52 protein-coding genes (1 of these 52 only partly in view) are annotated in these 57671 nt (G+C 56.6%); 22 read left to right on the top strand and 30 right to left on the bottom strand.

From position 1 onward, the window contains the following. A protein-coding gene (locus ACR0BT_RS19090) for an AMP-binding protein (RefSeq protein WP_170515296.1) crosses the window boundary here: on the bottom strand, positions 1–1094 show its 5' portion. Its footprint begins 850 nt before the window's first position; only the first 1094 of its 1944 coding nucleotides appear in the window; the start codon lies at positions 1092–1094; its stop codon lies off the left edge, out of view. 189 nt (positions 1095–1283) lie between these two features. On the opposite strand from ACR0BT_RS19090, the gene ACR0BT_RS19095 reads away from it, so the two are divergent. Beyond that, positions 1284–1793, top strand: coding sequence for an LCCL domain-containing protein (locus ACR0BT_RS19095; RefSeq protein ID WP_223117285.1), 510 nt, complete (start codon positions 1284–1286; stop codon positions 1791–1793). A 16-nt stretch (positions 1794–1809) separates the two neighbouring features. On the opposite strand, the gene mutT is transcribed toward ACR0BT_RS19095, so the two are convergent. From mutT to ACR0BT_RS19110, 3 genes are read right to left on the bottom strand one after another with little or no spacing between them, the layout of a single operon-like run. After that, positions 1810–2208, bottom strand: coding sequence for an 8-oxo-dGTP diphosphatase MutT (mutT, locus tag ACR0BT_RS19100; RefSeq protein ID WP_170334201.1), 399 nt, complete (start codon positions 2206–2208; stop codon positions 1810–1812). Next, positions 2205–3431 (bottom strand): bifunctional glutamate N-acetyltransferase/amino-acid acetyltransferase ArgJ, encoded by a 1227-nt coding sequence (argJ, locus tag ACR0BT_RS19105; RefSeq protein ID WP_170399294.1) that lies wholly within the window; start codon positions 3429–3431, stop codon positions 2205–2207. The genes mutT and argJ overlap by 4 nt, the downstream gene beginning before the upstream one ends. A gap of 4 nt (positions 3432–3435) precedes the next feature. Then, positions 3436–4284, bottom strand: coding sequence for a peptidylprolyl isomerase (locus tag ACR0BT_RS19110; RefSeq protein ID WP_170399297.1), 849 nt, complete (start codon positions 4282–4284; stop codon positions 3436–3438). Between the two features lie 176 nt (positions 4285–4460). Here ACR0BT_RS19110 and secA point away from each other — a divergent pair, with 176 nt between their 5' ends. The 3 genes from secA (at position 4461) to ACR0BT_RS19125 (ending at position 9780) form a co-directional block, all read left to right on the top strand. Beyond that, positions 4461–7178: a preprotein translocase subunit SecA gene (secA, locus tag ACR0BT_RS19115; RefSeq protein ID WP_170426291.1), complete on the top strand. Its 2718-nt coding sequence runs from the start codon at positions 4461–4463 to the stop codon at positions 7176–7178. 100 nt (positions 7179–7278) lie between these two features. Continuing rightward, positions 7279–8196: a hypothetical protein gene (locus ACR0BT_RS19120; protein ID WP_480763843.1), complete on the top strand. Its 918-nt coding sequence runs from the start codon at positions 7279–7281 to the stop codon at positions 8194–8196. A 27-nt stretch (positions 8197–8223) separates the two neighbouring features. Then, positions 8224–9780: a phosphate ABC transporter substrate-binding/OmpA family protein gene (locus ACR0BT_RS19125; RefSeq protein ID WP_480763844.1), complete on the top strand. Its 1557-nt coding sequence runs from the start codon at positions 8224–8226 to the stop codon at positions 9778–9780. A gap of 3 nt (positions 9781–9783) precedes the next feature. Here the strand turns inward: ACR0BT_RS19125 and radC are convergent, their stop codons facing one another. The 3 genes from radC to dnaK all read right to left on the bottom strand — a co-directional run bounded on the left by radC (position 9784) and on the right by dnaK (position 13829). After that, positions 9784–10539, bottom strand: a complete 756-nt coding sequence (gene radC / locus ACR0BT_RS19130) for a RadC family protein (protein WP_170399305.1) — start codon at positions 10537–10539, stop codon at positions 9784–9786. A gap of 156 nt (positions 10540–10695) precedes the next feature. Beyond that, on the bottom strand, positions 10696–11847 hold the full coding sequence (dnaJ, locus tag ACR0BT_RS19135; RefSeq protein ID WP_170408772.1) for a molecular chaperone DnaJ: 1152 nt from the start codon (positions 11845–11847) through the stop codon (positions 10696–10698). 74 nt (positions 11848–11921) lie between these two features. Then, entirely contained in the window at positions 11922–13829 is a 1908-nt protein-coding gene (gene dnaK, locus ACR0BT_RS19140) for a molecular chaperone DnaK (RefSeq protein WP_170399312.1), read from the bottom strand. Positions 13830–14042: 213 nt separating this feature from the next. On the opposite strand from dnaK, the gene ACR0BT_RS19145 reads away from it, so the two are divergent. Then, positions 14043–14645: an alpha-ketoglutarate-dependent dioxygenase AlkB family protein gene (locus ACR0BT_RS19145; RefSeq protein ID WP_480763846.1), complete on the top strand. Its 603-nt coding sequence runs from the start codon at positions 14043–14045 to the stop codon at positions 14643–14645. 55 nt (positions 14646–14700) lie between these two features. Here the strand turns inward: ACR0BT_RS19145 and ACR0BT_RS19150 are convergent, their stop codons facing one another. Continuing rightward, positions 14701–15528 carry an ABC transporter permease gene (locus ACR0BT_RS19150; RefSeq protein ID WP_480763847.1) on the bottom strand — a complete coding sequence of 276 codons (828 nt, stop codon included), beginning with the start codon at positions 15526–15528 and terminating at the stop codon, positions 14701–14703. A gap of 122 nt (positions 15529–15650) precedes the next feature. Between ACR0BT_RS19150 and cysQ the strand changes: the two genes are divergently transcribed. The 7 genes from cysQ (at position 15651) to ACR0BT_RS19185 (ending at position 23541) form a co-directional block, all read left to right on the top strand. After that, on the top strand, positions 15651–16448 hold the full coding sequence (gene cysQ, locus ACR0BT_RS19155) for a 3'(2'),5'-bisphosphate nucleotidase CysQ (RefSeq protein ID WP_480763848.1): 798 nt from the start codon (positions 15651–15653) through the stop codon (positions 16446–16448). Next, entirely contained in the window at positions 16448–17248 is an 801-nt protein-coding gene (locus ACR0BT_RS19160) for a 3-deoxy-manno-octulosonate cytidylyltransferase (protein WP_480763849.1), read from the top strand. Before cysQ ends, ACR0BT_RS19160 begins: the two co-directional genes overlap by 1 nt. Next, positions 17245–18228: a UDP-glucose 4-epimerase GalE gene (galE, locus tag ACR0BT_RS19165; protein ID WP_480763850.1), complete on the top strand. Its 984-nt coding sequence runs from the start codon at positions 17245–17247 to the stop codon at positions 18226–18228. The genes ACR0BT_RS19160 and galE overlap by 4 nt, the downstream gene beginning before the upstream one ends. Before the next feature lie 26 nt (positions 18229–18254). After that, complete coding sequence (locus ACR0BT_RS19170) at positions 18255–19271, top strand: glycosyltransferase family 2 protein (RefSeq protein WP_480763851.1); 1017 nt, start codon at positions 18255–18257, stop codon at positions 19269–19271. 146 nt (positions 19272–19417) lie between these two features. Then, positions 19418–20404: a glycosyltransferase family 2 protein gene (locus ACR0BT_RS19175; RefSeq protein WP_170408823.1), complete on the top strand. Its 987-nt coding sequence runs from the start codon at positions 19418–19420 to the stop codon at positions 20402–20404. Next, positions 20401–22101 (top strand): DUF5927 domain-containing protein, encoded by a 1701-nt coding sequence (locus ACR0BT_RS19180; RefSeq protein WP_480763852.1) that lies wholly within the window; start codon positions 20401–20403, stop codon positions 22099–22101. Before ACR0BT_RS19175 ends, ACR0BT_RS19180 begins: the two co-directional genes overlap by 4 nt. Positions 22102–22107: 6 nt before the next feature. Beyond that, a complete protein-coding gene (locus ACR0BT_RS19185; protein WP_480763853.1) occupies positions 22108–23541 on the top strand; it encodes a nodulation protein NodH in 1434 nt (477 codons plus the stop codon). Between the two features lie 7 nt (positions 23542–23548). Here the strand turns inward: ACR0BT_RS19185 and ACR0BT_RS19190 are convergent, their stop codons facing one another. The 8 genes from ACR0BT_RS19190 to hslO form a co-directional block, all read right to left on the bottom strand. Beyond that, positions 23549–24067, bottom strand: a complete 519-nt coding sequence (locus tag ACR0BT_RS19190; RefSeq protein ID WP_170399336.1) for a L,D-transpeptidase family protein — start codon at positions 24065–24067, stop codon at positions 23549–23551. A 62-nt stretch (positions 24068–24129) separates the two neighbouring features. After that, positions 24130–24915 carry an ion transporter gene (locus tag ACR0BT_RS19195; protein ID WP_170664229.1) on the bottom strand — a complete coding sequence of 262 codons (786 nt, stop codon included), beginning with the start codon at positions 24913–24915 and terminating at the stop codon, positions 24130–24132. Between the two features lie 22 nt (positions 24916–24937). Continuing rightward, on the bottom strand, positions 24938–26161 hold the full coding sequence (locus ACR0BT_RS19200; protein ID WP_480763854.1) for a class I SAM-dependent RNA methyltransferase: 1224 nt from the start codon (positions 26159–26161) through the stop codon (positions 24938–24940). Positions 26162–26200: 39 nt separating this feature from the next. Continuing rightward, positions 26201–28033 (bottom strand): ABC transporter ATP-binding protein, encoded by a 1833-nt coding sequence (locus tag ACR0BT_RS19205; RefSeq protein ID WP_480763855.1) that lies wholly within the window; start codon positions 28031–28033, stop codon positions 26201–26203. Next, the gene (locus tag ACR0BT_RS19210) at positions 28030–29868 is read right to left on the bottom strand and encodes an ABC transporter ATP-binding protein (protein WP_480763857.1); all 1839 of its coding nucleotides are present in this window, start codon (positions 29866–29868) and stop codon (positions 28030–28032) included. The genes ACR0BT_RS19205 and ACR0BT_RS19210 overlap by 4 nt, the downstream gene beginning before the upstream one ends. Before the next feature lie 194 nt (positions 29869–30062). Then, positions 30063–31217 carry a CCA tRNA nucleotidyltransferase gene (locus ACR0BT_RS19215; protein WP_170515472.1) on the bottom strand — a complete coding sequence of 385 codons (1155 nt, stop codon included), beginning with the start codon at positions 31215–31217 and terminating at the stop codon, positions 30063–30065. Then, positions 31214–31813, bottom strand: coding sequence for a CoA pyrophosphatase (locus ACR0BT_RS19220; RefSeq protein WP_170399354.1), 600 nt, complete (start codon positions 31811–31813; stop codon positions 31214–31216). Before ACR0BT_RS19220 ends, ACR0BT_RS19215 begins: the two co-directional genes overlap by 4 nt. Beyond that, positions 31803–32789 carry an Hsp33 family molecular chaperone HslO gene (gene hslO, locus ACR0BT_RS19225; RefSeq protein WP_170399357.1) on the bottom strand — a complete coding sequence of 329 codons (987 nt, stop codon included), beginning with the start codon at positions 32787–32789 and terminating at the stop codon, positions 31803–31805. Before hslO ends, ACR0BT_RS19220 begins: the two co-directional genes overlap by 11 nt. A 76-nt stretch (positions 32790–32865) precedes the next feature. Here hslO and ACR0BT_RS19230 point away from each other — a divergent pair, with 76 nt between their 5' ends. Then, on the top strand, positions 32866–33309 hold the full coding sequence (locus ACR0BT_RS19230) for an NUDIX hydrolase (protein ID WP_480763858.1): 444 nt from the start codon (positions 32866–32868) through the stop codon (positions 33307–33309). Here ACR0BT_RS19230 and ACR0BT_RS19235 read toward each other — a convergent pair. Continuing rightward, a complete protein-coding gene (locus ACR0BT_RS19235) occupies positions 33306–34580 on the bottom strand; it encodes a PP2C family protein-serine/threonine phosphatase (RefSeq protein ID WP_480763878.1) in 1275 nt (424 codons plus the stop codon). The two genes, ACR0BT_RS19230 and ACR0BT_RS19235, sit on opposite strands and share 4 nt — an antisense overlap. A gap of 121 nt (positions 34581–34701) precedes the next feature. On the opposite strand from ACR0BT_RS19235, the gene ACR0BT_RS19240 reads away from it, so the two are divergent. Next, a complete protein-coding gene (locus tag ACR0BT_RS19240; protein ID WP_480763859.1) occupies positions 34702–35052 on the top strand; it encodes an Hpt domain-containing protein in 351 nt (116 codons plus the stop codon). Here the strand turns inward: ACR0BT_RS19240 and ilvA are convergent. Then, on the bottom strand, positions 35049–36275 hold the full coding sequence (gene ilvA / locus ACR0BT_RS19245) for a threonine ammonia-lyase IlvA (protein ID WP_170399362.1): 1227 nt from the start codon (positions 36273–36275) through the stop codon (positions 35049–35051). The two genes, ACR0BT_RS19240 and ilvA, sit on opposite strands and share 4 nt — an antisense overlap. Before the next feature lie 57 nt (positions 36276–36332). Then, on the bottom strand, positions 36333–37100 hold the full coding sequence (locus ACR0BT_RS19250) for a hypothetical protein (RefSeq protein ID WP_480763860.1): 768 nt from the start codon (positions 37098–37100) through the stop codon (positions 36333–36335). Positions 37101–37238: 138 nt separating this feature from the next. On the opposite strand from ACR0BT_RS19250, the gene ACR0BT_RS19255 reads away from it, so the two are divergent. From ACR0BT_RS19255 to msrA, 3 genes are all read left to right on the top strand, one after another. Further along, on the top strand, positions 37239–38465 hold the full coding sequence (locus ACR0BT_RS19255) for an argininosuccinate synthase (RefSeq protein ID WP_170802774.1): 1227 nt from the start codon (positions 37239–37241) through the stop codon (positions 38463–38465). A gap of 135 nt (positions 38466–38600) precedes the next feature. Next, entirely contained in the window at positions 38601–38882 is a 282-nt protein-coding gene (locus ACR0BT_RS19260) for an SCP2 sterol-binding domain-containing protein (protein ID WP_170408793.1), read from the top strand. A 91-nt stretch (positions 38883–38973) separates the two neighbouring features. Beyond that, on the top strand, positions 38974–39645 hold the full coding sequence (gene msrA / locus ACR0BT_RS19265; RefSeq protein ID WP_170399396.1) for a peptide-methionine (S)-S-oxide reductase MsrA: 672 nt from the start codon (positions 38974–38976) through the stop codon (positions 39643–39645). Here the strand turns inward: msrA and ACR0BT_RS19270 are convergent. Together ACR0BT_RS19270 and ACR0BT_RS19275 are read right to left on the bottom strand one after the other, a co-directional pair. Beyond that, a complete protein-coding gene (locus ACR0BT_RS19270; protein WP_480763862.1) occupies positions 39642–40514 on the bottom strand; it encodes a ribokinase in 873 nt (290 codons plus the stop codon). The genes msrA and ACR0BT_RS19270 overlap by 4 nt on opposite strands. A gap of 3 nt (positions 40515–40517) precedes the next feature. Continuing rightward, positions 40518–42773: an NADP-dependent malic enzyme gene (locus ACR0BT_RS19275; RefSeq protein WP_170466734.1), complete on the bottom strand. Its 2256-nt coding sequence runs from the start codon at positions 42771–42773 to the stop codon at positions 40518–40520. Positions 42774–42934: 161 nt separating this feature from the next. Here ACR0BT_RS19275 and mutS point away from each other — a divergent pair, with 161 nt between their 5' ends. Further along, the gene (mutS, locus tag ACR0BT_RS19280; RefSeq protein ID WP_480763879.1) at positions 42935–45547 is read left to right on the top strand and encodes a DNA mismatch repair protein MutS; all 2613 of its coding nucleotides are present in this window, start codon (positions 42935–42937) and stop codon (positions 45545–45547) included. 31 nt (positions 45548–45578) lie between these two features. On the opposite strand, the gene ACR0BT_RS19285 is transcribed toward mutS, so the two are convergent. Continuing rightward, positions 45579–46142 (bottom strand): nucleotide exchange factor GrpE, encoded by a 564-nt coding sequence (locus tag ACR0BT_RS19285; protein ID WP_170399405.1) that lies wholly within the window; start codon positions 46140–46142, stop codon positions 45579–45581. A 10-nt stretch (positions 46143–46152) separates the two neighbouring features. Beyond that, positions 46153–47217 (bottom strand): heat-inducible transcriptional repressor HrcA, encoded by a 1065-nt coding sequence (hrcA, locus tag ACR0BT_RS19290; RefSeq protein ID WP_170399408.1) that lies wholly within the window; start codon positions 47215–47217, stop codon positions 46153–46155. A 112-nt stretch (positions 47218–47329) separates the two neighbouring features. Between hrcA and rph the strand changes: the two genes are divergently transcribed. The 4 genes from rph to ACR0BT_RS19310 are packed head-to-tail and all read left to right on the top strand — an operon-like array spanning position 47330 to position 50155. Next, positions 47330–48043, top strand: coding sequence for a ribonuclease PH (gene rph / locus ACR0BT_RS19295; protein WP_480763863.1), 714 nt, complete (start codon positions 47330–47332; stop codon positions 48041–48043). Beyond that, positions 48040–48654: an RdgB/HAM1 family non-canonical purine NTP pyrophosphatase gene (gene rdgB, locus ACR0BT_RS19300; RefSeq protein WP_170819265.1), complete on the top strand. Its 615-nt coding sequence runs from the start codon at positions 48040–48042 to the stop codon at positions 48652–48654. Before rph ends, rdgB begins: the two co-directional genes overlap by 4 nt. Further along, on the top strand, positions 48644–49798 hold the full coding sequence (gene hemW / locus ACR0BT_RS19305; RefSeq protein ID WP_480763864.1) for a radical SAM family heme chaperone HemW: 1155 nt from the start codon (positions 48644–48646) through the stop codon (positions 49796–49798). The genes rdgB and hemW overlap by 11 nt, the downstream gene beginning before the upstream one ends. A gap of 3 nt (positions 49799–49801) precedes the next feature. Next, complete coding sequence (locus ACR0BT_RS19310; RefSeq protein ID WP_170408799.1) at positions 49802–50155, top strand: YbaN family protein; 354 nt, start codon at positions 49802–49804, stop codon at positions 50153–50155. Here the strand turns inward: ACR0BT_RS19310 and ACR0BT_RS19315 are convergent. The 7 genes from ACR0BT_RS19315 to hemJ form a co-directional block, all read right to left on the bottom strand. Then, complete coding sequence (locus ACR0BT_RS19315) at positions 50145–51038, bottom strand: ParB/RepB/Spo0J family partition protein (protein ID WP_480763865.1); 894 nt, start codon at positions 51036–51038, stop codon at positions 50145–50147. The two genes, ACR0BT_RS19310 and ACR0BT_RS19315, sit on opposite strands and share 11 nt — an antisense overlap. A gap of 20 nt (positions 51039–51058) precedes the next feature. After that, on the bottom strand, positions 51059–51862 hold the full coding sequence (locus ACR0BT_RS19320) for an AAA family ATPase (protein WP_170408801.1): 804 nt from the start codon (positions 51860–51862) through the stop codon (positions 51059–51061). Next, on the bottom strand, positions 51855–52478 hold the full coding sequence (gene rsmG / locus ACR0BT_RS19325; RefSeq protein WP_170408802.1) for a 16S rRNA (guanine(527)-N(7))-methyltransferase RsmG: 624 nt from the start codon (positions 52476–52478) through the stop codon (positions 51855–51857). The genes ACR0BT_RS19320 and rsmG overlap by 8 nt, the downstream gene beginning before the upstream one ends. Next, positions 52475–54343 (bottom strand): tRNA uridine-5-carboxymethylaminomethyl(34) synthesis enzyme MnmG, encoded by a 1869-nt coding sequence (gene mnmG, locus ACR0BT_RS19330; protein WP_170515510.1) that lies wholly within the window; start codon positions 54341–54343, stop codon positions 52475–52477. The genes rsmG and mnmG overlap by 4 nt, the downstream gene beginning before the upstream one ends. Before the next feature lie 12 nt (positions 54344–54355). Continuing rightward, positions 54356–55642, bottom strand: a complete 1287-nt coding sequence (gene mnmE, locus ACR0BT_RS19335; protein WP_170649058.1) for a tRNA uridine-5-carboxymethylaminomethyl(34) synthesis GTPase MnmE — start codon at positions 55640–55642, stop codon at positions 54356–54358. 31 nt (positions 55643–55673) lie between these two features. Beyond that, complete coding sequence (rho, locus tag ACR0BT_RS19340; protein ID WP_170399438.1) at positions 55674–56945, bottom strand: transcription termination factor Rho; 1272 nt, start codon at positions 56943–56945, stop codon at positions 55674–55676. A gap of 126 nt (positions 56946–57071) precedes the next feature. Next, positions 57072–57521 carry a protoporphyrinogen oxidase HemJ gene (hemJ, locus tag ACR0BT_RS19345; protein WP_170649082.1) on the bottom strand — a complete coding sequence of 150 codons (450 nt, stop codon included), beginning with the start codon at positions 57519–57521 and terminating at the stop codon, positions 57072–57074. Positions 57522–57671 lie beyond the last annotated feature (150 nt).

Genomic DNA, 57671 nt, shown 5'->3' on the forward strand with positions numbered 1-57671 from the left:
CGGTAGAAATCAAAGATTTCCGGCCCGATCGCTTCACCCGCCGTATAGCCCACACGGAACCGGCCATAGCCAAGCGTATCTTTCAGCGGGCCATAGACCAGCAAATTGCCCAGCGTGTATTTCAGCTTGTCGCCAAAGCCCACCGGCTTGCCGTCCAGCAACAGGCCACCCACCTTCTTGGCATGGGCCATGAAATAATGGAACATGCGCTGCTTCAGCTTGCCCGCATCCTCCATCCGGATCATCACGTTGGTCAGCTGGGTTTCGAACACCCGCGGCGGGGCAAAGAAATAGGTCGGCCCGATCTCGCGCAGGTCGGTCATCATCGTGTCGGCGCTTTCGGGGCAGTTCACGCAGAAGCCGCACCAATAAGCCTGACCAATCGAGAATATGAAATCGCCAACCCAAGCCATCGGCAGGTAAGACAGGATGTCTTCGTTCCGGGTCAGATGATCGAATTCCGCCGAGTTCTTAGCGCTTTCGATAACATTGCGGTTCGACAGCACCACGCCCTTGGGCTTGCCCGTGGTGCCCGAGGTATAAAGCATCACGCAGGTATCATCGTAAGTGATCGCCGCAATGCGCTTGTCCAGTTCCGCATCAAACCGCGCGTGCCCCGCACTGCCCTCGGCCATGATGTCCTCAAGCGCGTTCATCTGCGAGTGGTCATACTTCCGCATCCCCCGCTTGTCGGTATAAAGTATGTGTTTGACCTGATGCAGGTTTTCCTGAATTTCAATGACCTTGTCGACCTGCTCCTGATCACCGCAGACCACATATTTCGCGCCGCAATGTTCCAGCACATAGGCCATCTCTTCGGCGACCGAATCCTGATACAGAGGCACCGGCACCGCGCCTACCATCTGAGCGGCAACCATCGACCAGTAATGGGCGGGACGGTTCCGACCAATCACAGCAATATGGTCACCCTTTTCAACGCCAAGTTCTAGAAACCCAAGCGCGATGGCACGGATTTCTTTGGCGGCTTCCGCCCAGGTCCAGCATTGCCAGATCCCGAATTCCTTTTCCCGATAGGCCGGGGCATCCCCGAACTGGGTCACATTGCGGTGTAATAGCGCCGGAAGAGAGTCCATCCCTTCAGCGCCCGACTGCGTCTGAGCCAATCTTTCTCTCCTCCCCATCCGACCCCTCCCCGGGCCGAAAATGGCGGGTTCGGGATGGTGCCCGAACGCCAATGCCCCGATAAGGGACGTCGTAACGATCAGCGTCAAGTTTTGCCTGATGTTTTCTCAATTCTTACGAATTGTAACAGGGGCGGAGGAGTGAAGTTCCGAGTTGTACAAGATGTAAAAATCGTTGAACTGGATAAACCAGCGCTGCCAAAAGCGAATACAACCTCCGCGTTTCTTTGGGCAATGCGTGAGTTCGTGATAGAATTGATAATGCATAGAGCTCAGCAGATCATATTTGTGGCCATCGCGATTTTTGTGATCGCTGGTAGCGGGAGTCGACCGATTTCAGCCGATGAGTTACAGGATTGCCCCGGCCATATTGGTGAACTTGACTTACCCATTGAGTGCATGTGCACAAAAGAGGCGCAACGGATACGGCCGTTCAATGTACAGGGATGCGAAGTGTACGCTTGGTGGAGCAACATTTGTATGGCCGCGGTGCATGCGGGAATTGCTACGCCTGAGGGCGGGCCAGTCCGGATCGAACAAAGGGAACCTCAAGCAGAATACGTCGGTTGCCTTCGTAACGATATGTTCAGCAATGACATGCACCACAGTGATTTGCCAAGCTTTGTCGTTTTGCCAGTTGAGTCAGATTAGAGTCTTTTTTAAGGGCTTATAGCCAATCCCGCAAAATCGGGATCAACGGCACATCTGCCGCAGGCATCGGGTAGTTCCTCAGATCATTCGCCCGCACCCATTTCAGCGCCTGTCCTTCTTTCGATTGCGGTATCCCCTCCCATTTGCGGCAGGCAAACAGCGGCATCAGCAGGTGGAAATCGTCATAGCTGTGGCTGGCAAAGGTCAGCGGCGCGAGGCATGAGGCCCAGGTGTCGATGCCCAGTTCCTCGTGCAATTCGCGGATCAGGGCGGCCTCGGGGGTTTCTCCGGGTTCGATCTTGCCGCCGGGGAATTCCCAGAGACCGGCCATGGATTTACCTTCGGGGCGTTGAGCCAGTAGGACGCGGCCCTCGATGTCGATCAGAGCCACGGCAGACACTAACACTGTCTTCACGAGCGATAATCCGCGTTGATTTCGATATAGCCGTGGGTCAGATCGCAGGTCCAGACGGTGGAAGCGCCCTGACCCAGTCCCAGATCGACTGCGATCACCAAATCCTGACCTTTCATATAGGCCGCAGCGTCTTCCTCGCGGTAGTCGGGGCTGACCCAGCCTTTTTCAGCCACAAGGATGTCTCCGAACGATATGCTCAAAAGGTCGCGGTCTGCAGCAGCACCGGATTTGCCGATGGCCATGACGATGCGGCCCCAATTCGGGTCCTCGCCCGCGATGGCGGTTTTGACCAGCGGGGAGTTGGCGATAGCCAGCCCGTGGGTTTTGGCATCAGCATCCGTGGCGGCGCCGGTCACACGAATTTCGACGAATTTCGTGGCCCCTTCGCCGTCGCGGACCACTTGCTGCGCAAGGTCCAACATCACTGTTTCCAGCGCTTGCGCGAAAGCGGCATTGCCGGTGGCATCGACGCCCGATGCCCCGGTGGCGCAAAGCAAGAGGCTGTCGGATGTCGAGGTATCGCTATCCACGGTGATGCAGTTGAAGGTCCGGTCGGTCTGCGCGCCCAGCATCGCCTGCAGCGCTGTCTGCTCGATCTGAGCGTCGGTGAAGATATAAACCAGCATCGTCGCCATATCGGGCGCGATCATGCCGGAACCCTTCGCTATCCCCGCAATAGAGACTGTTTGGCCGCCAATATCGACCTGCGCCGACGACCCCTTCGGGAAGGTGTCGGTGGTCATGATCGCGCGCGCCGCGTCCTCGATCGCGTGACGGCTGAGGCCCGCCTTCAACGCCTCAAGCTGTGCAACGATGCGGTCATGGGGCAGCGGCTCGCCGATGACACCGGTCGACGAGGTAAAAACCCGATCTACCTCAACACCGGTAGCTTTGGAGACGGCTTGCGTCACCTCGGCCACTGAGGTCTGCCCGTAATGGCCGGTAAACGCATTGGCGTTGCCCGAATTCACAAGGATCGCTGCAGGCCCGTCGCCGGGCCCGCCGATCTTGTCCTGACAATCCAGAACGGGGGCCGCACGGGTGGCCGAGCGGGTGAACACTCCGGCCACCGAGGTGCCCGGATCAAGAACGGCCAGCATCACATCGGTGCGGCCTTGATATCGGACACCAGCCTCGACAGTGGCGAAGCGCACACCGTCGATCGCGGGCAATTCGGGGAAGGCCGCCGGGGCCAGCGGTGAAACCTTGGTTATCGTGGCCACGGGGTTACTCCTGCAGCAGCTCCAGCTGGCGCATGACCTCGGGGCCGGCGCCCTCGAGCGCGGGACGCTCGATCTGCGCTTGCTGCGTCAACTCGTCAATCTTGGCCTGAATTGCTTCTTGCCGAATGGTCTGAGCCAATTCATCGCGCACGACCGCCAATTCGGGGGCCTCGGTCTTGCGCTTGTCGTTCAGCGTGACCACGTGCCAACCAAACTGGGTTTGCACCGGATCCGAGACCTGACCCTTTTCAAGGCCAAGCACGGCACCTTCAAACTCGGGCACCATCTGGCCTTTGCCGAACCAGCCCAGCGCACCGCCATTGGGGCCAGAGGGTCCTGTGGATTTTTCTTTCGCTAGCTCAGCGAAATCTGCGCCTTCTTCAAGTTGGGCTTTGACAGCTTTGGCTTCGTCCTCGGATTCGACCAGAATGTGGCTGGCATTGAACTCGTCTTCGCCCTGAAACTCGGCGAATTGCGTGTCATAGGCGGCCTGTATGGCCTCATCAGTGACACTGGCGGCTGTCAGCGCTTCGACGGTTTGTACGGCGCGCAGGGACCGGGTTTCGTTTTCCAGTCGAAGGGCGTTTAGTGTATTCAGCTCTTCCTGTTCAAGGCTCAGCAGGTGCTGCTGGACCAGTTGCTCGAGGATGAAATCATATAGCACCTCATCTTCAAGCTGCTGATACTGCGCCGGCAGCGCCGAGGCGGTGGCGATGACGTGACCCAATGTGATCTCGTCGCCGTTCACGCGGGCAACCACGGTGTTGGCATCCGGTGCGTCCTGGGCGGCCAGCGGCAACGCCATCACGGCAGCAAGCGCAAGCGATGGCAGAAAAGTGAGGCCTTTGGGCATGGAATTATCCTATTTCTTTGCCGCGACAGGGCGCAGCGTTGACACTGTGGAACCTGCCCCTTACATCGCTTTGAAGCCTTGGACAGGGCCGCCTTTCACCCCCCGTATCTAGGGGCTGCGCGCAAGGTGGGCAAGCCTGTCGCAACCAAGAAAAAAACAGATCCGCTGGAGTGAACATGCTGGGACTCGGAACGCTCGCCAAAAAGGTGTTCGGAACACCGAACGACCGCAAGATCAAGGCGGCCCGCCCGCTGGTCGAAAAGATCAATGCGCTGGAGCCGGAGTTCGAGATCCTGACCGACGATGGCCTGATCGAGAAAACCGCTGAGCTGCGCAAACGAGCGCTGGACGGTGAAAAGCTGGATGACTTGCTGCCGGAAGCATTTGCCAATGTCCGCGAAGGGGCCAAGCGCGCCCTGGGTCTTCGGGCCTTTGATGTGCAGTTGATGGGTGGTTTGTTCCTGCACCAGGGCAACATCTCGGAAATGAAAACGGGTGAAGGCAAAACCCTGGTCGCCACCTTCCCCGCCTATCTGAATGCTCTGACCGGCAAGGGCGTGCATGTGGTCACGGTGAACGAATACCTGGCCAAGCGCGACTCGGAATGGATGGGCAAGGTGTTTGCGTCCGTTGGCATGACGACCGGTGTGATCTGGTCGGGCCAACCGGATGCCGAGAAGATGGCGGCGTACAAGTGTGACATCACCTATGCCACAAATAATGAGTTGGGTTTTGACTATCTGCGCGACAACATGAAGGCCGATCTGGAACAGGTCTATCAGAAGCACCACAATTTCGCGATCGTCGACGAAGTCGACTCGATCCTGATTGATGAGGCGCGGACGCCGCTGATCATCTCGGGGCCGGCACAAGACCGATCGGACCTTTATACTGCCATCGATACCGTGATCCCGACGCTGCAGGACGATCATTACTCGCTCGATGAAAAAAGCCGCAGCGTGACGTTCACCGATGAAGGCAACGAGTTTTTGGAGCAGCAACTGCTTTCAGCGGGTCTGCTGCCCGAGGGGCATTCGCTGTACGACCCCGAAAGCACCACTGTAGTGCATCACGTCAATCAGGGCCTGCGCGCGCATAAACTGTTCCAACGTGACAAGGACTATATCGTTCGGGATGGCAATGTGGTGCTAATCGACGAATTCACCGGTCGGATGATGCCGGGCCGCCGCTTGTCGGAGGGTCTGCACCAAGCCATCGAAGCCAAGGAAGGCGTACAGATTCAGCCCGAGAATGTGACTCTGGCCAGCGTGACATTCCAGAACTATTTCCGCCTCTATGACAAGCTGTCCGGCATGACCGGCACTGCGCTGACCGAGGCGGAAGAATTTCAGGAAATCTATGGTTTGGGTGTGGTCGAGGTTCCGACCAACAAACCAATCGCGCGTGAGGACAAAGACGACCAGGTCTATCGCACGACAGCCGAAAAATACGGTGCCATTATTGAACAGGTTAAAAAGGCCGGTGAAAAAGGTCAGCCGGTTCTTGTCGGTACCACGTCGATCGAAAAGTCCGAAGTGATCAGCCAGATGCTGACTAAGGAGGGTATCGAGCACAATGTTCTGAACGCCCGTCAGCACGAACAGGAAGCCCAGATCGTCGCAGATGCCGGCCGTCTGGGTGCGGTGACCATCGCCACCAACATGGCGGGTCGCGGTACTGACATCCAGCTGGGCGGTAACGTTGAGATGAAGGTGCTACAGGCGCTGGCCGAAAACCCCGAGGCTGACCCGGCCGAGTTGCGTGCGGCAGAAGAAGCCAAGCACGCGGAAGAAAAGGAAAAGGTGCTGCAGGCCGGTGGTCTTTACGTAATGGCGTCCGAACGTCATGAAAGCCGCCGGATCGACAACCAGCTGCGAGGGCGTTCGGGACGCCAAGGTGACCCGGGCCGCACCGTGTTCTACCTGAGCCTGGAAGATGACCTGATGCGCATCTTCGGTTCGGAACGTCTGGACAAGGTCCTGACCACGCTGGGCATGAAAGAGGGCGAGGCAATCATTCACCCCTGGGTGAACAAATCGCTGGAACGGGCGCAATCCAAGGTCGAAGGTCGCAACTTTGACATGCGCAAAAACGTTCTGAAATTCGACGACGTGATGAACGATCAGCGGAAAGTCGTGTTCAGCCAGCGGCGTGAAATCATGTCAGCAGATGATCTGTCGGATGTCGTGTCCGATATGCGTGAGCAGGTGATCGACGATATGATCGACGAATTCATGCCGCCAAAATCATATGCAGATCAATGGGATACAGAAGGTCTGCACGAAGCGGTCAAAGAGAAGCTGACCATCGATGCGCCGGTTCAGGACTGGGCCGCCGAGGAAGGCGTAGATGACGAGCAAATCCGCGAACGTCTGATCAAGGCCGCCGATGAAATGATGGCGCAGAAGGCCGTGGCGTTTGGCCCGGAAAACATGCGCAACATCGAAAAGCAGGTTCTGCTGCAGACTATCGATGGCAAATGGCGCGAACATCTTTTGACGCTGGAACATCTGCGCTCGGTCGTGGGTTTCCGTGGCTATGCACAGCGCGACCCGCTGAACGAGTACAAGAACGAAAGCTTCCAGCTGTTCGAAGGGATGCTTGATTCCTTGCGCGAAACCGTCACTCAGCAATTGTCGCGCGTGCGCCCGCTGAGCGAAGAAGAACAGAAGGAAATGCTCGCGCAGATGGCAGCGCAACAGGCACAGGCGCAGAAAGCTGTGGATCAAGCTGCCGGGAATGCCGAGGCGATCGCCGAAGCCGAAGCGTCTGGTGACAGTCGTCCGGGTTTTGTTGAGGATGATCCTTCGACTTGGGGTAACCCGTCACGCAATGATCCTTGCCCCTGTGGCTCGGGGAAAAAATTCAAACATTGCCACGGCAGGTTGACTTAACGTCACCTGCTTTCCACCACAATGAGTCCGCCTCACGGCCACATATTGGCCTTGATTGGGAAGCAAATTGCGACTCGCTCCTTCAACTGGGGAGGGTGTCTTGTTTGTCATTAAGAACTACGTGACCACGGGCGGAACCGTTGCCTGCGCTCTGGCCATTGGATATTTGATGCAAAGCGGATCGGCGCAGCAACCCAATGCTGAGCCGAGCGGTGAACGCGTCGCTTCGATCTCGGAACAGGACTCGGACCTGACCGGACTGGAAAGCGTTGTCCTGACCTCTTCTTCCCCGACAGAAGCGCGTCCCAAGGATCTATCTCAATCCATACGCTCAGCGCCAGAAACCAGCCGTTTGCCTTCGAATTGCGATATGAGCGCGCGCGCCATGGCTGTGCCCGGCGCCAACGTACGGCTGCGGGTCAAGGCCCCCTGCCACGCCAATGAGACCATTGAGGTTCATCACAACGGGCTGGTTTTCAGCACCGAGACCGATGCGCTTGGCGGCTTGAACCTGACCATCCCGGCGCTGTCGGAATACGCTATTTTCCTGATCTCGCTGCCGGATGAGAAAGGCACCGTTGCGACGACGCATGTGCCCGAGATCAACAGCTTCAACCGGGTTGCCTTGCAGTGGCAGGGCGAAACCGATCTGCAGCTTCATGCGCTGGAATTCGGCGCAGGTTACGGGGAAGAAGGCCACGTGTGGTCCGGGTCCCAGACCGGCGGCGCGGGCTCGGTGATCCATCTGGGTCAGGGCGGTTCGGACGTCGCGCGCAATATCGAGGTTTATTCATACCCCATCGAGACCGCAACCGAGGCCGGAAGTATCACTCTGTCGGTTGAAACTGAGGTCACCGAAGCAAATTGCGGCAAGCCCCTAAGCGTGCAATCGTTGGAATGGCGCGCGGAACGGCTACGCTCACGCGACCTGTCGCTGGATATGCCCGGTTGTGAGGCAGCTGGCGATTTTCTGGTGTTGAATAATCTGTTCTCAGACCTGACAATCGCTGCCAAATAAAAGCAGCAGGCAGATCTACGGTTTCCAATGAACATTCTTCGTGCGGCGTTCGCCGCGCTTTTTGCCTTATCCTTGGCACAGAGCGTATTCGCGCAGGACATCACTTTGACCTCGCATGACGGCAAGGTAGAAGTGGTCGGCACCCTTCTTGGTTACGACGGTGAATTCTACCGTGTCGATACGCAATTCGGAGAGCTGACGGTCGATGGATCGGGGGTCACCTGCGACGGCCCAGCTTGCCCCAACCTGACGGATTTTGTGGCCGAAGTTCGGTTCGCTGGCTCATCAGTGATCGCCGAGACGCTGCTGCCCGCACTTGCACAGGGCTTTGCCATCGAGGAAGGGTTAACCCTGTCACAGCCCGAGGGCACCGGAGACCTGCGGGTCTACGCTCTGCATCACCCTGATCGGCAGGCGCCTTTGGCGAGGTTCATATTTCGTGCAACGGATACGGCTGACGGCTTTATCGATCTGGTTGAGAACACCGCAGATGTCGTGTTGGCGCAGCGGGAAATTCGATCAGACGAACTGGAGTTGACCAAAGCCGCCGGGCTCGGAGATCTGACGCATACCCGTCGGTCGCGCGTCTTGGCTCTGGATGCAATCGTGCCAATCGTGTCGGCCGACAATCCCGTGCGCCAGATATCGCTTGCTGATCTGGTGAAGGTTTTCACCGCCGAGGTCGCAAATTGGGGCGATCTCGGTGGGCCTGATGCGCCGATCTCTCTGCATCTGCCACAGGTCGGTTCCGGGCTGGATCAGGCGGTCGAGGATTTGCTGTTAGCACCTGCCAACGCACATATGACCGCTCAGATCACGCGCCACGATCGAAACAGCAATCTGGTGCGCACGGTCTCGAACGACCCGTTCGCGCTCGGCGTCGCCAGTCTTGCCGAGGCCGGGACTGTGCGCGCCCTGCCTCTGACCGGTGGGTGCGGACATGCCTTGCCGGCAACGCGGCAATCGGTCAAGACCGAAGATTATCCGCTGACCTCACCCATGTTTTTCTATTTGCCACAAAGACGATTGCCCAAAGTCGCGCGACAGTTTTTGGCCTATACCCAAAGCAGCGCCGCACAGATGGTCATCCGGCAAGCCGGATTTGTCGATCAATCCCTTGAAACAATCCAGGTTGGGCTGCAAGGCGATCGGCTGGCCAATGCGATCAGCACCGGTGGAGCTGAGGTCGGGTTGGAAGAGTTGCAGCGCATGATCGAAACCCTCCGTCCACTTTCGCGGCTATCTTTGTCATTTCGGTTCGAACCGGGGTCGTCGCGACCCGATGCTCAGTCCCGGTCAAACATCTTGAACCTTGCGCAAGCTTTGGAAAGCGGAACGTTGGAGGCGCGTCAATTGATCTTTGTTGGGTTTAGTGACGGCGAGGGCGCGGCGGTCGCAAATTCACGTATTGCCCTGCAGCGTGCCAAAACCGTCCGAAACGCAGTGCTGGCATCGGTCGAAACCAGCCTCCCCGACAGCATCGAAATCAGTGTCGAGGGCTTTGGCGAGGCCATGCCGATGGCCTGCGACGACACCGAATGGGGCCGCAAGGTGAATCGTCGGGTCGAAGTTTGGATCCGATAACCCTTACAAATAGCCTTGCGAGCGGAAACTCAGTTCAGCCGATTTCCCGATGATCAGGTGATCATGCAAAGTCAGCCCAAGGGCGGAACACGCATCCTGAATCCGGTTGGTCATATCGATATCCGACTGCGACGGCGTCGGATCACCGGATGGATGATTGTGGACCAGGATCAGAGCCGAGGCATTGAGTTCCAACGCCCGCTTCGCGACCTCTCGCGGATAGACCGGCACATGATCCACCGTGCCTTTGGCCTGCTCTTCATCCGCAATCAGCACATTCTTGCGATCTAGATAAAACACACGAAACTGCTCGATCTCGCGGTGCGCCATCGTGGTGTGACAATAGTCCAGAAGCGCATCCCACCCCGAGATCACATGCCGTTGCATCACCCGGGCACGCGCCATGCGATGGGCACAGGCCTCAAGGATTTTCAGATCGGTAATCACCGTGTCCCCAACGCCTTTGATCTGACGCAGCCGTTCCTCGGGTGCCGTCAACACACGATTGAAATCACCAAACTCTTCCATCAGTGCCCGAGCCAGCGGTTTCACATCCTGGCGCGGGATGGATCGGAACAGAGCAAGTTCCAGCAGTTCATAATCCGGCATCGCTGCTGATCCGCCAGACATGAACCTTTCGCGCAGCCGCTTGCGATGGTCTTTGATGTAGGAGGGTAACCGACCAACGGGCAGCGGCTGCGCCGGTGCTTCATCCGTATCGAACAGCATGGGGGCTTCGGCAAAGGCGTCTTGGGTCATAACACCACTCTGACGCAGAATCGGTTTCCGAAAAGTTAACGCGCCCTATCCCTGCCCGCCGGATCGGCAACAGACGGATCCCCTGTTTCATCTGGCCATAAATATCTCGGGGGAGTCGCCCAAAGGGCGATGGGGGCAGAGCCCCTGCTTAACCGTTTAACCCTTCATGCCATCCCAGAAGGACTTTACAGAAGAGAAAAAGCTTTTAGATTCCGGGTGATTATCTTCACCCAAATCGTCAAACTCACGCAGAAGTTCTTTCTGACGACTGGTCAGATTGACCGGAGTTTCCACGGCAAGTTCGATGAACATATCCCCGATGCCTCCGCCGCGCAGGGCGGGCATGCCTTTGCTACGCAGGCGCATCTGGCGGCCCGACTGGCTGCCGGCAGGAATCTGAACACGACCGCGACCACCGTCGATGGTCGGAACCTCGATCGAACCGCCAAGTGCTGCCTTGGCCATGCTGACTGGCACACGGCAATAGAGGTTCACGCTGTCACGTTCGAACAGCTTGTGCTCGGAAACTTCCACAAAAATATAGAGGTCACCCGGAGGACCACCACGCATTCCGGCCTCGCCCTCACCGGCCAGACGAATCCGAGTGCCGGTCTCGACACCGGCAGGGATGTTCACGGACAATGCGCGATCTTTTTCAACGCGCCCCGCACCTTGGCACGACTTACAAGGGTTCTTGATGATCTGACCCAAACCAGAGCAGGTCGGGCAGGTGCGCTCAACCGTGAAAAAGCCCTGTTGCGCGCGAACCTTGCCCATGCCGGAACAAGTCGGACATGCAGTAGGTTCAACTCCACCTTCGGCACCAGTTCCCTCGCAAGAGGAACAGGCCACAGCCGTAGGAACGTTTATGGTTTTCTGCAGGCCTGCATAAGCCTCTTCCAGCGTGACCCGCAGGTTATAGCGCAGGTCTGAACCGCGTGCGGCGCGACGGCCCCCGCCTGCCCCACGCTGGCCACCCATAAAGTCGCCGAACAGGTCGTCGAACACGTCAGAGAACGCGCTGGAGAAATCGCCCTGACCGAAGCCGCCACCGGGACGGCCGCCGCCACCGCCCATGCCGTTTTCAAACGCGGCGTGACCAAAGCGGTCATAAGCGGCTTTCTTTTCAGCATCGCGCAGAACATCGTAAGCCTCGTTGGCCTCTTTGAACTGCGCTTCGGCATCGGGGTTGTCCTTGTTGCGATCGGGATGCAGCTGTTTGGCTTTCGAGCGAAAGCCTTTCTTGATCTCATCCGCAGAAGCGCCCTTGGACACGCCGAGCACTTCGTAATAGTCGCGTTTGGACATCAGTATTTCCTTCTGCCTCAACGTAATCGGGCCGGCCCGGCAACCGGACCGGCCCAAATTGGCCCGGTTACCCGTTAGTTACGCTTGTCGTCGTCCAGATCTTCGAACTCGGCGTCGACAATGTCATCGTCACCCGGCGCGGCATCTGCGGCTGCGGGCTCATCTTCGCCCTCTTCCGCCTGTGCCTTATAGATCGCCTCACCCAGTTTCATGGCCGCTTCGGTCACGTTCTGGATGCCCGACTTGATCTTGTCGGCATTGTCCGTTTCCAGCTCATCCTTGAGCGCAGCAACGGCCAGCTCGATCGCTTCGACGGTCGACGGGTCGACCTTGTCGCCATGTTCCTCGATCGATTTCTCGGTCGCGTGAACAAGGCTTTCGGCCTGGTTCTTGGCTTCGACAAGCTCTTTGCGGGCCTTGTCCGCCTCGGCGTTTTCCTCGGCATCCTTGACCATCTTGTCGATATCTTCGTCCGACAGACCGCCCGAGGCCTGAATGGTGATCTTCTGCTCTTTGCCGGTGCCTTTGTCCTTGGCCGAAACCGAGACAATGCCGTTGGCGTCGATGTCAAAAGTCACCTCGATCTGAGGCATGCCGCGCGGTGCGGGTGGGATCTCTTCTAGATTGAACTGACCCAGGATCTTGTTGTCCGCAGCCATTTCGCGCTCACCCTGGAAACAGCGGATGGTCACGGCGTTTTGGTTATCCTCGGCGGTCGAGAAGACCTGAGACTTCTTGGTCGGAATGGTCGTGTTGCGGTCGATCAGTCGGGTGAATACGCCACCCAGCGTCTCGATGCCCAAGCTGAGCGGGGTCACGTCCAGCAGAACCACGTCTTTGACGTCGCCCTGCAGAACACCGGCCTGAATGGCGGCGCCCATGGCAACAACTTCGTCCGGGTTCACACCCTTGTGCGGCTCCTTACCGAAGAACTTGGTGACCTCTTCGATCACTTTCGGCATCCGGGTCATACCACCGACCAGAACAACCTCATCCACGTCGCCAGCCGACAGGCCTGCGTCTTTCAGGGCAGCCTGGCAAGGCTTCATCGACTTCTTAATCAGGTCGCCCACCAGCGATTCCAGCTTGGCACGGGTCAGTTTCATGACCATGTGCAGCGGTTGACCGTTCGAGCCCATCGAGATGAACGGCTGGTTAATCTCGGTCTGCGAGGTCGAGGACAGCTCGATCTTGGCTTTTTCAGCGGCTTCTTTCAGACGCTGCAGGGCCATCTTGTCGGCAGACAGGTCGACACCGTGTTCCTTTTTGAACTCATCCGCCAGGTAGTTGACGATGCGCATGTCAAAGTCTTCACCACCCAGGAAGGTATCGCCGTTGGTCGACTTCACCTCGAACAGGCCGTCGTCGATTTCCAGAATGGTTACGTCGAAAGTACCACCACCAAGGTCATAAACCGCGATGGTTTGGGTTTCTTCCTTGTCAAGACCATAGGCCAGAGCAGCCGCTGTCGGTTCGTTGATGATCCGCAGCACTTCCAGACCGGCAATTTTACCGGCGTCTTTGGTGGCCTGACGCTGTGCGTCGTTGAAGTATGCCGGAACGGTGATAACCGCCTGCGTGACTTCCTCACCCAGATAGCTTTCTGCGGTTTCCTTCATCTTGCCCAGAGTGAAGGCCGAGATCTGGCTTGGGGAGTACTTTTCACCGCGGGCTTCAACCCACGCGTCGCCATTGCCGCCATCAACGATGGCGTAGGGCACCATTTTCTTGTCTTTTTCGACTTCTGCATCATCCACACGACGACCGATCAGACGCTTGACGCCAAAGATCGTGTTGTCGGGGTTGGTGACCGCCTGACGTTTTGCAGGCTGACCGACCAGACGCTCATCTTCTGTAAAAGCGACGATCGAGGGCGTGGTCCGCGCCCCTTCGGCGTTTTCGATGACCTTCGGCTGCGAGCCGTCCATGATGGCCACACACGAGTTGGTGGTACCGAGGTCAATCCCGATTACTTTTCCCATATTTTCAATCCCTTTCCATTCAAGGCGATGTCCCGAGGGTTGGACCCGTTGCGGCATCCTGCCCCCGATTGATGTGCGCGACAGCACTACACCATCGCGCGTCGAGGCGTATATAAGGGCGAGAACAGGGGCCTGCAAGCGTTCAGAAACGCAGGTTTTCGGGAATCTGTGGCCTTTTTTGGCAAGGTTTTGGCAAGGTTTGGGGATTCTGGAATGGCGCGGCTGTTATTGCGCGGATTTGATATTCGGAAAGGCTATTTGGATGCGGCGGCGCAGTCGCATCTAGTTGACCTGCTTAGGCCGATTCTGAAAGTGGCACCGCTTTATCGGCCCGTGACACCTTCGGGCAAGGAAATGTCAGTGCGCATGACCTCGGCCGGGGTGCTGGGATGGGTCACTGACCGGGCGGGCTATCGGTATCAGGACACGCATCCAAAGGGCATGACATGGCCCGCGATTCCAGATGAGATTTTGACCATCTGGCAGGACCTGACCGGCGCGGATCGCCAGCCCGATTGCTGTCTGATCAACTATTACGGTGAAGGCGCCAAGATGGGCCTGCATCAGGACAAGGATGAGGCCGATTTCTCGTGGCCCGTGCTGTCGATTTCATTGGGCGATGACGCGCTGTTCCGTATCGGTAACACCACGCGGGGCGGCAAGACCGAGTCGATCTGGCTGAGCTCGGGCGATGTGGCGATCATGGGCGGCCCGGCACGCTTGACCTATCACGGGGTGGATCGCATCCGGTTTGGATCATCCAAACTTTTGCCAAAGGGCGGACGCATCAACCTGACTTTGAGAGTCGCAATGTGAAGTGCGATCCAATATCCGGGAACAGGTTTTCAGAATACAGCACGCACAGCAAATATCAGCGTCGCGCATCCCAGCTTTTCGAGACCTGCCTGCGGGTATAGAACTCACCCAGCAGGCCGATCATTGTTAAAACTATTCCGACCCAAAGCGCGTACTCCCAACTGGTGTTCCGGGGAAAATAATTTCGGAACACAAAACCACGACATTGATCGATGATGTGAAACAGTGGGTTCCAGGCAAACAAGGTCAGCATGAACCCACCTAGCGCGTTGCCAACGAACATCTTGCCCGAAAATATCATGTTCAATCGACGGTACACATTTTTCAGGATGCTTACCGTATTGGGAAACCAGGGTTTCAGCGCCAACAACACTAAACCGACCGAGCATCCCGTGAACCAGGCCAGCAAAAGCATCCCAAATGCACCGCCGGGCTCTTGGACCACAAGAGGCGAGACGGCTACGCTGTAGACGAACAGGATGACAAGGATCGAGATAAGCTGCGTATAAAGTATACCGAAGGCAGATGCTGACAACATCACCATCATTGTCATTGGCGAGTGCAGAGTCATCGGATTGTTGCCGGATCCAGCCCCGGCGATTGCAGTGACAGACTTGATATGCGTCAGGAACAAAAAAACTCCGGAGAGCAGGAACAAAACCATCTCGCCCCGGATTTTGGCCATGCCAGTCATTCGACCAATTAGCGTCATAAGTATATAAAACGCCGTCACCAGAAGGACGACCTGAACAATGTTGATCAGGATTGCCATCACCGCGTTGGAGTGCTGCGACCGGATATTGCGAACTACTGCATGGAATATCAGCTCGGCGGTGGTGAAAGCCCCGCCCAGCAATGACTGATTTCTCTTGAAGTGAAACACTCGAATACTCTTTCCTGCTATGTCAGCCGCAAATTGGCACGAAATTCTTGCTGTTCCGTATCCATCGCATCATAAGTCCGTGAGATGCCCTGATCAACAAACCACAGGAACGGAGCTTTTTTGTGACTTATGACGCGCTTATTCCCGTCATCCGGCGGCTGGCCTTGCAGGCAGGCGACAAGATCATGCAGATCTACGAAGCGGATGATTTCGACGTCAAGGTCAAGTCAGACTCAAGCCCAGTAACCGAGGCGGACGAGGCGGCGGATGCTTTGATCTCGGCCGGATTGCGCGAGGCTTTTCCAGATATCCTGCTGGTGACCGAGGAACAGGCAGCTTCGCATTCCGAAAAGAGTGATACCTTTCTGATCGTTGATCCTTTGGACGGCACCAAAGAGTTCATCAACCGACGGGGCGATTTCACGGTAAATATTGCTCTGGTCGAGAACGGCGTGCCGACGCGCGGTGTGGTTTACGCACCTGCGCGGGGGCGGATGTTCTATACGCAAGCCGATGGGCAAGCTGTCGAGGAAACCGGCGCACTGGACAAAGATCAGCCGGGTGTGTTGACGCCAATATCAATCTCTAAACCAAACAATTCGGCGCTGATGATCGTTGCATCCAAGTCGCATCGGGATCAGGCGACCGAGGATTACATCAACAAATATCAGGTGCGCGACAGCAAAAGTGCCGGGTCGTCGCTGAAGTTCTGTCTGGTGGCGACGGGAGAGGCCGACCTCTACCCCCGTGTTGGCCGCACCATGGAGTGGGACACCGCTGCGGGCCACGCGGTTCTGGCCGGTGCGGGCGGACATGTGGTGCGCTTTGACGACCATTCGCCGCTGACCTATGGCAAAGACGGCTATGCCAATCCATTTTTCATCGCCTATGCTCCAGGCGTTGAGCTGAAGGAAGCCTGATGTCAGTATTGATTGTCATTCCCGCGCGCTACGCTTCGACCCGCTATCCAGGCAAACCTCTGGTTCCGCTGACCGGGGCAAACGGAACCAGCATGACTCTGATCGAACGATCCTGGCGCGCTGCGATTTCCGTGTCAGGCGTAGATCGCGTGGTTGTGGCAACCGACGATGACCGTATCCGCGAAGTCTCAAAGGGATTTGGTGCCGAGGTGGTGATGACTTCAGACACCTGCCGCAACGGTACCGAACGCTGCGCCGAGGCGCACTCGGCTCTGGGTGGCGGTTATGACATCGTCGTCAACCTGCAAGGGGATGCGCCTTTGACCCCGCATTGGTTTGTTGAAGACCTGATCTCGGGTCTGCGCAACGCGCCAGATGCGGGTGTGGCCACCCCCGTGCTGCGCTGTGACGGGGACGCACTGAACGGATTACTGAACGATCGCAAGCAAGGCCGGGTCGGGGGCACTACAGCGGTGTTCGGCAATGACCACAGCGCGCTTTACTTCTCGAAAGAAGTGATCCCTTTCACAGCCGAGACCTATGCCAGCAGTGACCCGACACCGGTATTCCACCACGTCGGAGTTTATGCCTATCGGCCTGACGCTCTGACTGCTTATCCGGGCTGGACTAGCGGTCCGCTGGAGACACTGGAAGGGTTGGAACAGCTGCGCTTCATGGAAAACGGCCGCAAGGTTCTGTGTGTCGAAGTTGAAGCCAAAGGTCGTCAGTTCTGGGAGCTGAACAACCCGCAGGACGTGGCCAAGATCGAAGAAATGATGGCCGCTATGGGGCTTGAATGACAAATATTCTGGTTACAGGTGGCGCAGGTTATATCGGCTCTCATGCCTGCAAGGCACTGGCAAGGGCGGGGTATACGCCCGTAACCTATGACAATCTTGTCACCGGATGGCAGGACGCGGTGAAATTCGGCCCTTTCGAGCAGGGCGACCTGCTGGACCGCGCCCGGCTGGACGAAGTGTTCGCCAAATACCAACCCGCCGCCGTGATACATTTCGCCGCCCTCAGTCAGGTCGGCGAAGCGATGGTTGAGCCCGGAACGTATTGGTCGAACAATGTCACCGGTTCGCTGACACTGATACAGGCGGCTGTGGATGCGGGATGTTTGAACTTTATGTTCTCGTCGACCTGCGCCACCTATGGCGAACATGACAACGTTGTGCTGGACGAGAGCACTCAGCAGCAGCCATTGAATGCCTATGGTGCCTCGAAACGAGCGATCGAGGACATCTTACGTGATTTCCAAGCCGCATATGGCCTGAAGCACGTGATCTTCCGCTATTTCAACGTGGCCGGGGCCGACCCGGATGCCGAAGTTGGAGAGTTTCACCAACCAGAAACCCATCTGGTGCCGCTGATGCTGGACGCCATCGATGGCAAGCGGGGTGGCTTGACTGTATTCGGCACCGATTACGACACACCCGACGGCACCTGCATCCGCGATTATGTACACGTCTGTGATCTGGTCGATGCACATGTACTGGGGCTAAAGTGGCTAGAACAGGGCAAAGAAAGCCGCGTGTTCAATCTGGGCACCGGGTCGGGGTTTTCGGTGATGGAAATCATCGAGCATTCCAAAGCCGTCACCAACCGTGCGGTGCCGTATAGCATCGGCCCGCGCCGAGCCGGGGATTGCACGCGTCTAGTTTCAGGCTCGGTCCGAGCCAAGGAAGAGCTGGGCTGGACACCAAAAAGATCAACGTTAGAGACGATGATCACGGATGCCTGGCGTTGGCATCAGAATGGCAGCTATACCAAGTGAGGCTTGAGGATCAGCCGCTTACCTGGGTGCAGCGCTACAAGCTGCGCCTGAAACGCAAGCGGCTGTTGTGGCGATCTTTTCGCAGCCGCCATCAACTGAAGTCGTTGACTGACAACACGCAAAAGATCACGCCCAGCGCCATTCTGGCCTTTACTACGCTGCGGAATGAGATCAGCCGTCTGCCGTGGTTCTTTCACCATTATCGCACGCTGGGCGTTGATCATTTTCTGATGGTGGATAATGGCAGCGATGACGGCTCGGTCCCGTATTTGCTTAAACAGCCGGATGTGTCGCTGTGGCGGACTACGGCGAGCTATCGCGCGTCTCGGTTCGGGTTGGATTGGCTGACTTGGCTGCAGTGGAAATTTGGGCACGACCACTGGACGTTGATGGTCGACGCCGATGAGTTGGTGATCTACGCCCATCACAACACCCATACGCTGCGCGATTTGACCGCATGGCTGGACGCGCGCGGTCAAACCACGTTTGGGGCGATGATGCTGGATCTCTATCCCAAAGGTCGGCTGGGCAAGCAAAGTTATGATCCGCATTCCGATCCAACCGATTGCCTGAACTGGTTTGACCCCGGCCCCTATCGTGCCCAGCGCCAAAGGCCGATGGGCAACCTTTGGGTTCAGGGAGGCGTACGCGAGCGGGTGTTTTTTGCAGATCAGCCCCAAAAATCACCGACCCTGAACAAAATCCCTCTGACCCGGTGGTCACGGCATATGGCCTATGTGAATTCGTGCCATTCCGCGCTGCCCCGGTTCCTGAATTTTGAATATGACGGTCCGGGTGGGCAGACCGCCTCGGGCGTGTTGTTACACACGAAATTCCTGCCCGAGGTTGTCGACAAATCGCGGATCGAAAAACAGAGGCGGCAACATTTTCACGACCCCGATCGGTTCGGCGCCTATTATGACGGGATCATCAGCGGGCCTGATCTTTGGACTTCTGACTCGGTCAAACTAGGTGATTGGCAACAGTTACAAGACCTTGGGCTCATGAACGCGGGCGGATTTCCTGCCACAGGGGGGAAGTAAACCGGATTTAAACCCGTTGCCTCACAAGGTGCAGAGATGTCATAAAACGTTAATGTCCGGCACCACTCAGGCCTCAGGCGGCCCCGGGCAGACGCGCGTATCAAAAAAGGTTGGGCAGCCGCGTGAGCCTTTTGGATTCCTATCGCATGAGATTGCGGCGCAAGCGCCGCCTGCTGCGTTGCCTACGTCGGCGTCGGGATCTGAAAGCGGTGCAAGATAACACCAACAAGATCAAAGAAAACGACATCTTGTTGATGAGTGTGATGCGGAACGAAAAGATCCGCCTTCCCTATTTCTTAGACTACTATCGAAAGCTTGGCATCAATCACTTCCTGTGCGTGGACAACAACAGCGATGACGGCACCCACGAATACCTGAGCAGCCAGCCGGACGTTTCGCTGTGGTGGACGGATGTAGGTTACAAGAATGCGACCTTTGGTCTGGATTGGTCCAACTACCTGCTGCGCCGCTATGCGCATAAGCACTGGGTTCTGACGGTCGATCCGGATGAATTCTTTATCTATCCTTTTTGCGATACCCGCCCGATCCGCGCCCTGACCGACTGGCTGGACGATACTGGTGTGCGCAGTTTCGGCACCATGCTGATCGACATGTATCCCGAAACCGGAATCATGGATGCGCCCTATCATGAGGGCCAGAACCCTTTTGAAGTCGCGCCTTGGTTCGATTCAGGCAACTTCATGATTACCCGCAACCCGACCTATGGGAATCTGTGGATTCAAGGCGGTGCACGCGCACGGGTTTTCTTTCAGAACAATCCCCTGAAGGCTCCGGCCCTGAACAAGATACCTCTTGTGAAATGGCACCGGCGCTACGCCTATGTCAGCTCAACCCACGCCTTGCTGCCGCGCGGGCTCAATCAGGTCTATGAAGAGCAGGGCGGTGAAAAAACCAGCGGAGCGCTGCTGCATGCAAAGCTGATCAATACGCTTGGGGAAAAAGCTAAAGAAGAGTTGCTGCGCGGACAGCACTATGCTGCGTCGGGCGAGTACAAGGCTTATGCCAAGCAGTTAGAGGATAATCCGGTTTTCTGGAACAAATGGTCCGAGAAATACATCAACTGGCGACAGATTGAGATCCTCGGCCTGATGTCCAAGGGGAACTGGGCATGAGCACCTTGGGCATCGTAATGCTGGTGCACACCGCGCTGGATCGGGTTGAGCAGGTGGCACGCCATTGGGCCGCCTCGGGCTGTCCTGTGGTCATTCATGTAGATCAGAAAGTCGGCGATCCGGCTTATTCCGATTTTGTCGCCGCTTGTTCGGATGAACCGCTGATCCTGTTTTCAAAACGCCATGTCTGTGAATGGGGCGGCTGGGGTATTGTCGCCGCATCACAATCCGCCGCATCGCTTATGTTGGAGAAGTTTCCGAACGTCCGGCATGTATATCTGTCTTCAGGCGCGTGTCTGCCGCTGCGTCCGGTCGCTGATCTGATCGACTATTTGGCCGACCGACCCCGTGTCGATTTCATCGAAAGCGCCACCACGCGCGACGTGAGCTGGACGATCGGCGGCCTGGACCTGGAGCGTTTCACCCTGCGGTTCCCCTTCTCATGGCGCAGGCAACGAAAACTGTTTGACAATTACGTGCGATTGCAACGCGCCCTCGGTCTGCGCCGCAGAATTCCAGACGGTCTGGTGCCCCATATGGGCAGCCAGTGGTGGTGTCTGACCCGCCAAACCTTGTCGGCCATTCTTCAGGATCCTAAGCGCGCCGAATATGATCGCTATTTCCGCCAGGTCTGGATTCCCGATGAAAGCTATTTTCAGACACTGGCACGGCTCTATTCCACCCATATCGAAAGCCGATCGCTGACTCTGTCGAAGTTCGACCATCAAGGTCGGCCGCACATGTTCTACGACGATCACCTACAATTGCTGCGCCGGTCCGACTGTTTCGTGGCGCGCAAAGTCTGGCACAGCGCGAACCGGTTGTATCAGACCTTCCTGACCGACCACGAAGGCGCACTGACCCCGGCCGAGCCCAACCCCGGCAAGATCGACCGGGTGTTTTCCAAAGCGGTCGAGCGGCGCGTTCGCGGTCGTGATGGTCTTTATATGCAAAGCCGCTTCCCTCGCGCGGCTACGGAGCGCAGCCTGACAGCCTTTCCCTATTCGGTGTTTCAAGGCTTTACCGAGTTGTTCGAGGATTTCGAACCTTGGCTGACAAACGCCATCGGCGGGCGGGTGCATGGGCACCTGTTCGGTCCCGAACGGGCGCAATTTGCCGAAGATGAGACGATCATCAACGGTGCGCTCAGCGATTGCGCCACGCTACGCGACTATAACCCCTCGGCCTTTCTGTCGAACCTCATCTGGAATACACGAGGCGAGCGTCAGTGCTTTCAATTCGGGCCAACGGATATTCAGAAAATCAATGAATTCCTGACGCAAGACCAGAATGCACATATTGCGGTCATCTCGGGGGCCTGGGCGGTTCCATTGTTTCGTTCGAACCTGAATTTTGCCGATATCCGGTGCGAAGCTGCCCGCCTACAACAGATCGAAAGCAAACAGCTCAAGCTGCTGGATGCCGCTCGGGCAAAGACGCGCATTCGAATATGGACAATGGCAGAGTTTGTGGAATCCCCCATGGAACAACTGCAGACCGTTCTGGAGGACATGGGCGCGCCCAAACCCACGCATCTGACCGAGGCACCGACGATGGTCGATCTGACCGGGTTCGGAAAGTTCCTGCAAAACCTCAAGAACCAAGGGATGCATCCCTATCTGATGGGGGATTTCCCTGTGAATGACGTGTTTGGCGCACAGTCCAAATCGTTCAAGAAGCCCTATTTGGTGCAGTAACATAAAATGACCCGCCGCTTCGATTATTTCATCGTTCTGGCCGATATGCGGACCGGTTCGAACCTGCTTGAATTGCAGCTGAACACGCTGGATGGCGTCACGTGTCACGGAGAAGCGTTTAACCCCTATTTCGTCGGCCTGCCAAAACTGGACAGCGTTCTGGGCTTTACCCTGGAAGATCGTGAACGCGACCCGATGGCGCTGATCGACGCCATCCGAAACGCGCCGGGCGAGATGAACGGCTTTCGCTTTTTCAGCGACCACGATGCGCGGGCGCTGCCACCGGCGCTGGATGATCCGCGCTGCGCCAAAATCATTCTGATGCGCAACCCTCTGGATAGCTACATATCGTGGAAAATCGCCTTGGAAACAAAGCAGTGGCGGTTGGTGAACATCAAGCAACGTCGGGAGGCGCAAATCACCTTCGATGCCGAAGAATTCGCCGAACAGCTCGACCAGCGGCAAGCATTTCAACAAACAGTGCTCAAACATCTGCAGACCACCGGGCAAACACCGTTCTATATCGACTATGACGATCTAACAGATTTGGACGTTCTGAACGGCCTTGCCGCGTGGCTTGGCGTCAGCGCACGTCTTAAGGAGCTGAACCAGCATCTCAAACGTCAAAACCCAGCGCCTGCCCTGTCGAAAGTGACCAATCCGGATGATATGGAGCTGGCCCTGTCGCAACGTGACCGCTTCAAGCTACACCATATCCCGAGTTACGAGCCGCACCGCGGGCCGGCTGTTTCGCGCTATGTGGGTGCTGCGCAAACTTCGCTGATGTACCTTCCGGTGCGCGGCGGCCCCGAGGCTGAAGTGGTGCAGTGGATTTCCGATCTGGACGGGGTGTCACAAGCCGACCTGATCACCGGCCGCAATCAAAAACAGACCCGTCAATGGATGCAGGATCATCCCGGTCACCGCAAATTCACGGTGCTACGCCATCCGCTGGCGCGCGCGCATGCGGTGTTCTGCGACCGTATTCTGCACACAGGCCCCGGCGCATATGTCAGCATTCGCAATAGGCTGAGCCGACGGTACAAGGTGCCTCTGCCTGCCAAGGGTGATCTCAGCAATTATACCCGCGATCAGCATTCCGAGGCGTTCGCGGCCTTTCTGGGCATGCTACGCAGTATTCTGGCGGGTCAAACCCCGATCCGTGTGGATGGGGAATGGTGCGGACAGGCGCAGACGCTGGAAGGCATGGCCGGTTTCACCATGCCCGACCTGATCCTGCGCGAGGATGAGATGGAAACCGCCTTGCCCGACCTTGCCTACAAAGTTGGGCATACAGCCCCGCCAACCCCAAACAGGGCCAAGCCGGACGCGCCGTTTGCACTTGATCAGATTTACGACGCACAGCTTGAAGCGCTGGCGAAGGAAGCATACCAGCGCGACTATACAATATTTGGATTTGGTGACTGGAAACCGCTTTGAACCTTGCTTAGGGGCGCAGGGTAATCACGGTTCCTTCATTCACCATGGCGTAGATCTCTTCGATCTCATCATTCTTGACCGCAATACAACCTGCCGTCCAATCCGGGGTCTTCTTCGCCCGCTTGAACTCGGATCGCAGATTGGGTTGTCCGTGAATGAAGATGTCGCCGCCCGGATCAACACCTGCGGCCTTGGCTTTAGCCAAGTCTTCCGAATTGGGATACGATATACCCAACGATAGATGATACCTGCTGCGCGGATTGCGGCGGTCGATCAGATAGGTACCCTCGGGCGTACGACCATCGCCTTTTTTGTTTTTCGTGCCGGTGGGTGCAAATCCTAGATCGATATCGTACTCCCGCAAAATCTGCTCGTTATGGAGCAAATACAGCTTGCGTGCACCTTTGTTGATGACCATCGAGGTCACCTCGGGCCCGCGATAAGAAAGAAATCTGGGTTTGGCTGAGGCACATGCTGAAAGGCTCAGCGTTGCCATTGCGCCCATTCCGAATGCTCGACGATCCATTATTTTCACTGCCTGATGCTCTTTTTTGTCAATTATTATGTCAGATTTTCGCGAAACTTAAATCACTTTTTGCTGTTCGACTGTTCCGCCAGGCGGCGTTCGATCGATTCCAGCCTTTCAAGAACCTCATCACGATAGGCATCGGTCTTGACCTCATCCTCGGCATGGTGCGCGTCCTGCATCGAGTTCACGATGAGACCGACCAGCAAGTTCACCACCGCAAAGGTGGTCACCATGATGAAGGGAACAAAGAAAAGCCAAGCGTAGGGATACACCTCCATCACAGGGCGGACAATGCCCATGGACCAGCTTTCCAGCGTCATGATCTGGAACAGCGTATAGGCCGACAGACCCAGATCACCGAACCAATCGGGGAACGTGCCCGAGAAAAGTTTGGTTGAGATCACAGCGCCGATGTAAAACAGGATCGCCATCAGCAGGAACACGCTGGCCATGCCCGGCAGGGCTGAGATGAAGCCTTCGACCACTCGGCGCAGGCGCGGCGCGACCGAGATGACACGCAGGACCCGGAGGATACGCAGTGCCCGCAGAACTGAAAGCGCCCCTGCACTGGGAACTAGGGCGACGCCCACGATCACGAAATCAAACACATTCCAGCCGCTGGTGAAGAACCGGCGCCCTGTGGCGATCAGTTTCATGACGATTTCGATGACGAATATGGTAAGGCACAGCTTGTCCAACGTCACGATCAGTGGACCCGCTGCGTCCATCAGCGTGGGCGATGTCTCCATCCCCAGCAGTACCGCGTTGAACAGGATCACACCGGTGATGAATTTCCCGAAAGCCGGTGCTTCGATGATGGGCAGCAGTCGTTGGGCGATCACCATGCGGGTGGTCCTTATCTCAGGATTATTTGTTCAAAATGAACCGAGCAGCAAGTTCGGTGTGTGACGACCATCGAAATTGGTCAACCACCTGTACCCATTCAAGGGCATATCCGGCGTTAACCAGCGTTTTTGCGTCACGGGCAAAGGTGATCGGGTTGCACGAGACATAAACAACCACCGGGCGCATGGCCTGCGCCAGCTCGGCCACCTGCGCCTCGGCCCCAGCGCGCGGCGGGTCAAGCACAACGGCGTCGAATTTCTTGAGTTCATCGGGCATGAGCGGGCGGCGGAACAGGTCTCGGGCCTCGGTCGTGACGTGTTTCAAGCCTTGCGCCTTGCGCCAGCCCTGATCCAAGGCCTTCGTCATCTCGGCCTCACCTTCAACCGCATGCACCTCGGCCGTCTGCGCCAGCGGCAGCGAGAAGGTTCCGCAGCCCGCGAATAGATCGACAATCCGCTTGGCCCCCTGCGTCGCATCGGAAACGGCCTGTAATAGAGCCTGTTCTCCGTCTTTTGTGGCTTGCAAAAACGCTCCGGGCGGTGGGGTGACGCCAGCGGTTCCAAAGCGTTGGATCGGAGGTACACGCATGGCGATAACCTCATCATCCCAACTAAGCCGGGCAAGGCCGTGATGCTCGGTCGCCTGCGCGAGCGCCAGCTCCAACGGTCCATCCAGCGGTTTGCCGCCCTTGACCGCAACATCCAATCCGCCTTCGGACAGGGTCAGCGTTACGGCCAACACACCTTTCCGACTGCCACCCAACAACGCCAAGGCTTCGGCCACCGGGATGGCAGCAATCAAGGTTGGGTGCAGCAAATGGCAATCCGGGATTTCGGTAATCGTGTCAGAAGCGCGACCATGAAACCCGGCCAGCGTACCCTTCTTGGTGCGCCGCACGGCGATGGTGGCCCGACGGCGGGATCGATCAGGCGAAGTGTGAATGGGCCGCATCGGGGCATCGAGCCCCTGCGCGGCCAACGCGTTGCGCACCACCTCAACTTTCCACTCGGCGACAAAATTATCGGTCGCATGTTGCAACTGGCAGCCGCCGCAGGCCTTGTAATGACGGCAGGGTGCCTTCACCCGCTGATCCGAGGGTGTTTCGACGCGAATATCGTTCAGAAACTGACCCAGCAACGTACCGCTGACCACTTCACCCGGCAGAGTGCGTGGCGCATAGATCGGACCATCGGCGATTCCGTCGCCCTGATGTCCAAGGCGGTTTATTGTGTATTGCTGCGTCATGGAGGCCTGATAACTGGGGTTTGAGCGCAACAAAACCCTTTATTCTGCAGCCTCGGCCTGAATGAAGCCGCCCGATTGGCGATGCCAGAACCGGGCGTACAACCCGCCACGCTCCAGCAGAGCCTCGTGCGTCCCGCTTTCAACGATGTGACCGTGGTCCAGAACAATAATCCGATCCATCTCGCTAAGCGTGGACAGGCGGTGGGCAATAGCCAGCACGGTCTTGCCCTGCATCACCCGGTGCAGTGCCGTCTGAATCGCTGCCTCGACCTCGGAGTCCAATGCCGACGTCGCCTCGTCCAGAACCAATATCGGTGCGTCTTTCAGGATAGCGCGAGCCAGGGCGATCCGCTGTCTTTGCCCGCCGCTCAGCTTCACGCCGCGTTCGCCCAGATGCGCGTCATAGCCCTTGCGTCCTTGCGCATCCTCGAGACCGAGTATGAATTCATGCGCCTCGGCTTTGGTCGCGGCCTCTATCAGCTCATCTTCAGTCGCGTCAGGACGACCATAGAGGATGTTCTCGCGCGCCGAACGATTGAACATTGCGGTTTCCTGCGTGACCATGCCGATCTGGCGGCGCAAGCTGTCCTGAGTGACTTGGCTGACATCCTGCCCGTCGATGCGAATGACGCCTTTTTCGCCGTCATAGAGCCTGAGCAGCAGTGAAACCAACGTTGATTTCCCTGCACCAGACGCCCCGACAATGCCCAGCTTTTCGCCCGGTGCGGCGGTGAAATGCAGATCGGAGACACCGCCAATATCGCGGCCATAAGCAAAACTGACATGATCAAACGCAATCTCCCCTTCTGAGACGATCAGTTCAGAGGCGTTCATCGCGTCCTCGACCCGGTCGCGCTTGGTCAGAGTATGCATCCCGTTTTCAATCTCACCGACATTTGCGTAAAGACCCATCAGTGTGAAACTGACCCAGCCTGTCATTTGCGAGATGCGTATCGCCACGGCCCCCGCCGCTACGATATCCCCGGCGGTCGCGCCACCCGCCCGCCACAGCCATAGCGTTGCGCCGATCAACAGGACCGGCAGAACCCCCGCCAGAGTCATCAGGATGAACCGGAAACTGGCCGATAGTTTGCCGAATTCCAGCGACCGTTCACGCAGGTCGACCATGGAATTTCGGGCGGTATGATCTTCGAACTCGGAATGGGCAAACAGCTTGACGGTCTTGATGTTGGTGATCGTATCGACCACCTGCCCCGACACCATCGCCCGCGCCCCCGCCCGCGCGGCAGAGCGTACGCGGATGCGTGGAAGATACCAGCGCACCAGCAGGAAATAGACAACAAGCCAGGCAACAAATGGCAGCATCACAAGCGGGTGAATAGACCCTAACAAAAGCAGTGAGCCTGCAAGTGAGGCAATAGCGAAGACAATAGCGCTGATTGTTTCGGACACCACTTGCGTCATGGCGTTCGATGTCTGCATCTGTTTTTGGGCGATACGTCCGGCGAAATCGTCATCGAAATAGGTCACCGACTGGCCCAGCGTCCAGCGGTTCAGTTTTGCCAAAACCAACGGCGTGATGTTGGGCATGACGATGTAGTTATTTGCCACCGACGACAGGCCGAACAGTGCGGGGCGTAGAAGCATGAAGAATGCGACAGCACCCAAAATGATCGCGAGATTGCCGCCGGTCAGAAACGTCTCGGGACTGCTGTTAGTGGTCAGATCAATGACGCGGCCCAGGACCCAGGCGGTGCCAGCTTCCATCGCACCCGCGATCGCCGAGAAGGCTGCTGCGACGAACAGCATCGGCCAGGCGCCGGACAAGCTCCAACGGATGAACGCCCCCAGCGTTTGCGGCGGGGGCGTTTCTGTGTCTTTGAACGGTTGGATGAGGTCGGCAATCCTCATTCAGCGGCCTCCGGGTTCAGGAAGCCTCCAGATTGCCGCGCCCAGAACTGAGCGTAAAGCCCTCCTTGCGCCAACAGATCGGAATGACCACCTTGTTCAACGATCCGGCCGCCATCCATCACAAGGATGCGATCCAACTGAGCAATCGTGCTGAGCCGGTGCGCGATGGCGATCACGGTCTTGCCTTGCATCATGCCGTAGAGTGTTTCCTGTATCGAGGCTTCGACTTCGGAATCTAGGGCAGATGTCGCCTCGTCCAACAGCAAAATCGGCGCGTCTTTCAGGATCACCCGCGCCAGCGTTACACGCTGCCGCTGACCGCCCGACAGTTTCACGCCCCGCTCGCCCACATGCGCATCATAGCCAGTGCGGCCCTCCGGGTCTTGCAGATCGAGGATGAACTCATGCGCCTCGGCCTGTTTCGCAGCGGCAATCATCTGTTCTTCGGTCGCATCAGGCCGACCATAGAGGATGTTGGCCCGAACCGAGCGGTGTAACAGAGCACTGTCCTGCTGAACCATACCAATATGGCCGCGCAAACTGTCCTGCGTGACCTTCGAGATATCCTGGCCATCGATCAGGATCGCGCCCTTCTCGACATCGTAAAATCGCAAAAGTAGCTTTACTAGAGTCGATTTTCCGGCACCGGAGCGGCCGATCAGGCCGATCTTTTCGCCTGGCCGGATGGTCAAGTTGACGTGATCCAAACCACCGGATTCTCGTCCATAGTGATGAGACAGATCGCGTATTTCGATCTGGCCATTACCAAGCCGCAAAGGTTTCGCATCAGGTTCGTCCAACAGATCGATGGGCTGCGCGATGGTCTGCATACCCTCGGCAACGATACCCAATTCGCGAAAGAAGCTGGTCAGCGCCCACATGATCCACCCGGTCATGGCATTCAACCGTAGTGTTAGTGCCGTGGCGGCGGCCACCACTCCCACCGTTGCGCTACCTTGCGCCCAAAGCAGGATTGCCCAACCGACGACTCCCACGATCAGCACACCGTTCAGCGCAACAAGCGCGGCATCCATAATGGTGAAAATCCGCATCTCGATCTGGAAAGTGCGGCGGGTTTCCGCAATCGCCTCGCGCGCATAGTCCTGTTCCTGAGTGTCATGGGCAAACATCTTGATCGAGTGGATGTTGGTATAGCTGTCCACCACCCGGCCCGTCACGGTCGAGCGTGCATCCGACGCCGCCTGAGATGCCGGGCCGACCCGCTTAACGGTCCAGCGCACCAGCGCACCGTAAAACACCAGCCAGATCAGCAATGGTAGCAACAGTCGCGGATCAGCCGCCATAAGCAGAATGGCCGCACCGATCATGTAGGCGATCGAGAACGAGATCGCGTCAAAGACTTGAAAGACCACCTCACCCGCGGCGGGCGGGGTCTGAACAACCCGGTTTGCGATGCGCCCGGCAAAGTCATTCTCGAACCAGCCAACCGATTGACGCAGAACATGTTTATGCGCCCGCCAACGGATCAGAGTCCCAAAGTTCGGCAGGATTGTGTTGTTGAGCAGCAAGACGTCAACAAGCTGAAGGATGGGACGAATAAACAGGATCAAGGCGGCAACCACGACCAATTCAGTCCCGTGCGCCTGCCAGAATTCAGCAGGAGAACTGCCCAACAGGTCCACAACGCGACCCATATAAAAGATCAGCCCGACCTCGACAGCAGCAACGACCACGGACATCAGCGCGGCCAATACGAAAACGCGTTTGAAAGGCTGCGAGTAGCCCAGCATGAAAGGCCACAGCCGCGTCGGTGGCTTGTCTACCTGTTCATAGGCAACAAAAGGGTCAATGAGGTTTTCGAAGTAGCGAAACATGGAGTGTGCTCCGATTGAGCAGAAAATAGGTCATGCGAAGAAAGATGGCGCCAGAACACCACCCCTACGGGTCAAAGTGTTCCGGGCTTTAGCCGAACCAGATCCCGTAATACATTCGCATTCCTCCCTCCATATGAGTCAGGCGCACCCTGCCAAATCAATTCGGGTTTGTCATCCCTTTTTGAGACTTCAAATCAGTCGGCAAGCAATTCTTCGCGGCTAAGCGCGAAATCCGACGCGATCCAACGCGCCTCAAGCTCGGCCAGTTTTGCACCCAGCGCGGGGCCCGAGAAGGCGGGGATCAAATCCGCCGCCTTGATCGGGAAACTGGCCGCGGACCCTTTTTGCAAAGCTCGGTTCAGGTCTTCGGACCAAGGCTGTTCAAGAAATGCATGACGCAAAAGTGTCTCGTGCAATCCGCCTTCCGACCCATAGCGATAACCCAATTCTGCGACACTGGTCGTCGCCATCGCTTCGTCGCGCATCCGAGCCAGACGCTGCAGTTGCGCGCGGCTAAGACGCAGGGTTTTGGCCACTTCGGGCGATGCAATCGCGGCCAAACGACGAATCGCTTCGGGCGCTGCATGGGCGTCTTGTTCCAGCTGAATCAGGATCGGCAGTGCCCGGTCATCAGCCCCGGGTAAGAGCTGCGCCAAAACGCCAGTGACGCGCATGGCGGCAACCGACGGCGCGGGGTCAGGCGCAGCGAGCAGTTTTAGCATCTCTGCCCCGACCCGTTCGCGCGAAAGTGTCTCTAACCCGTCCAAATTTGCAGCTATTGCATCCAGTGCAGCGGGGTCAAAGCCACCATCCACATCCCCGTACCAAGCATGAAACCTGAAATATCTGAGCGACCTTAGGTAGTCTTCTTGGATGCGATCACTGGCCTCCCCGATGAACCGTACGCGACGCGCCTGTAGATCCGGCAAACCGTTCAGCGGATCAAGGATTGTGCCGTCAGGTTTGGCATAAAGCGCGTTCATGGTGAAATCACGACGCGCGGCGTCTTCTTCGACCTTGTCGGAAAAGGCGACGACAGCACGCCGACCATCCGTTTCGACGTCACGGCGAAACGTCGTGACCTCGTGCGGGATACCTTTGCTGACAATCGTCACGGTGCCATGGTCTATCCCTGTTGGTATCGGCTTCAGACCAGCTTTCTGCGCCAGTTCCACGACGTGTTCCGGCTCGGCGTCTGTGGCGATATCAATGTCAGAAACCGGCGCCTGCAGCAGAGCATTGCGCACACAGCCACCAACGAATAGCGCCTGCGCCCCGCCGTTGGTCAGGGCGGTGCATACATCCTGCGTGGCTTGGTCGGTTAACCAATCTTCTGTGATCCGCTTCATTCACTCATCCGCGCTGCCAATCCCCGCAGCATCCGTGCCGTCGCACCCCAGATATAATAGGGGCCATAGGGCACAGCATAGTAATACCGTCTTTGGCCACGCCAACGGCGCGACTCGACGACATAATTCTCTGGGTTCAGGACATGCGCAAGCGGAACGAAGAAGATCTCATCCACCTCGCCCGGTTCGGCGACTGGTTCAAAACTGGCTTCAAGGATCGCAACAACCGGCGTGACCGAAAAGGACGTCACGGTTTCATGAGTCGGCAGATGACCCAGAATACTGGGTAGTTCTGGCGGAAGACCAATTTCTTCCTGTGCTTCGCGCAAAGCTGTCGCAGTAACGTCGATGTCGCCCTCATCCTGTTTTCCACCCGGAAAGGCGATCTGGCCCGGATGGTGTTTCAACGCCGAAGAGCGTTTGGTCAAGATCAATCGAGGTGCGTCTCCGGTCACAGAAACAGGCACTAACACGCCCGCAGGGCGCAGTTTGCGCCCCGCCGGCAGCACCGTTTCCGGGTTCAGATCAAAGTCACTGGACCCGGACCCATCACGGCTCAGCGCCTCGGTCAGGTCTGTGATCAGATCACGCGCCATCCGGGCCTTCGGCCTCGAACCCGACGGTCGCAGGGTCCAGCACATAGTGCGCACCGCAGAATTGGCAGTCTGCTGTGACGGTGCCTTCGTCCGTGGTCATTGTCGCAATATCCTGCGCCGAATAGATCGACAGGCTTTGGCGCACGCGATCTTCGGAACAAGTGCAACCGAATTTTACCTGCTGTGCATCATAGACGCGAGGCTGTTCCTCGTGAAACAGACGCACCAGAAGGTCGGTTGGCGCAACGGATGGCCCGATCATCTCCAGATCATCCACGGTGTCGAGCAGGATGTTGACGCGATCCCAGTTCTCGCCCTCTTCACCATCCACCAGATCCGAGGCAGACAGGATCTCTCCGCTGCCCTCCCCGGAAGCGGCAAAGGGCGAGGCTTTGGGCATGTGCTGCAGCATGATCCCGCCAGCGCGCCAGTGTTCACCGACGCCGGGTTCGGTCGATTTGCCGAAGCTCAACGAAAACCGGGTCGGCAGCTGTTCGGACTGCGCGAAATAGGCTTCCGCACACGCGCTCAGTGATCCCCCGGCCAGTGGGGTGATGCCCTGATAAGGCTGTGTACCTTCACCTTGGTCAATCATGATGGCGAAGTACCCGTCACCCACCTGATCGAAAGGGGCTGCATCGGTCAGCCGGTCGCGGTCAAAGCTCGCATATGCGCGGATCTGCGCGGGTTCGCCCTCGACCTGTGGCGCATAATAATCGGTTGCGATCATCCGCACCGCGCCCTTGGATTGCACCTGCAGAGACAGCTTCCAGCGCAGCGATACCGTTTGCCCTATCAATGCAGTCAGCAGGGCCATCTCGGCCACCAACGCCTCGACCACCTCCGGGTAGTCGTGCTGTTTCAAGATGCCGCCCAACACGCCGTCCAGCCGGGCCACGCGGCCTCGCATGTCGGGTATATCGAGTTGAAAGGGCAGGACGGTATCGTCCCACGCGATTTTGGTTCCAATAGACATGGGGTTTCCTTAAGCGCCACAGGTTGGCATACCGCCACCATATAGGTTGAACAGTTTGGGTTGAAAGGGGCCTTACATGATCAGACGGTTCGGTGAAAGCCCCGAGGCAGAGCGAAAATACACCCGGCGGGTCGGCGTTTATGCCCTATTGCCACAAGGCAACCGATTGCTGCTGACCTGTCAGCTGGAACCCGGACCCGATCTGCAGCTGCCGGGCGGCGGCATCGATCCGGGGGAATCACCGATTACAGCGCTTCACCGTGAGGTTTACGAAGAAACCGGCTGGCTGATCGCCGCGCCCCGGAGAGTGGGTGCGTTTCGTCGATATACCTACATGCCGGAATACGATCTGTGGGCCGAGAAGGTCTGCCTGATTTACCGCGCCCACCCGGTCAGACGCCTAGGCCCTCCGACCGAAGACCTTCACGAGGCCATTTGGATGGAGACCGCAGATGCCGTTCATCTGTTGGGCAACGAGGGCGACGCCCATTTCGCCCAGCGCCACCTGCATGAGCTTTAAGGTCCGTTATATTCAAAAAACACTGCAGAGACATCATCCGCAATTCCGCTGTCCGGTGACATCACCTGTGTAAGACGCCAGAACATGTCATCCAGAAATTCCGGTCCACCGTGATCGGCGGCACATTCAACAGCCATCGCCTTCAACCCGTCATCATCCAGCAGACTGCCGTCGGCGAGCTGGCATTCGGTGAACCCGTCCGAATGCAAGAGCAGCTTGTCGCCCGGTTGCATATAGGTTTCCGTCTGCTGAAACTGCGCCTCAGGCAGCAGACCAATGGGCAACCCGCCTTCGCCCAGAAACTCGGTTTTACCATCACGGCGCAACAACAGCGGATGCGGGTGTCCGGCCTGCACCATTTTCAGATGTCCGTTGCGCAGATCGATGATGGCATAGACCATGGTGAAATACTCTTCGATCCCGGCATCGGCGATCAGACGCGAATTAAGCAGCGAAGCGACCTCTTCGGGTGGCAGAAGGGCGTAGAATTTATTGAAACGACGCTCCATCGCAATGTTCTGATCGAAATGCGTGCTGGACAGATACCCGCCCAGCCGTGCCGTCATCATCGCAGAGGTGATCCCGTGGCCGGAGACATCGATGCTGTAAAACCCCAGCCGATTGACACCGGGCGAAAACATCCCCACCAGGTCACCACCGATATGACCACAGGGTTTCAGAAGCAGGCTGACCTGTGAGTTGCCAAAGGTCCCCTTCAATTCAGGCACCAGCGAATCCTGAATTTTGCGCGCCTGCATCAGGTCTTTATCGATCGCTTCATGGGCAAGCTTCAGTTCGTTCAGCGCTGTTTCGATCAACTGGTTTTTTCGGGACAATTCGCGTTGCATGTCAAGAATACGCGCCCCGGCCGATATGCGCGCACGCAGCTCATCAGCCTCAAGCGGCTTGATCAGAAAATCGTCTGCCCCAGCATCCAGACCGCGCGCGACCTCCTGCTTTTCGCTTTTTGAGGTCAGAAGAATGAAATAGCTATATTGCTCACTGTCCAGCTCTCGGAAGGCGCGACAAAACTCAAGCCCGCCCATACCTGGCATGACCCAGTCGCTTAGAACAAGATCAGGTGGGTCCGAGGTGCAAAGCTCTATCGCGGCTTCACCACTGTCGGCTTCAAGAACCTCGAATCCCCACTTTTTTAGCGAGGCCACCAGAATGCGCCGCTGCAGACGGCTGTCGTCCACAACAAGAACCTTGCGGATCGCGCCAAAATCCAGCTCGACCCGGGCCTCTACTTGACTGGCATCCGGCACCATGAAGTCCCTGTACTTGCTCAACTCTCCAGTTGTCGCAACGCTATGCCTCTCAGCTTAACATCCTATGAAAAACCAAATCGCCGCGATTTAACCCCATCTTTACCCGCGACGGTCTAACAACATGCAACCGAAAGAGGGTGGCATGATTCAGTGGTCCAGAGTCAGACAGTTACGTGATGAAGTCGGCGCAGACGAGTTCACCGAGGTTGTCGAAATCTTTTTGGACGAGGTTCAGGAAATTATCACTAAGCTACGCGATGACACTACCCGCTCCGAGATCGAACAGAACCTGCATTTCCTGAAGGGCAGCGCGCTGAGTCTTGGCTTTGATAGTTTCTCGAAACTGTGCCAGGACGGTGAGCGACGCGCAGCCGCAGGTGACAGCGCCGCCGTTGATTTGCTGGCGATTATCGCGGCCTACGACGAGTCGAAAAAACTGTTTCAGGCCGGTCTGGCCGAAAACCTGCGCTAGATCACAAACTGTGCCAGCGTCTCGTCTTCGGTGATATCCGTATAAGTAAACCCGGCTTCATCCAGATGCGCAAACAGGCGCATGAAATTCTCGGGCTTGCGGGTTTCGATTCCGATCAGGACCGAGCCAAAGTTGCGCGCCGATTTCTTCATGTATTCGAACCGTGCGATATCATCCTCAGGGCCGAGGATGCCGAGGAATTCTTTCAGGGCACCGGGGCGCTGCGGTAGGCGCAGGATGAAGTATTTCTTCACCCCGGAATAGCGCTGCGCACGTTCTTTGACCTCTGGTAAACGCTCGAAATCGAAGTTCCCGCCCGAGGTGACACAGACCACCGTCTTGCCACGCACAAAGCTTTGCACGTCACCCACAGCCTCAACCGCCAACGCACCGGCAGGTTCCAGAACGATGCCCTCGACATTCAGCATCTCGATCATGGTGGTACAGATGCGGTCTTCGGACAAAGTCAGCACATCCGACAGATGCCGCGATTTCAGCAATTCAAACGGTTTCTCACCAATCCGGCCTACTGCTGCGCCATCGACAAATGTATCCACATGATCCAGCGCCACCGGGTGCCCCGCTGCCAGCGCCGCGCGCAAACACGCCCCGCCGGCCGGTTCCACGAACAGGCAATGCGCCCGGTCCCCGAACCAGGTCGCCACCCCCGAAGACATACCGCCGCCGCCAACCGGCAGAATTACATGATCGGGCACTCGGCCCAATTGCTCTTCGATCTCAACCGCCAATGAGGCCTGCCCCTCGATCACATCCGCATCATCGAACGGAGACAGGAAATATCCGCCCTGTTCTGCGCACCAGCTTTGCGCCGCAGCCAGCGTGTCATCGAAATAATCACCGATCAGGTGAACCTCGATATTGTCGCCGCCGAAAATACGCGTCTTTTGGATCTTCTGCTGCGGCGTGGTCACCGGCATGAAGATCACACCCCGCACACCCAGATGCTTACACATATAGGCCACGCCCTGCGCATGGTTGCCAGCGCTGGCGCAAACGAAAAGGTCCTGCCCCTGCTGCTTGCGCATCGCATTGAACGCACCGCGGATTTTATACGACCGCACCGGGCTGAGGTCTTCGCGCTTGAGCCAGATATCCGCGCCGTATCGATCGGATAGATGAGCATTCCGCTGCAACGGAGTTGCTGGAAACACTGAGCGCATTGCCTTTTCGGCAGCGCGGGCGCGGGTCGTGAAATCAGTCATGTTGGATTCCCTGCCCCATCATCGTCGAAAGGGCAAGGAATACATATGTGTACGGGCTTAGGCCAGCTCGCGCTTTTCGATGAACACACCATAGATCGTCGTCAGGATACTGACATTGATCAAGGGGACGATCAGCATGCTCGCAAACAAGACAATCAAGACACCTATGATTGGGACGAAAAGCAGCAAAGACGCCAGTAGCTGAAGCAATATTTGGAAGAGGATGGACAAGACAACCAGAAGTGCGATGGCTCCGCTTGCGCCTGAGGTTGCTTGCCACGCTTCAGACAGCTTTATTGGTTTTCCGATCGCTGCGCCGGGTAAAATCGGGGAGGCCCGATAGAATCCGATCGTGAGAAAGATGATCAAACCCGGCCAAACCAGAACTCCCAGCGCCACAGAGGATTGCGCCATCATGCCCATGATCAGCGCTCCCGGTATCATGATGATAAGAGCGATTAGGCCGAGCATCAGAAGGCGTCCGAAATAGGCGAGCACACGGTCGAACCTGAAAGGCGGAACCAAACCGCTTGGATATTCCTCAAGTAGAACGAAACGGTGCCACGACACGACAATCCACAGCATGACCCCAAAGACAACGGCCATAAGGCAGAGCAGAAATCCGGTGAAGGACGCGGCCGTTACGCCTTCAGGGAAGCCATTGGTTTCACTGTTGAATTCTTCGAAAGGGATGCCAAACAGGAAGAACAGGCCGATGGCTAAAAAGCCGCCAATGAGCGCCGGTACGACTGAAATCTGTAGCGCCTGCGTCAGGTTCCTCAAAACCATCTTCACCGAATGTACGAAAATCTCCAGCCCCAGCATGAAACCGCCCTCTCAACCAATCCTTGTTCTCTATCCGCCCGTTTCACCGCAATTCCCGCCCTGCGTCAATGCACGCCGCTTGCCCCCACGTCCAAAACCCGCTAGGGGCCAGTCGTTCTACGTACAAAGGGAAATCAGATGTCCGCGCCCAAGAAAGTTGTTCTGGCCTATTCCGGTGGCCTTGATACCTCGATCATTCTGAAATGGCTGCAGACCGAGTATGGTTGTGAGGTCGTAACCTTCACCGCCGATCTGGGTCAGGGCGAAGAGCTTGAGCCAGCCCGCAAGAAGGCTGAACTGCTGGGGATCAAGCCCGAGAACATCTATATCGAAGACATCCGAGAAGAATTCGTCCGCGACTTCGTCTTCCCGATGTTCCGCGCCAATGCGCAGTATGAAGGCCTGTATTTGCTGGGTACGTCGATTGCGCGCCCTCTGATCTCGAAACGTCTGGTCGAGATCGCCGAAGCGACCGGTGCTGACGCTGTGGCCCACGGCGCGACTGGCAAGGGCAACGATCAGGTTCGTTTTGAACTGGCTGCTTACGCACTGAATCCCGAAATCAAGGTGATCGCGCCGTGGCGTGAGTGGGACCTGACCAGCCGTACCAAGCTGTTGGAATTTGCCGAGGCCAACCAGATCCCGATCGCCAAGGACAAGCGTGGTGAGGCCCCGTTCTCGGTCGATGCCAACCTGCTGCACACCTCGTCCGAGGGTAAGGTTCTGGAAGACCCCGCCGATATGGCACCCGACTATGTCTATCAGCGCACCGTCCACCCCGAGGAGGCGCCGAACGAGCCGGAGTTTATCGAGATCGGTTTTGAAAAAGGCGACGCGGTCAGCATCAATGGCGAGGCGATGAGCCCCGCGACCATCCTGACCAAGCTGAACGAATATGGCGGCAAGCACGGCATCGGTCGTTTGGACCTGGTTGAAGGCCGGTTCGTGGGCATGAAATCGCGCGGCATCTACGAAACTCCCGGCGGCACCATCCTGCTGGAAGCACATCGTGGCATCGAATCCATCACCATGGACCGGGGCGCGATGCACCTGAAAGACCAATTGATGCCGCAATATGCCGAGCTGATCTATAACGGCTTCTGGTACAGCCCCGAGCGTGAGATGCTGCAGGCGGCCATCGACAAGTCGCAAGAGCATGTCACCGGCACCGTTCGCGTGAAACTGTACAAAGGTCTTGCCTCAACCGTGGGCCGCTGGTCGGATCATTCGCTGTACTCCGAGGCGCACGTGACCTTTGAGGAAGACGCCGGTGCATATGACCAGAAAGATGCGGCAGGCTTCATCCAGTTGAACGCACTGCGCCTGAAGCTTCTGGCCGCGCGTGACAAACGGCTGAGCAAGTAAGCGTTCAGAATTTTAGATCTGGACCCGGTGTCTGATCAGGCACCGGGGTTTTTCTTTGCCGGGTTTCCGTCGGGTCGGGCTTGCCCGGATCAGGAAATTGTCTTTACGCATACGTCAACCAGGGAAGGACGGATAATGCTGCAAGACATCGCCGACGGAATTCAAAAGGGTTTGAACGGCAAAAGCTTTGACGGATCGCTTAAGTTCGATTGTGGTGATGAGGGTGTGATCGTTCTGGCGGAGAATACTGCCTCAACCCAGGATCGGGACACAGACTGCACCATCCGCATCTCGCGCGAGAACCTCTCTAAGTTGCTGACCGGTAAGCTGAACCCAATGACCGGGGTTGCGCTGGGCAAGCTGAAAATCTCGGGCAACATGGGTGTTGCGATGAAGCTGGGGCAGCTGCTGGGCTGATAAACTCGTCTCACCAGCGCGTGACAAATCATGTCAGCGCATTGCAAGCGCAAAAATCTGCGGGCAGCTTGGTTTCGGAAGGAGACCTGCCATGACCCGGATCACTTACCTTGATTGCCTGAAACCTTCACTTCTGTTTGTGCTGATCTTGTTGGCAGCAATGCTGCGCGCTTTACCTGCTCCGGCCGCTGGCACTGAAACGCTAACAGTCGCCGGTGGCTGTTTCTGGTGCGTGGAATCCGATTTCGAGTCCGTGCCCGGCGTGATCGGCGCGGTCTCGGGCTATACCGGTGGCAAGACGGATAGTCCCACCTATGATCAGGTCTCGAAAGGCGGAACAGGGCATTACGAGGCGGTCCAGATCACCTTCGATCCCGCCCGCGTTTCCCGTGCAACCTTGCTGAACATGTTCTTCCGCTCAGTCGATCCCACGGATGCGGGTGGCCAGTTCTGCGATCGCGGCGACAGCTATCGCACAGCAATTTTCGTCTCTAACAAAGGGGAAAAGGCGCAGGCACAGCAAGCCAAGACCAGCGCACAAAACGCGCTGGGGCAGACCGTGGTCACGCCGATCCTGCAAGCCGGAACGTTTTATCCAGCCGAAGCGTATCACCAGGATTATTACAAGGGTAGCAAGCTGGTACTGACCCGCTTTGGCCCCAAGCGCCAAAAGAACGCCTATAAGGCCTACCGCGAAGCCTGCGGTCGCGATGCGCGGGTCAAACAATTGTGGGGCAACGAAGCGCCTTTTGCAGGGTCCTAGTCAAACTGCGCTTCGCGCACCTCTTTCAGATCAGGAATGACATCTGCAGTGCCGTGCCGCATGACCATCAGGGCCGCGGCGCGGTTTGCTTGGGCAATCGCCTGCGCCATCGGCATACCCCGGTCCATTCCAGCCAACACATAGCCGGTGAATGTGTCACCTGCCCCGGTGGTATCCACAGCGTTGACCTTATGGGCCTGAAACGCTTGGGGTTGATGATCTTGCTGATAATAGCGCGCACCTTTTGAGCCAAAGGTGACGATCACATGTTCGACCGGCAGGTCTGAAGGGGCGAGACCCGTTGCATCCTGCAATTGCTCGGCCTCGACTTCGTTGAGGATCAGAAAATCCAAATAAGGTAGAACCGCTTGAACTGCGTCTGCCTGAAATGGGGCGGCGGCGTAGCAGACAGTCAGCCCCATTTCGCAACCTAGTTTAGCGGCCTCAATCTGCGCATTGGTTTCGTTCTGCATCACCAGAAGATCACCTGAAACCGCCGAGGACAATGCCTGCCCAAGTTGGTCGTTCGAGATGGCATGGTTGGCGCCTTGATACAGAACGATCAGGTTTTCTCCCTGCGCATCTACTGCGATGATGGCGTGACCGGTCGGCACATCCACCTCGGCAATATGCCGCGTGTCCACGCCATACTCGGTCAGCCGATCCCGCGCCCAAAGGCCATCCGAGCCCACTGCGCCGATATGGGATACCCGCGATCCGGCTCGTGCAGACGCCACAGACATGTTGGCGCCCTTGCCACCCAGAAACCTCTGTAGCCCACTGGCCGCCAGTGTCTCACCCGCTTCGGGCAAATGCGGCAGGGCATAGACCATATCCGCGTTGATTGAGCCAAGGTTCCAGATTGTCATGATTTACCCGATATCGCAGGAGGCCAGGATGGCCATGTTCAGAATGTCATTTGCGGTCGAGACCGTCGAACAGATCTGGATCGGCTTGTCGACGCCGGACAGGATCGGGCCGATCACGGTGGCGCCGCCCATTTCCTGCATCAGTTTGGTCGAAATCGAGGCCGAGTGTCGTGCAGGAACAATCAGGATATTGGCTGGTCCGGTCAGTCGTTGGAACGGATAGGCTTCCTGCTGATCCACATTCAGGGCCACATCAACCGTCATCTCGCCTTCGTACTCGAAATCGACGCCGCGCTCATCCAGCACCGCCGGGGCACGGTGCATCTTCTCAGCACGTTCAGACACCGGGTAACCGAAGGTCGAGAAACTGACAAACGCCGCCCGAGGCTCTAGCCCCATGTGGCGCGCCACGGCTGCGGCGCGTTCAGCGATATTGGCCAAATCGTTCTCATCAGGCCATTCATGCACCAAAGTGTCTCCAATCAGAACAATCCGTCCCTTGTGCAGCAACGCGGTAACCCCAGCCGCGCCATGGGCGGCATCGGCGTCAAACACATGGTTGATACGGTCCAGCACGTGCGCCGACTTGCGTGTGGCCCCGGTCACCAGACCATCCGCATGACCATGCGCCAGCATCAGAGACGAAAACACATGTCGATCCCGTGCAGCGAGTCGGTGAATATCTTTGTGATCAAAGCCCTTACGCTGCAGGCGCTGATACAGAAAATCCTTATAGGCCTCGAGATGCGCGGTGTTGGCGGCGTTCACCACATCAATTTCACGCACCGCGTCCCCAAGACCAGCGGATTCGAGCTTTTCCTTTACGTCGTCTGGCCGGCCCACAACCAAAGCCTTACCAAAGCCCGAGCGTTGGTACATAACGGCCGCGCGCAATACGCGCGGATCGTCACCCTCGGCAAAGATCATCCGGCTTTGCGCCTGACGCGCCCGCGCGTTCAAGCCGCGCAGGATACTGGCCGTCGGGTCCATGCGGGATTTCAGGCTCAGCTCATAAGCGTCCATATCGATGATCGGACGTCGCGCCGCGCCGGTATCCATACCAGCCTTGGCAACCGCAGGCGGGATACGGTGGATCAGGCGCGGATCAAAAGGCGTTGGAATGATGTAGTCGCGCCCAAAAGTCAGCGACTTGCCATAGGCCATGGCAACCTCATCCGGAACATCTTCACGTGCCAATCGCGCCAGAGCATGAGCGCAGGCGATTTTCATCTCGTCATTGATCGCACGGGCATGAATATCCAGCGCACCGCGGAACAGGTAAGGAAAACCCAGAACGTTATTCACCTGATTCGGATAATCGCTGCGGCCCGTCGCGACGATCGCATCAACGCGCACCTCGTGCGCCTCTTCCGGGGTGATTTCCGGGTCAGGGTTCGCCATGGCGAAAATCACCGGATTGTCAGCCATGCTGGCGACCATGTCTTGTGTCACCGCCCCTTTGACCGACACGCCCAGAAATACATCCGCATCCTTCATGGCCTCTTCCAAAGTGCGAAGATCAGTCGTGATGGCATGGGCCGACTTCCACTGGTTCATGCCCTCGGTCCGGCCCTGATAAATCACGCCCTTGGTGTCGCAGACGATGCAATTCTCGTGCCGTGCACCCATGGCCTTGAGCAGTTCGATACATGCAATTCCTGCAGCGCCTGCCCCGTTCAGGACGATTTTTACATCTTCGATCTTTTTGCCCGAGATATGCAACGCGTTAAGCAGGCCCGCCGCACAAATCACTGCCGTGCCATGCTGGTCATCGTGGAAGACCGGGATATCCATCTCTTCCTTCAGGCGTTGTTCGATGATGAAACATTCAGGTGCTTTGATATCTTCCAGATTGATACCGCCAAAGGTCGGACCCATCAGGCGCACAGCGCGACAGAACTCGTCCGGGTCTTCGGTATCCAGCTCGATATCGATCGAGTTCACATCAGCGAACCGCTTGAACAGGACCGATTTGCCTTCCATCACCGGTTTTGAGCCCAGCGCACCCAGATTTCCAAGGCCTAGAACGGCGGTACCGTTCGAGATCACGGCAACCAGATTGCCTTTGTTTGTATAGTCATACGCCGTCTCTGGTGCTTCAGCGATGGCTTCACAGGGAACCGCAACGCCAGGGCTATAGGCCAGCGAAAGATCGCGCTGCGTGGTCATGGGTACGGTGGCCTGCACCTCCCACTTGCCGGGGGTCGGGTCTAGGTGAAAGGCCAGCGCCTCTTCTTTGGTGATCTTCGCTTTGGGCATCTTACAGGTCGTTTCCATGACTTTGGGGCTTTTGCCTCATAACGCAGGCGGGGCCGCGCCTCAACGAGAATGAGTTTTCACCTTTTACTGAAGATGCGGGATTTGTAAGGTCGCGCCCGGAACACGCCAGAAGGGGGCCGAATTTGTCCACAGTCACGCCGATGATGGCGCAGTACCTTGAGATCAAAGAGGCTCATGCAGATGCCCTGCTGTTTTATCGCATGGGTGACTTCTACGAGATGTTCTTCGAGGATGCGGTGAACGCGGCTGAGGCGTTGGATATCGCGCTGACCAAGCGCGGCAAACACAATGGCGACGATATCCCGATGTGCGGCGTGCCGGTGCATTCTGCCGAGGGCTACTTGCTGACCTTGATCCGCAAAGGATTCCGCGTCGCGGTCTGCGAGCAGATGGAAAGCCCGGCGGAAGCCAAGAAAAGAGGCTCTAAATCGGTGGTAAAGCGCGGTGTTGTGCGTCTGGTGACGCCCGGCACACTGACCGAAGATGCCCTGCTAGAGGCGCGGCGGCACAACTTTCTGGCCGCCTATGCCGAGGTTCGGGACGAAGCCGCGCTGGCCTGGGCCGATATCTCAACCGGTGCGTTTCACGTGATGCCGCTGACGTCAATCCGGTTGAGCCCCGAACTCGCTCGGCTGGCCCCGTCCGAGCTGATCGTGGCAGATGGGTCCGAGGAAAAGCTGCATGAAACCGTCATGGACCTTGGCATATCGCTCACCCCTGTTGGACGCGCCAGTTTTGACAGCGCTGCAGCCGAGAAACGCATCTGCGGGTTGTTTCACGTCGGCGCTCTGGATGCATTCGGGAACTTCGGGCGGGCCGAGGTTTCGGCCATGGGCGCGCTGATCGATTATCTGGAGATCACGCAAAAGGGCAAACTGCCACTACTGCAAACTCCCCTGAAGGAATCCGAGGATCGCGTGGTTCAGATCGACGCCGCAACGCGACGCAATCTGGAACTGACCCGGTCGCTGTCTGGTGGACGCGCCGGGTCGCTGCTGTCCGTGGTCGACCGAACAGTAACGCCAGGTGGCGCAAGACTTCTGGAACAGCGACTGTCCAGCCCCTCGCGTAATCTGGATGTGATCCACGCCCGACTGGACGCAGTATCTTTAGCGGTCGAAGATAGCCTGATCGCCTCAGATCTGCGCGAAGCTTTACGCAAAACACCCGATCTGGATCGCGCTTTGTCTCGTCTTTCGCTGGATCGAGGCGGCCCGCGTGATCTGGCCGCTATCCGCAATGGATTGGAACAAGCCGCAACAATCGCCGAAACCTGTGCCTCACAGGATCTGCCTGTTCTGCTGGCCACTGCCGTCCAGAACCTTGTCGGATTTGACGATCTGTTGACCTTGCTGGACGAAGCATTGGTTGCCGATCCACCCTTGCTGGCCCGCGATGGCGGCTTTATCGCCCCCGGGTTTGATAGCGAATTGGACGAAGCGCGCACCTTGCGTGACGAAGGCCGTTCGGTCATCGCAGGTTTCCAACAGAAATACGCCGAGCATACCGGTATCACGTCACTGAAGATCAAACACAACAATGTGCTTGGCTACTTCATCGAGACCACGGCAACCCATGCCGAGAAAATGTTGAACCCGCCATTTAGCGAGACTTATATCCACCGCCAAACCACCGCCAATCAGGTGCGCTTCACCACGGTGGAGCTGTCCGAGATCGAAACAAGGATTCTGAATGCCGGAAATCTCGCGTTAGAGATCGAAAAACGGCTCTATCAAAGGCTTTCTGGGGCTGTTCTGGATCTTGCCGCCCGATTGAATCAAGCCGCGCGCGGACTGGCTGAGCTGGATTTAACCACTGCACTCGCCGATCTGGCTCGCGGCGAAAGCTGGTGCCGTCCAAAGGTCGACGGGTCACGCGCATTCGACATCAAAGGAGGCCGTCACCCGGTGGTCGAGCATGCCCTGAGGCAGCAAAGCGGCGATGCTTTCATCGCCAACGACTGCGATCTGAGCGCCGATGCAGGCGCTGCAATTTGGTTGCTCACCGGCCCCAACATGGCCGGTAAATCAACCTTCCTGCGCCAGAATGCGCTGATCGCCCTACTGGCGCAGATGGGCAGCTATGTTCCGGCGGAACGGGCGCAAATCGGATTAGTCAGTCAATTGTTCAGCCGCGTCGGAGCGTCAGACGATCTGGCGCGCGGCCGCTCGACCTTTATGGTCGAAATGGTCGAAACCGCAGCCATCCTGAATCAGGCCGACGACCGCGCGCTCGTCATCCTGGACGAGATCGGCCGAGGCACCGCGACCTACGACGGCCTTTCCATTGCCTGGGCCACACTGGAACACCTACACGCGGCAAACCAATGCCGCGCATTGTTCGCCACCCACTACCACGAATTAACTGCACTCGCTGGAAGTCTGAACGGTGTAGAAAACGCGACCGTTGCAGTCAAAGAATGGGAGGGTGAAGTCATCTTTCTGCATGAGGTACATAAAGGCGCTGCCGATCGGTCTTACGGCGTCCAGGTTGCACAATTGGCTGGCTTGCCCACCTCGGTCGTGGACCGCGCCCGTATCGTGTTGGATCAATTAGAAAAAACCGAACGTGAAGGCGGTAAGCAGAAAGCACTGATCGACGATCTGCCCCTGTTTTCAGCTGCGCCGCCGCCTCCCCCTGCGCCAAAAACCTCGCCCGTTGCTGATATGCTGGAAACCATCCTTCCAGATGAACTCAGCCCCCGCGAAGCCTTGGACTTGATCTACAAACTGAAAGAGGCGGCCAGATCCTGACCGCCTCGAACCCGGTTGACCCAGGAACTGTTCAGCTTGCGGGCGTTGACGACACCCCAACCTGCGCCGGACGCAACAACCTGTCGTGCAGCATGAAGCCTTCTGCCGACACCTGAATGATGTCGCCGGCTTTGGTTCCGGGCACCGGGGCCTCGAACATCGCCTCATGTACATTCGGGTCGAACCTGTCCCCGACCTGTGGCGTAATCACCTCGATCCCATGCTTCTGGAACACATCCTTCAGCGCGCGCATGGTCAACTCGACACCTTCCAGCAAGCCGGCGGCAACCTCTTTCTGCTCATCCGTCGCGGCCTCAAGCGCGCGTTTCATATTGTCGTAAACCGGAAGCATGTCGCGGGCCAGTTTTGACCCGCCATATTGTTCCGCATCCCGACGCGCCTTGTCGCCACGCTTGCGCGCATTTTCGGCATCGGCCAGCGCACGCATGAACTTGTCTTTGTAGTCATCGCGCTCAGCACGCAGTTGATCGACCTCAAGCGCCTCATCGCTGATCTCAGCAAAATCTTCGGCAAACTCTTCCGCCTCGGCGGACATGATGTCGTCCAGAAAATCTTCGTTCTTGGGCTCTGCCATCTCTTACCCTCTAGCTCCGGTCGGAAATCAGCTTGCCGACCAGTTGCGCCGTATAATCCACGATTGGTACGATTCGCCCGTAATTCAGACGTGTGGGTCCAATGACCCCAACCGCACCGATTATCTTACGATCAGCGTTCATATATGGAGACACCACCAAAGAGGAACCCGAAAGTGAGAAAAGTTTGTTCTCAGAGCCAATAAAAATGCGCACACCTTCGCCTTCTTCGGTCAATTCAAGGAATTCGGCGATATCGCGTTTGCGTTCAAGGTCGTCAAACAGGGTGCGGATTCGATCAAGCTCTTCTGCCTGACCCGGCTCATTTAACAGATTCGCACGCCCGCGCACGATCAGCCGGGCCGAGTCGCCACCGTCCCCGTCCCAAGCGGCAATGCCGCTCTCGACCATCTCACGCGCCAGAACATCGATTTCCTGTTTCCGCGCGTCTATCTGTGACAGCATCTGACGGCGCACTTCGCCAAGCGTTCGACCTTCGATCAGTGCATTCAGGAAATTGGCTGCCTCGCGCATCGAACTGGGTGTTTGGCCAGGCGGAGGTGTAAACAGCCGGTTTTCTACCTGCCCGTCCGAAAACACCAGAACCACCAAGGCCCGGTCATGCCCAAGCGAGACGAACTCGATATGCTTGATCTCGGCCTCATGCTTTGGCGTCAGAACCAGCGAAGCCCCTTGTGTCACGTGTGATAGCGCCGCGCCGACGCGATCGAGCATACCACCCACATCGCCTGCGTTAGAGCCTAGTGTTTCGTCCAGCTTTTGCCGATCATCCGCACCCAGATCGCCCATTTCCAGCAATCCGTCCACGAACATGCGCAGCCCCTGCTGTGTTGGAATTCGACCAGCGCTGACATGCGGACTATCGAGCAAACCCAGAAATTCAAGATCCTGCATCACATTGCGTACGGTCGCAGCACTGACTTTCTCGGACAATGTGCGCGTCAGAGTCCGGCTGCCCACGGGTTCACCGCTTTCCAGATAGCTTTCGACAATCAACCGGAACACCTCGCGCGACCGGTCATTCATCTCATCCAGAATTTTGCTTGCTTCGCTCATCGGCGGCCCTCTGCTGGATCGTCATTAAATCGCAGGCAAATGAAAGGTCAATCGGGCTTGCATCGTAACGCCGCAGGACGGTATCCCCAACCCAGCAGATAAAGGATTTCTCATGCGACCCTCAGGACGTGATCTAAACGAAATGCGCGCCGTTTCAATTGAAACGGGGTTCACCAAACATGCCGAAGGCTCTTGCCTGATCAAGATAGGCGACACCCATGTGCTATGCACCGCCACAATCGAGGATCGCGTGCCACCGTTCATCAAAGGCTCGGGCCTGGGCTGGGTCACCGCTGAATATGGCATGCTGCCCCGTGCGACCAATACGCGGATGCGGCGCGAGGCTGCCAGCGGCAAGCAAGGCGGACGCACCGTGGAAATCCAGCGCCTTATCGGCCGCGCCTTGCGCGCCGGTGTAGACCGGGTTGCCTTGGGAGAACGGCAGATCACTGTTGACTGCGATGTCATTCAAGCCGACGGCGGCACCCGCTGTGCCTCGATCACTGGCGGTTGGGTGGCGCTGCGTCTGGCCGTGAACAAGCTGATGAAAACAGGCGATGTGATCTCTGACCCTTTATTAGACCCTGTTGCCGCCGTTTCATGCGGAATTTATGCCGGTCAGCCCGTGCTAGATCTGGACTATCCCGAAGATAGCGAAGCTGGCGTTGACGGCAATTTCATCATGACCGGCTCGGGCAAGCTGATCGAAGTGCAGATGAGCGCCGAAGGATCCGTTTTCAGCCGCGCGCAAATGGATCAACTGATGGACCTGGCCGAGAAAGGCGTGGGTGAACTTGCTGCTGCCCAGAAAGCTGCAACCGCATGACTCGCAGGTTCGAAGGTGATCGACTGCTGGTCGCCACCCACAACAAAGGCAAGCTCGAGGAGATGGCGCATCTGCTTGAGCCCTTTGGCGTAACGGTTGTCGGCGCGGGCGAAATGAACCTGCCCGAACCTGAAGAGACCGAGGACACTTTCGTCGGTAACGCCCGGATCAAGGCCCACGCAGCTGCAAAGGCGACCGGCCTACCTGCCCTGTCGGACGATTCCGGGATCACCATCGATGCATTGGATGGCGCACCCGGTGTTTACACCGCCGATTGGGCCGAAACCGGCAGTGGCCGCGATTTCCTGATGGCGATGACTCGCGCCCATAATGAGCTAGAGGCGAAAAACGCCCCCCACCCGCGTATGGCCCAATTTCGCTGCACTCTGGTTCTGGCCTGGCCCGACGGGCATGACGAAGTGTTCGAGGGCGTCGCGCCCGGTCACCTGACTTGGCCGATCCGTGGCAAGGACGGGTTCGGCTATGACCCGATGTTTGTCCCTGAGGGGCACGACATTACCTTTGCCGAAATGGATCGCTGGGAAAAGAACAAGATCAGCCATCGCGGGCGCGCGGTGGAGATGTTCGTGAAAGGCTGCTTTGGCGGATGATTGGCGAAACGGGGGCTTTGGCCTTTATGTGCATTGGCCCTTTTGCGAGGCCAAGTGCCCCTATTGCGATTTCAACAGCCACGTTTCCAAGAATATTAATCAAAAACAATGGCTTGAGTGTTATCTTAGTGAACTGAGCCGCTCGGCCATCGAAACTCCTGACCGGGTTTTGAACACAATCTTCTTTGGCGGCGGAACTCCATCACTGATGGCGCCTGAGACCGTCGCAGCCATCATCGACAAGGCCCACTCCCTTTGGCGATCGGCCAACGATATGGAAATCACGCTTGAGGCCAATCCAGGCTCGGTCGAGGCCGGGCGGTTCGCGGCCTATCATGATGCGGGCGTGAACCGCATCTCGATGGGTGTTCAGGCCTTGAACGACGATGACCTGCGTCGTCTGGGGCGCATTCACACGGTTGCCGAGGCTCGCGCTGCCTTCGATATCGCGCGCTCTTGCTTTGACCGTGTGAGCTTTGATCTGATCTATGCCCGCCAGCATCAAACTCTGGACGCCTGGCGTGCTGAGCTGACCGAAGCCCTATCGATGGCAGTTGATCACCTGTCGCTATACCAACTGACCATTGAGGAAGGCACAGCCTTTGGTGATCGCTATGCCCTGGGCAAGCTGCGCGGTTTGCCCGAGGATGACAACGCTGCGGATATGTATCTGGCGACGCAGGAAATCTGCGAAGCGCATGGGCTGCCTGCCTATGAGATCTCAAACCACGCCCGGCCCGGAGCGGAATCACGGCATAACCTCATCTATTGGCGCTATGGTGACTACATCGGTATTGGACCCGGCGCACACGGTCGGATCACCCTGGATCGCCGGAAATTCGCGACGGAAACTCATCTTTCACCAAACAAATGGCTGACGGCTGCCTCCAATGGGCACGGCGAAAGCAATCGATTCGAGCTTAGCCAACGTGAACAAGCCTCAGAATACCTTATGATGTGTCTGCGTTTGGTCGAGGGCCTTAATATAGACAGATATACTCGGCTTGCAGGTGAAGAACTTTCGCATGACAAACTTGATTCACTGATCGATCTGGGCATGCTAACCCTTGATCGCAATCAATTGCGCGCAACTTCAAACGGGCGCGCCGTGCTCAATGCGGTAATCCGAGAGCTGTTGGAGTAACAGATGCAATTTCTCTGGGCCGGATTGGGGTTGTTATGCGTTGCGCTTGCCATGATCGGAGTCGCTCTGCCGCTGCTGCCGACGGTGCCATTTCTTCTGTTGGCCGCGTTCTTTTTTGCCCGCTCATCGTCACGGCTACATAACTGGTTGCTGAGCCATCGAACCTTTGGCCCTATGATCGTCGATTGGCAAAGCTCTGGCGCGATCAGACCCGGTGCAAAAAAGGCGGCCACCCTTTCGGTTGCCGCCGTATTTGGTTTATCGGTTCTACTGTCGGTTCCTTCTCACGTCCTGATCATTCAGGCCATTGTGCTCAGCGCTGTGATGCTGTTTATCTGGACCCGACCTAACGGCTGAGCTTTGCGCACAGATCATCCAACTGATCCAGGTTCTCATAAGCCAACACAACCTGCCCGGATTCAGATCCGGCCTTATGGTTGATCGTCACCTTCATCGCCAGAATCGCAGACAAATCCTTTTCAAGCGCTCGGGTGTCTGCGTCCTTCCCAGCATTCAGGTTTCTGGATTTCGGAGCCGGCTTATCCGCTCCACCTTGCTGCTTTTTCACTAATGCCTCGGTCGCACGCACCGAAAGGCCCTCACGAACCACCTGTTTCGCCAGCTCCGATGGGTTTTCTGCCGTGATCAATGCCCTTGCATGACCGGCGGATAATTTTCCTTCTATTACAAGGGATTGTACATCCAATGGGAGTGACAAAAGACGCAGCAGATTAGCGATATGGCTTCTGCTTTTACCAAGCGCTTCGGCCAGCTTTTCTTGCGTGTGACCAAAGCGATCCATCAATTGCTTAAAGCCTGCCGCCTCTTCCACCGCGTTCAGATCTGCGCGCTGAATGTTCTCGATAATCGCGACCTCAAGCACTTCGGTGTCATCAAATTCGCGAACAATAACTGGGATATCATGCAGTTGCGCCATCTGCGCAGCACGCCAGCGCCGTTCACCCGCAACGATTTCGTATTGGCCGCCATCGATGCTGCGGACAATCAGCGGCTGGATAATACCCTTTTCCTTGACCGAGGCCGCAAGCTCATCCAATTGCTCTTGCGCGAAACGGCGGCGCGGCTGATCTGGGTTCGCCTGCAGTTTTTCGATCGGTACCGTGAGATCCGGACGGCGGGGTTCAGATATAATCCGACCGTCAGCTTCTGGTGCGACATCAGCCATCAACGCAGATAGCCCGCGACCTAATCCTCGGGGTTTTCCTTTCCTGGCATTCATGTTGCCCTCCTCACGGCCACTTAAATGGCTACCTTGTTGTTCTTGTGCATAACCTCTCGGGCGAGATACCGGTACGCCATCGCCCCGAGCGAACCCGAATCATATTGCAGCACAGGAAGCGCGTAAGATGGTGCTTCGCTGACCCGCACATTTCTGGGTATCTTGGTTTTAAATACCATCTCACCCAGATTGTCACGCGCATCCTTTTCGACCTGACGGGACAAGTTGTTGCGGTTGTCATACATCGTTAACACAACACCTTCGATTCTGAGGTCAGGATTAGCGGTCTGACGAACCTCGCGAATGGTCAACATCAATTGTGACAGGCCTTCCAGCGCAAAGAACTCACTTTGCAATGGAACAAGGACGGAATGCGCTGCTACCATTGCGTTTACGGTGAGCAGGTTCAAGGACGGCGGACAATCAATCAGCACAAAGTCCAGATCGAAGGCATCAATTGCAGTCTGTCGAAGCGCGTCATGCAGCAAATAACTGCGCTTTTCATTCGAGATCAGCTCAATATCTGCTGAGCTGAGATCTACGGTCGCTGGAACCACAAAAAGATTACCGATCTCGGTCTCCTGCACCACAGCTTCCAATGGTGCATCGTCGAGAAGAAGATCATATGTCGTCCAGTCGCGATCTTCGACCCCTAGACCCGTAGAGGCATTTCCCTGAGGATCGAGATCGACCACAAGAACCTTGCATCCGGCCTCGGCCAATCCGGCTGCCAGATTGATCGCTGTAGTGGTTTTCCCGACCCCGCCCTTTTGATTGGCAACCGCGATAATCCGAGGCCCAGCAGGACGAGACAGATCAACCACGTGCAACTCCTTTGATTTTCAGGATAACGGCTTGGGGTTCTGTTGAACTCTTAATGGGTTCAGCCTCGAATTTCCATTCTTTGCGCGCATCTTCCAGCTCTTTTTTCCAGGTTGCGCCTTTTGGCAACAACGCTGTACCGTTTTTACTTAAATGCCTGTCACAAAATGACATTAGAGTGGTCAGATCAGCCAGAGCCCGAGCTGAAAGCACGTCCGCATGCAAGGGATCAATGGCTTCAATTCGACGAGAGATCACGGAACAATTGGCGCCACTCTCTCTGGTCACACTTCGAAGAAATGCGGATTTACGTTGGTCGCTTTCGACCAATGTGAAACGCGTTTCAGGCGCAGATTCAATTGCCATGATGGCGCAAACCATGCCTGGAAAGCCGCCTCCGCTGCCTAAATCCACCCAATGATCTACGCGATCTGCGTTCTGAAAAACTTGAATGGAATCCTTGATATGGCGGATCCAAATCTCTTCAAGACTATTTCTTGAAACCAGATTGATTTTTGGGTTCCATTTTTCAAGCAGAGATACATAGATCACCAGGCGTTCGAATGTTTCACGTGAAACATCCAGAGCCTCCGCAGAGACGGCGTTCTGATAACTCATGCTTTTCTGGCTTTCACATCGCGCCTGAGCTTCGCCAGGACGAGAGTTAAAGCCGCAGGCGTGACACCTTCTACCCGACTCGCCTGCGCAATATTCGCAGGCTTCGCCTGCGATAGCTTTTGCTTCATTTCATTCGACAGACCATCAAGCGCAAAATAATTGAAATCCCGAGGAATCTCATGCGCCTCATCGCGCTTCATTGCTTCGACATCCCGTTGTTGGCGCGCAATATAGTTTGCATACAACGCATCGCGCTCGACCTGACGGCGAATTTCATCGTCTGTATTCTGTAGATCGGGTTCGAGTAAAACCATGTCTTCAAACGATACTTCTGGAAAAGCAAGAACCGCCATTCCATCGCGCCGGTTTCCGTCCTGATTTATGCTGATACCAGCTTCGCGAATTTGCTTTGGCGTATATGTGGTCTCTGTCAGTTTGTTCTTTGCCTTTACAAGTTTTTCTGATTTCTCAGCAAAAACCTTGCGGCGGAGTTCACCCACACAGCCCAACTGCTCACCAATCGGGGTCAGTCTTTGATCTGCGTTGTCAGCGCGAAGTGATAGGCGAAACTCTGCACGGGATGTGAACATCCGATAAGGCTCGGCAACGCCTCGTGTTGTCAAATCGTCAATCATTACGCCAATATAGCTGTCTGAGCGTGTAAAATGTATTGGCGCACGCCCCTGTGTTTCCAGAGCTGCATTCAAACCTGCAACGAGGCCTTGCGCGGCCGCTTCCTCATATCCTGTGGTCCCATTGATCTGTCCTGCAAGATATAGACCAGGAACATCGGGCACAGACAAAGACGCAGATAGAACGCGCGGGTCAACGTAGTCGTATTCAATCGCGTATCCGGGTTGTAAGATTACCGCGTTTTCCAATCCTATGATGGATTGGACATATTCGACTTGTACATCTTCGGGCAAAGACGTTGAAATCCCGTTTGGGTACACCGTATGATCCCGCACGCCTTCCGGTTCCAGAAATATCTGGTGTGACTCCTTTTCCGCAAATCTGACGATTTTGTCTTCGATTGAAGGGCAATATCTGGGACCAACACCATCAATATGACCTCCATACATTGCTGATCGCGATAGATTTTTCTCGATTATTCCGTGCGTCTGAGCATTGGTATGAGTTATTCCACAGGCAATTTGCGGCGCTGTCACCGCTTGGGACATGAATGAAAACAGTGTTGGCTCTGCATCGCCATCCTGTCGTTCAAGTATATCCCAATTTATGGTTCGTCCGTCCAACCTCGGTGGCGTACCTGTTTTCAGCCGTGCCGTCGGTAATTCAAAAGCGTCAAGGCGCTCAGCCAACCTAACCGATGGACGATCCCCCATGCGTCCACCTGGCCTTGTAACGTCTCCTATGTGAATTACACCGCGCAGAAATGTACCCGACGTCAGAACAACTGTCTGAGCTGGGACCTCGGAACCGTCGGCTAGTTTGACACCGATTACGCAGTCACCATCCATTAGGAAATCGACCACTTCCCCAGTGATCACCGACAAATTGTCTTGTTTTTTCGTTTCTTCCTTCATCGCGGTCCGATAAAGCGCACGGTCCGCTTGCGCCCTTGGGCCTTGAACAGCTGGTCCTTTACGTCGGTTCAATAGACGAAACTGAATGCCGGCACGATCCGCCACACGACCCATGACCCCGTCCATTGCATCGATTTCACGGACCAGATGACCTTTCCCTAGCCCTCCGATCGCAGGATTGCAGGACATGACACCGATGTCCTGTTCGGACAAAGTAACCAGCGCCGTGTTCGCACCCATCCGTGCTGCCGCATGGGCAGCTTCGGTACCGGCATGTCCAGCGCCAATGACTACAACATCAAATCTCGAATGTTTCACGTGAAACACTCCCTATTTTCCCAGACAGAAACTTGCGAAGATTTCATCCAAAAGGGTTTCGACATCAATCCTGCCAACCAAAGATTCAAGCGACCGAATTGCCGTTCTCAACTCTTCAGCAGCTATATCATACATGTCCGGACCTGATTCCAGAACATCTCGCGAAGCCGCAAGTGCGTCCGATGCTTTAGTCATCGCAATACGGTGACGTTCCCGCGTTGCAATACCATGGCTAGCTGTTCGAACAGTCAATACACGCGATATGTTGTCTATCAACTGGTCAATCCCGTGCCCGGTTTTCCCCGATATACCACCGGAAAAGGGTTCACGCAGGTCAGATTTTGGCAGAACATGAATGTCATCTGCCTGCATCGGTACACCTAGCTGATCAGGCTCATCCGACAGAAATACTCGTAGATCGGCCGCCTCTGCCCGTTTGCGCGCCAGTTCAATTCCCAGGTTTTCAACGTGATCATCGGTTTGCCTCAAACCGGCCGTGTCCAGCAGCGTGACAGGCAATCCGTCCAAGTCCATACGAACTTCAATCACATCACGGGTTGTCCCGGCATATTCGGAGGTAATAGCGGCTTCCCGACCTGCCAACGCGTTCAGCAAGGTCGATTTCCCTGCGTTCGGAAGTCCAACAATGGCGACCTCAAAGCCGGTGCGAATGCGTTCTGCGATCCGAACGCCTTTCGCTTCTTGCCTCAGCTCCTCCATAACACCAGAGATTAACGTTCGAACCTCAGGGGTTACGTCGATCGGCACCTCTTCATCAGCAAAATCAATCACGGCTTCCAACAGGGAAGCCGCGCGGATCAGATCACGCCGCCAACTTTCTGCCAATGTGCCCAAAGCACCAGCCAAAATCGTCTGTGCTTGTTTCCGTTGTGCTTCGGTTTCTGCATCAATCAGATCAGCAAGGCCTTCGACCTGCGCCAGATCCATCTTGCCGTTTTCCAGTGCACGACGCGTGAACTCACCAGGTTCGGCCAGCCGAAGATCGTCCATATCCGAAAGAGAGGTCAGCACAGCGTTGACTGACGCCATACTTCCGTGAATCTGAAGCTCGGCCACGTCTTCGCCGGTAAAGCTGGACGGGGCCTGAAACGTCAGAACCAAGCCCTCATCCAACCGCGATCCATCCGACGCGCAGAGTGTTCGTACTGTCATTCCACGCCTTGGCAGGCCCCCGCCAGACAACTCATTGGCGGAGGCATATGCCTGCGGACCAGAAAGCCTGATCACAGCCACGCCTGCTTTGCCCTGGGCGCTGGCCAGGGCGAATATCGTATCCATTGATAGCCCCCGCGTCAGTGCCAGCACCTTGTCAGGTGTTCATTGAATCGAAGAACTCGCCGTTCGTCTTAGTTTGTTTCAACTTCGACAACAGGAACTCGATTGCATCTGTTGTGCCCATCGGATTGAGGATGCGGCGCAGAACGAATGTCTTGGCCAAATCGCCCTTGTCGACCAGCAGATCCTCTTTCCGGGTGCCGGATTTGAGGATGTCGATTGCCGGGAACACGCGTTTGTCTGCAATCTTACGATCCAGAACGATTTCCGAGTTACCAGTGCCCTTGAATTCTTCGAAGATCACTTCGTCCATGCGGCTGCCGGTATCGATCAGGGCGGTGGCGATGATGGTCAGCGAACCACCTTCTTCGATGTTCCGCGCAGCACCAAAGAAGCGCTTGGGCCGTTGCAGGGCATTTGCATCCACACCACCGGTCAGAACTTTACCCGAAGATGGCACCACAGTGTTGAATGCCCTACCAAGTCTTGTTATCGAATCGAGTAGAATAACAACATCTCGTTTATGTTCGACCAGGCGCTTAGCCTTTTCGATGACCATTTCCGACACGGCCACGTGGCGAGTCGCGGGTTCATCAAAGGTCGAAGACACAACTTCACCCTTCACCGAGCGTTGCATGTCAGTCACCTCTTCCGGGCGTTCGTCGATCAGCAGGACAATCAGATAACACTCCGGGTGGTTCTGTTCGATGGAATGCGCGATGTTCTGCAGGATCACCGTCTTACCAGTCCGCGGCGGTGCCACGATCAGCGATCGCTGACCTTTACCAATCGGCGAAACCAAATCGATCACGCGAGCAGACTTGTCCTTGATGGTCGGATCTTCGATTTCCATCTTTAGACGCTCATCCGGATACAGAGGCGTCAGGTTGTCGAACAGAATCTTGTGTTTGGCCTTGTCCGGATTTTCAAAGTTGATCTTGGTGACGTTGGTCAGCGCAAAGTAACGCTCGTTTTCATCGGGCGCTTTGATCTCACCTTCAACCGTATCTCCGGTGCGCAGCGAATGCTTGCGGATCATATCAGGCGAAACATAGATGTCATCCGGTCCGGGTAGATAGTTCGCCTCGGGCGAGCGCAGAAACCCGAACCCGTCTTGTAGAACCTCCAGCACGCCGTCGCCGCCGATGGTCCAGCCCTCATCCGCACGTTCGCGCAGAATCTGAAACATCATCTCGCCCTTGCGCATGGTTGAGGCGTTTTCGACCTCAAGCTCCTCGGCCATGGCCAGAAGGTCTTTGGGGCTTTTGGCCTTCAGATCGGCCAGATTCAGGGATTCAGTTGTCATGATGATACGAACCTCGGCCGCTTGGATCGCGGCACCAGAGTGGAATTTCAGAACGGAAGATACCTCGCCCGGACGGGCGCGTTACGCGTTAGATAAGCGCTTACCTAAGAAGAGTCAAACAGGCCCTCAGAACTTCACAACGACCGCTAGAACGATAACAACCATTAAAACGGTCGGAACCTCATTCATCATGCGGTACTGCTGCCCAGTCAGCTTATTTCGCCCCTCAGCAAAGTCCTTGCGCCGAGCCATAAGCCAATGGTGAAACCATGTCATGCCGATCACTGCTGCGCCTTTGACCCACGGCCAGCTCCAATCCCATCCGACAATACCAGGCGTGAACACCATGATCAGCCCGCAAACCCAGGCCACGACCATTGCGGGGCGCATGATCACACGCAGCAGCTTTTCTTCCATTTCAAAGAAAATCTGTTGCGCACCCTCTACGGCTTGCGCCTTTTCAACGTGATACACGAACAATCTGGGCAGATAGAATAAACCAGCCATCCATGAAATCACGGCCATGATGTGCAGCGATTTCACCCAAGGGTATATTGCGAAAAGAATATCGGTCATTGGGTATTCCGGGCTTACCTGAACCCCTCCTAATAAAAAAAATAAGAAAGAAAAAGGATGATGGTTTTGTAGGGAGGTCAAATTCGGTGGATTACTTTTTTGTCCTGCCTTTTTCCCCAGGTGGAAAAAGTGAAGCACATCGGCGCAGAA

Source organism: Ruegeria sp. CJ6 (genome assembly GCF_056536665.1).

Bases quoted from the DNA above. Each gene is read 5' to 3' on its own strand.
- ACR0BT_RS19110 (WP_170399297.1), bottom strand. From the start codon at position 4,284: ATGCCCAAAGGCCTCACTTTTCTGCCATCGCTTGCGCTTGCTGCCGTG.
- hrcA (WP_170399408.1), bottom strand. From the start codon at position 47,217: ATGAGCGAAGCAAGCAAAATTCTGGATGAGATGAATGACCGGTCGCGC.
- rph (WP_480763863.1), top strand. From the start codon at position 47,330: ATGCGACCCTCAGGACGTGATCTAAACGAAATGCGCGCCGTTTCAATT.
- ACR0BT_RS19315 (WP_480763865.1), bottom strand. From the start codon at position 51,038: ATGAATGCCAGGAAAGGAAAACCCCGAGGATTAGGTCGCGGGCTATCT.
- ACR0BT_RS19230 (WP_480763858.1), top strand. From the start codon at position 32,866: ATGATCAGACGGTTCGGTGAAAGCCCCGAGGCAGAGCGAAAATACACC.
- mnmE (WP_170649058.1), bottom strand. From the start codon at position 55,642: ATGGATACGATATTCGCCCTGGCCAGCGCCCAGGGCAAAGCAGGCGTG.
- ACR0BT_RS19195 (WP_170664229.1), bottom strand. From the start codon at position 24,915: ATGGTGATCGCCCAACGACTGCTGCCCATCATCGAAGCACCGGCTTTC.
- ACR0BT_RS19215 (WP_170515472.1), bottom strand. From the start codon at position 31,217: ATGAAGCGGATCACAGAAGATTGGTTAACCGACCAAGCCACGCAGGAT.
- ACR0BT_RS19210 (WP_480763857.1), bottom strand. From the start codon at position 29,868: ATGTTTCGCTACTTCGAAAACCTCATTGACCCTTTTGTTGCCTATGAA.
- ACR0BT_RS19160 (WP_480763849.1), top strand. From the start codon at position 16,448: ATGTCAGTATTGATTGTCATTCCCGCGCGCTACGCTTCGACCCGCTAT.
- ACR0BT_RS19185 (WP_480763853.1), top strand. From the start codon at position 22,108: ATGACCCGCCGCTTCGATTATTTCATCGTTCTGGCCGATATGCGGACC.
- ACR0BT_RS19260 (WP_170408793.1), top strand. From the start codon at position 38,601: ATGCTGCAAGACATCGCCGACGGAATTCAAAAGGGTTTGAACGGCAAA.
- ACR0BT_RS19255 (WP_170802774.1), top strand. From the start codon at position 37,239: ATGTCCGCGCCCAAGAAAGTTGTTCTGGCCTATTCCGGTGGCCTTGAT.
- ACR0BT_RS19145 (WP_480763846.1), top strand. From the start codon at position 14,043: ATGGCGCGGCTGTTATTGCGCGGATTTGATATTCGGAAAGGCTATTTG.
- hslO (WP_170399357.1), bottom strand. From the start codon at position 32,789: ATGTCTATTGGAACCAAAATCGCGTGGGACGATACCGTCCTGCCCTTT.
- ACR0BT_RS19190 (WP_170399336.1), bottom strand. From the start codon at position 24,067: ATGGATCGTCGAGCATTCGGAATGGGCGCAATGGCAACGCTGAGCCTT.
- secA (WP_170426291.1), top strand. From the start codon at position 4,461: ATGCTGGGACTCGGAACGCTCGCCAAAAAGGTGTTCGGAACACCGAAC.
- ACR0BT_RS19180 (WP_480763852.1), top strand. From the start codon at position 20,401: ATGAGCACCTTGGGCATCGTAATGCTGGTGCACACCGCGCTGGATCGG.
- rsmG (WP_170408802.1), bottom strand. From the start codon at position 52,478: ATGAGTTATCAGAACGCCGTCTCTGCGGAGGCTCTGGATGTTTCACGT.
- radC (WP_170399305.1), bottom strand. From the start codon at position 10,539: ATGACCCAAGACGCCTTTGCCGAAGCCCCCATGCTGTTCGATACGGAT.
- ACR0BT_RS19275 (WP_170466734.1), bottom strand. From the start codon at position 42,773: ATGCCCAAAGCGAAGATCACCAAAGAAGAGGCGCTGGCCTTTCACCTA.
- rdgB (WP_170819265.1), top strand. From the start codon at position 48,040: ATGACTCGCAGGTTCGAAGGTGATCGACTGCTGGTCGCCACCCACAAC.
- msrA (WP_170399396.1), top strand. From the start codon at position 38,974: ATGACCCGGATCACTTACCTTGATTGCCTGAAACCTTCACTTCTGTTT.
- ACR0BT_RS19250 (WP_480763860.1), bottom strand. From the start codon at position 37,100: ATGCTGGGGCTGGAGATTTTCGTACATTCGGTGAAGATGGTTTTGAGG.
- ACR0BT_RS19240 (WP_480763859.1), top strand. From the start codon at position 34,702: ATGCAACCGAAAGAGGGTGGCATGATTCAGTGGTCCAGAGTCAGACAG.
- dnaJ (WP_170408772.1), bottom strand. From the start codon at position 11,847: ATGTCCAAACGCGACTATTACGAAGTGCTCGGCGTGTCCAAGGGCGCT.
- ilvA (WP_170399362.1), bottom strand. From the start codon at position 36,275: ATGACTGATTTCACGACCCGCGCCCGCGCTGCCGAAAAGGCAATGCGC.
- ACR0BT_RS19175 (WP_170408823.1), top strand. From the start codon at position 19,418: ATGAGATTGCGGCGCAAGCGCCGCCTGCTGCGTTGCCTACGTCGGCGT.
- rho (WP_170399438.1), bottom strand. From the start codon at position 56,945: ATGACAACTGAATCCCTGAATCTGGCCGATCTGAAGGCCAAAAGCCCC.
- ACR0BT_RS19205 (WP_480763855.1), bottom strand. From the start codon at position 28,033: ATGAGGATTGCCGACCTCATCCAACCGTTCAAAGACACAGAAACGCCC.
- hemJ (WP_170649082.1), bottom strand. From the start codon at position 57,521: ATGACCGATATTCTTTTCGCAATATACCCTTGGGTGAAATCGCTGCAC.
- ACR0BT_RS19125 (WP_480763844.1), top strand. From the start codon at position 8,224: ATGAACATTCTTCGTGCGGCGTTCGCCGCGCTTTTTGCCTTATCCTTG.
- galE (WP_480763850.1), top strand. From the start codon at position 17,245: ATGACAAATATTCTGGTTACAGGTGGCGCAGGTTATATCGGCTCTCAT.
- dnaK (WP_170399312.1), bottom strand. From the start codon at position 13,829: ATGGGAAAAGTAATCGGGATTGACCTCGGTACCACCAACTCGTGTGTG.
- ACR0BT_RS19235 (WP_480763878.1), bottom strand. From the start codon at position 34,580: ATGGTGCCGGATGCCAGTCAAGTAGAGGCCCGGGTCGAGCTGGATTTT.
- ACR0BT_RS19200 (WP_480763854.1), bottom strand. From the start codon at position 26,161: ATGACGCAGCAATACACAATAAACCGCCTTGGACATCAGGGCGACGGA.
- ACR0BT_RS19270 (WP_480763862.1), bottom strand. From the start codon at position 40,514: ATGACAATCTGGAACCTTGGCTCAATCAACGCGGATATGGTCTATGCC.
- ACR0BT_RS19285 (WP_170399405.1), bottom strand. From the start codon at position 46,142: ATGGCAGAGCCCAAGAACGAAGATTTTCTGGACGACATCATGTCCGCC.
- ACR0BT_RS19310 (WP_170408799.1), top strand. From the start codon at position 49,802: ATGCAATTTCTCTGGGCCGGATTGGGGTTGTTATGCGTTGCGCTTGCC.
- mutS (WP_480763879.1), top strand. From the start codon at position 42,935: ATGATGGCGCAGTACCTTGAGATCAAAGAGGCTCATGCAGATGCCCTG.
- ACR0BT_RS19220 (WP_170399354.1), bottom strand. From the start codon at position 31,813: ATGGCGCGTGATCTGATCACAGACCTGACCGAGGCGCTGAGCCGTGAT.